This window comes from Plantibacter sp. MPB07 (assembly GCF_046619465.1).
Classification (GTDB): Bacteria; Actinomycetota; Actinomycetes; order Actinomycetales; family Microbacteriaceae; genus Plantibacter; species Plantibacter auratus.
On record NZ_CP177043.1, the window covers coordinates 1365555 to 1423021 of the forward strand.

50 protein-coding genes, 1 tRNA gene and 3 rRNA genes (2 of these 54 cut by a window edge) are annotated in these 57467 nt (G+C 66.5%); 11 read left to right on the plus strand and 43 right to left on the minus strand.

Going from position 1 to position 57467, the window contains the following annotated elements:
- Nucleotides 1-211 carry the 5' portion of an ABC1 kinase family protein gene (locus ACLIME_RS06410; RefSeq protein ID WP_411558449.1) on the minus strand. Its footprint begins 1493 nt before the window's first position, so only the first 211 of its 1704 coding nucleotides appear in the window; the start codon lies at nt 209-211; its stop codon lies beyond the left edge, outside the window.
- Nucleotides 212-272: 61 nt separating this feature from the next.
- Nucleotides 273-764 (minus strand): PadR family transcriptional regulator, encoded by a 492-nt coding sequence (locus ACLIME_RS06415; RefSeq protein ID WP_124769454.1) that lies wholly within the window; start codon nt 762-764, stop codon nt 273-275.
- 199 nt (nt 765-963) lie between these two features.
- Here ACLIME_RS06415 and ACLIME_RS06420 point away from each other — a divergent pair, with 199 nt between their 5' ends.
- Nucleotides 964-1836: an oxidoreductase gene (locus ACLIME_RS06420; RefSeq protein ID WP_411558450.1), complete on the plus strand. Its 873-nt coding sequence runs from the start codon at nt 964-966 to the stop codon at nt 1834-1836.
- Between the two features lie 21 nt (nt 1837-1857).
- On the opposite strand, the gene ACLIME_RS06425 is transcribed toward ACLIME_RS06420, so the two are convergent.
- Nucleotides 1858-2343, minus strand: coding sequence for a glutathione peroxidase (locus ACLIME_RS06425; protein ID WP_056005205.1), 486 nt, complete (start codon nt 2341-2343; stop codon nt 1858-1860).
- Nucleotides 2344-2528: 185 nt separating this feature from the next.
- Here ACLIME_RS06425 and ACLIME_RS06430 point away from each other — a divergent pair, with 185 nt between their 5' ends.
- The 3 genes from ACLIME_RS06430 to ACLIME_RS06440 are packed head-to-tail and all read left to right on the plus strand — an operon-like array spanning nt 2529 to nt 4935.
- Nucleotides 2529-3155: a dihydrofolate reductase family protein gene (locus tag ACLIME_RS06430; protein WP_411558451.1), complete on the plus strand. Its 627-nt coding sequence runs from the start codon at nt 2529-2531 to the stop codon at nt 3153-3155.
- Nucleotides 3152-4564 (plus strand): flavin monoamine oxidase family protein, encoded by a 1413-nt coding sequence (locus ACLIME_RS06435; protein ID WP_411558452.1) that lies wholly within the window; start codon nt 3152-3154, stop codon nt 4562-4564. The genes ACLIME_RS06430 and ACLIME_RS06435 overlap by 4 nt, the downstream gene beginning before the upstream one ends.
- Nucleotides 4565-4608: 44 nt before the next feature.
- Nucleotides 4609-4935 carry a YciI family protein gene (locus ACLIME_RS06440; protein ID WP_411558453.1) on the plus strand — a complete coding sequence of 109 codons (327 nt, stop codon included), beginning with the start codon at nt 4609-4611 and terminating at the stop codon, nt 4933-4935.
- A 24-nt stretch (nt 4936-4959) separates the two neighbouring features.
- On the opposite strand, the gene ACLIME_RS06445 is transcribed toward ACLIME_RS06440, so the two are convergent.
- Complete coding sequence (locus ACLIME_RS06445; RefSeq protein WP_411558454.1) at nt 4960-5310, minus strand: hypothetical protein; 351 nt, start codon at nt 5308-5310, stop codon at nt 4960-4962.
- Nucleotides 5311-5973: 663 nt separating this feature from the next.
- A complete protein-coding gene (locus ACLIME_RS06450) occupies nt 5974-6963 on the minus strand; it encodes a helix-turn-helix transcriptional regulator (RefSeq protein WP_411558455.1) in 990 nt (329 codons plus the stop codon).
- A 96-nt stretch (nt 6964-7059) separates the two neighbouring features.
- Here ACLIME_RS06450 and ACLIME_RS06455 point away from each other — a divergent pair, with 96 nt between their 5' ends.
- The gene (locus tag ACLIME_RS06455; protein ID WP_411558456.1) at nt 7060-7458 is read left to right on the plus strand and encodes a VOC family protein; all 399 of its coding nucleotides are present in this window, start codon (nt 7060-7062) and stop codon (nt 7456-7458) included.
- 15 nt (nt 7459-7473) lie between these two features.
- Here ACLIME_RS06455 and ACLIME_RS06460 read toward each other — a convergent pair whose 3' ends face one another.
- Complete coding sequence (locus ACLIME_RS06460) at nt 7474-8103, minus strand: TetR/AcrR family transcriptional regulator (protein ID WP_411558457.1); 630 nt, start codon at nt 8101-8103, stop codon at nt 7474-7476.
- A gap of 87 nt (nt 8104-8190) precedes the next feature.
- Between ACLIME_RS06460 and ACLIME_RS06465 the strand changes: the two genes are divergently transcribed.
- Nucleotides 8191-9153 carry a zinc-dependent alcohol dehydrogenase family protein gene (locus ACLIME_RS06465; protein ID WP_411558458.1) on the plus strand — a complete coding sequence of 321 codons (963 nt, stop codon included), beginning with the start codon at nt 8191-8193 and terminating at the stop codon, nt 9151-9153.
- A 34-nt stretch (nt 9154-9187) separates the two neighbouring features.
- Here ACLIME_RS06465 and ACLIME_RS06470 read toward each other — a convergent pair whose 3' ends face one another.
- Nucleotides 9188-9553: a DoxX family protein gene (locus ACLIME_RS06470; protein WP_411558459.1), complete on the minus strand. Its 366-nt coding sequence runs from the start codon at nt 9551-9553 to the stop codon at nt 9188-9190.
- 119 nt (nt 9554-9672) lie between these two features.
- Here ACLIME_RS06470 and ACLIME_RS06475 point away from each other — a divergent pair, with 119 nt between their 5' ends.
- Nucleotides 9673-10047 carry a winged helix-turn-helix transcriptional regulator gene (locus tag ACLIME_RS06475; RefSeq protein WP_411558460.1) on the plus strand — a complete coding sequence of 125 codons (375 nt, stop codon included), beginning with the start codon at nt 9673-9675 and terminating at the stop codon, nt 10045-10047.
- 391 nt (nt 10048-10438) lie between these two features.
- On the opposite strand, the gene ACLIME_RS06480 is transcribed toward ACLIME_RS06475, so the two are convergent.
- The 6 genes from ACLIME_RS06480 to ACLIME_RS06505 all read right to left on the minus strand — a co-directional run bounded on the left by ACLIME_RS06480 (nt 10439) and on the right by ACLIME_RS06505 (nt 20565).
- Nucleotides 10439-12853 (minus strand): AAA family ATPase, encoded by a 2415-nt coding sequence (locus ACLIME_RS06480; protein WP_164486952.1) that lies wholly within the window; start codon nt 12851-12853, stop codon nt 10439-10441.
- Nucleotides 12846-13418, minus strand: a complete 573-nt coding sequence (locus tag ACLIME_RS06485) for a hypothetical protein (RefSeq protein WP_411558461.1) — start codon at nt 13416-13418, stop codon at nt 12846-12848. The genes ACLIME_RS06480 and ACLIME_RS06485 overlap by 8 nt, the downstream gene beginning before the upstream one ends.
- Nucleotides 13418-15178 carry an SIR2 family protein gene (locus tag ACLIME_RS06490; RefSeq protein WP_411558462.1) on the minus strand — a complete coding sequence of 587 codons (1761 nt, stop codon included), beginning with the start codon at nt 15176-15178 and terminating at the stop codon, nt 13418-13420. Before ACLIME_RS06490 ends, ACLIME_RS06485 begins: the two co-directional genes overlap by 1 nt.
- A 352-nt stretch (nt 15179-15530) precedes the next feature.
- A complete protein-coding gene (locus ACLIME_RS06495; protein WP_411558463.1) occupies nt 15531-19181 on the minus strand; it encodes a hypothetical protein in 3651 nt (1216 codons plus the stop codon).
- A gap of 326 nt (nt 19182-19507) precedes the next feature.
- Complete coding sequence (locus tag ACLIME_RS06500) at nt 19508-20116, minus strand: HNH endonuclease (RefSeq protein WP_124769470.1); 609 nt, start codon at nt 20114-20116, stop codon at nt 19508-19510.
- Between the two features lie 372 nt (nt 20117-20488).
- Nucleotides 20489-20565: transfer RNA gene (locus ACLIME_RS06505), tRNA-Pro, on the minus strand.
- A gap of 221 nt (nt 20566-20786) precedes the next feature.
- On the opposite strand from ACLIME_RS06505, the gene ACLIME_RS06510 reads away from it, so the two are divergent.
- Nucleotides 20787-20987 carry a hypothetical protein gene (locus tag ACLIME_RS06510; RefSeq protein ID WP_056005177.1) on the plus strand — a complete coding sequence of 67 codons (201 nt, stop codon included), beginning with the start codon at nt 20787-20789 and terminating at the stop codon, nt 20985-20987.
- A gap of 78 nt (nt 20988-21065) precedes the next feature.
- Here the strand turns inward: ACLIME_RS06510 and ACLIME_RS06515 are convergent, their stop codons facing one another.
- The 4 genes from ACLIME_RS06515 to ACLIME_RS06530 all read right to left on the minus strand — a co-directional run bounded on the left by ACLIME_RS06515 (nt 21066) and on the right by ACLIME_RS06530 (nt 26111).
- Nucleotides 21066-22886 carry a long-chain-fatty-acid--CoA ligase gene (locus tag ACLIME_RS06515; protein WP_137241552.1) on the minus strand — a complete coding sequence of 607 codons (1821 nt, stop codon included), beginning with the start codon at nt 22884-22886 and terminating at the stop codon, nt 21066-21068.
- Nucleotides 22887-23040: 154 nt separating this feature from the next.
- Nucleotides 23041-24561, minus strand: coding sequence for a flotillin family protein (locus ACLIME_RS06520; protein ID WP_411558464.1), 1521 nt, complete (start codon nt 24559-24561; stop codon nt 23041-23043).
- A 46-nt stretch (nt 24562-24607) separates the two neighbouring features.
- A complete protein-coding gene (locus tag ACLIME_RS06525) occupies nt 24608-25096 on the minus strand; it encodes an NfeD family protein (RefSeq protein WP_071260715.1) in 489 nt (162 codons plus the stop codon).
- Between the two features lie 100 nt (nt 25097-25196).
- Nucleotides 25197-26111 carry an NUDIX domain-containing protein gene (locus ACLIME_RS06530; protein ID WP_411558465.1) on the minus strand — a complete coding sequence of 305 codons (915 nt, stop codon included), beginning with the start codon at nt 26109-26111 and terminating at the stop codon, nt 25197-25199.
- A 146-nt stretch (nt 26112-26257) separates the two neighbouring features.
- Here ACLIME_RS06530 and ACLIME_RS06535 point away from each other — a divergent pair, with 146 nt between their 5' ends.
- Entirely contained in the window at nt 26258-26905 is a 648-nt protein-coding gene (locus ACLIME_RS06535) for a TetR/AcrR family transcriptional regulator (protein WP_194644719.1), read from the plus strand.
- A 93-nt stretch (nt 26906-26998) separates the two neighbouring features.
- Here the strand turns inward: ACLIME_RS06535 and der are convergent, their stop codons facing one another.
- The 22 genes from der to tyrS form a co-directional block, all read right to left on the minus strand.
- Nucleotides 26999-28507, minus strand: a complete 1509-nt coding sequence (gene der, locus ACLIME_RS06540; RefSeq protein ID WP_085514417.1) for a ribosome biogenesis GTPase Der — start codon at nt 28505-28507, stop codon at nt 26999-27001.
- Nucleotides 28494-29231, minus strand: a complete 738-nt coding sequence (cmk, locus tag ACLIME_RS06545; protein ID WP_064295487.1) for a (d)CMP kinase — start codon at nt 29229-29231, stop codon at nt 28494-28496. Before cmk ends, der begins: the two co-directional genes overlap by 14 nt.
- Nucleotides 29232-29239: 8 nt before the next feature.
- Complete coding sequence (locus ACLIME_RS06550; RefSeq protein ID WP_411558466.1) at nt 29240-30340, minus strand: prephenate dehydrogenase; 1101 nt, start codon at nt 30338-30340, stop codon at nt 29240-29242.
- Nucleotides 30337-31158 (minus strand): pseudouridine synthase, encoded by an 822-nt coding sequence (locus tag ACLIME_RS06555; RefSeq protein ID WP_086475416.1) that lies wholly within the window; start codon nt 31156-31158, stop codon nt 30337-30339. Before ACLIME_RS06555 ends, ACLIME_RS06550 begins: the two co-directional genes overlap by 4 nt.
- Entirely contained in the window at nt 31124-31759 is a 636-nt protein-coding gene (scpB, locus tag ACLIME_RS06560) for an SMC-Scp complex subunit ScpB (RefSeq protein WP_137241546.1), read from the minus strand. Before scpB ends, ACLIME_RS06555 begins: the two co-directional genes overlap by 35 nt.
- A complete protein-coding gene (locus ACLIME_RS06565) occupies nt 31752-32606 on the minus strand; it encodes a segregation/condensation protein A (RefSeq protein WP_191941182.1) in 855 nt (284 codons plus the stop codon). Before ACLIME_RS06565 ends, scpB begins: the two co-directional genes overlap by 8 nt.
- Nucleotides 32607-32622: 16 nt before the next feature.
- On the minus strand, nt 32623-33498 hold the full coding sequence (locus tag ACLIME_RS06570; RefSeq protein WP_411558467.1) for a ParA family protein: 876 nt from the start codon (nt 33496-33498) through the stop codon (nt 32623-32625).
- Nucleotides 33499-33583: 85 nt separating this feature from the next.
- Nucleotides 33584-34519 carry a site-specific tyrosine recombinase XerD gene (gene xerD / locus ACLIME_RS06575; RefSeq protein WP_411558468.1) on the minus strand — a complete coding sequence of 312 codons (936 nt, stop codon included), beginning with the start codon at nt 34517-34519 and terminating at the stop codon, nt 33584-33586.
- A gap of 3 nt (nt 34520-34522) precedes the next feature.
- Entirely contained in the window at nt 34523-35161 is a 639-nt protein-coding gene (locus tag ACLIME_RS06580; protein ID WP_411558469.1) for an NUDIX domain-containing protein, read from the minus strand.
- Nucleotides 35154-36848: a CTP synthase gene (locus ACLIME_RS06585; protein WP_194718987.1), complete on the minus strand. Its 1695-nt coding sequence runs from the start codon at nt 36846-36848 to the stop codon at nt 35154-35156. Before ACLIME_RS06585 ends, ACLIME_RS06580 begins: the two co-directional genes overlap by 8 nt.
- An 86-nt stretch (nt 36849-36934) precedes the next feature.
- Nucleotides 36935-38632, minus strand: coding sequence for a DNA repair protein RecN (recN, locus tag ACLIME_RS06590; protein ID WP_124769479.1), 1698 nt, complete (start codon nt 38630-38632; stop codon nt 36935-36937).
- The gene (locus ACLIME_RS06595; protein ID WP_079706105.1) at nt 38629-39639 is read right to left on the minus strand and encodes an NAD kinase; all 1011 of its coding nucleotides are present in this window, start codon (nt 39637-39639) and stop codon (nt 38629-38631) included. The genes recN and ACLIME_RS06595 overlap by 4 nt, the downstream gene beginning before the upstream one ends.
- 4 nt (nt 39640-39643) lie before the next feature.
- On the minus strand, nt 39644-40495 hold the full coding sequence (locus tag ACLIME_RS06600) for a TlyA family RNA methyltransferase (RefSeq protein WP_411558470.1): 852 nt from the start codon (nt 40493-40495) through the stop codon (nt 39644-39646).
- Between the two features lie 3 nt (nt 40496-40498).
- Nucleotides 40499-40657 carry a hypothetical protein gene (locus ACLIME_RS06605; protein ID WP_162852287.1) on the minus strand — a complete coding sequence of 53 codons (159 nt, stop codon included), beginning with the start codon at nt 40655-40657 and terminating at the stop codon, nt 40499-40501.
- A 91-nt stretch (nt 40658-40748) separates the two neighbouring features.
- On the minus strand, nt 40749-41825 hold the full coding sequence (locus ACLIME_RS06610) for an HAD-IIA family hydrolase (RefSeq protein WP_079706107.1): 1077 nt from the start codon (nt 41823-41825) through the stop codon (nt 40749-40751).
- Nucleotides 41755-42423 (minus strand): hypothetical protein, encoded by a 669-nt coding sequence (locus tag ACLIME_RS06615; RefSeq protein ID WP_244175508.1) that lies wholly within the window; start codon nt 42421-42423, stop codon nt 41755-41757. The genes ACLIME_RS06610 and ACLIME_RS06615 overlap by 71 nt, the downstream gene beginning before the upstream one ends.
- 164 nt (nt 42424-42587) lie before the next feature.
- The gene (locus tag ACLIME_RS06620; RefSeq protein ID WP_411558471.1) at nt 42588-43220 is read right to left on the minus strand and encodes a hypothetical protein; all 633 of its coding nucleotides are present in this window, start codon (nt 43218-43220) and stop codon (nt 42588-42590) included.
- Nucleotides 43221-43407: 187 nt separating this feature from the next.
- Nucleotides 43408-43524: ribosomal RNA gene (gene rrf / locus ACLIME_RS06625) — 5S ribosomal RNA — on the minus strand.
- Nucleotides 43525-43660: 136 nt separating this feature from the next.
- Nucleotides 43661-46778: ribosomal RNA gene (locus tag ACLIME_RS06630) — 23S ribosomal RNA — on the minus strand.
- A 452-nt stretch (nt 46779-47230) separates the two neighbouring features.
- A 16S ribosomal RNA gene (locus ACLIME_RS06635) occupies nt 47231-48751 on the minus strand.
- The 16S, 23S and 5S rRNA genes sit together here, the layout of an rRNA operon.
- Before the next feature lie 601 nt (nt 48752-49352).
- On the minus strand, nt 49353-51287 hold the full coding sequence (locus ACLIME_RS06640; RefSeq protein ID WP_411558472.1) for a PQQ-binding-like beta-propeller repeat protein: 1935 nt from the start codon (nt 51285-51287) through the stop codon (nt 49353-49355).
- Nucleotides 51288-51330: 43 nt separating this feature from the next.
- Nucleotides 51331-52641 (minus strand): tyrosine--tRNA ligase, encoded by a 1311-nt coding sequence (tyrS, locus tag ACLIME_RS06645; RefSeq protein ID WP_121291724.1) that lies wholly within the window; start codon nt 52639-52641, stop codon nt 51331-51333.
- Between the two features lie 168 nt (nt 52642-52809).
- Between tyrS and ACLIME_RS06650 the strand changes: the two genes are divergently transcribed.
- Together ACLIME_RS06650 and ACLIME_RS06655 are read left to right on the plus strand one after the other, a co-directional pair.
- Complete coding sequence (locus tag ACLIME_RS06650; protein ID WP_411558473.1) at nt 52810-53442, plus strand: DNA-binding protein; 633 nt, start codon at nt 52810-52812, stop codon at nt 53440-53442.
- Entirely contained in the window at nt 53439-54038 is a 600-nt protein-coding gene (locus ACLIME_RS06655; protein WP_191941328.1) for a hypothetical protein, read from the plus strand. The genes ACLIME_RS06650 and ACLIME_RS06655 overlap by 4 nt, the downstream gene beginning before the upstream one ends.
- 9 nt (nt 54039-54047) lie before the next feature.
- Here ACLIME_RS06655 and ACLIME_RS06660 read toward each other — a convergent pair whose 3' ends face one another.
- The 4 genes from ACLIME_RS06660 to ACLIME_RS06675 all read right to left on the minus strand — a co-directional run.
- Nucleotides 54048-54665: a DNA-3-methyladenine glycosylase gene (locus ACLIME_RS06660; RefSeq protein ID WP_411558474.1), complete on the minus strand. Its 618-nt coding sequence runs from the start codon at nt 54663-54665 to the stop codon at nt 54048-54050.
- 15 nt (nt 54666-54680) lie between these two features.
- A complete protein-coding gene (gene argH / locus ACLIME_RS06665) occupies nt 54681-56111 on the minus strand; it encodes an argininosuccinate lyase (protein WP_411558475.1) in 1431 nt (476 codons plus the stop codon).
- A gap of 69 nt (nt 56112-56180) precedes the next feature.
- The gene (gene argF, locus ACLIME_RS06670; protein WP_411558476.1) at nt 56181-57122 is read right to left on the minus strand and encodes an ornithine carbamoyltransferase; all 942 of its coding nucleotides are present in this window, start codon (nt 57120-57122) and stop codon (nt 56181-56183) included.
- A gap of 35 nt (nt 57123-57157) precedes the next feature.
- On the minus strand, nt 57158-57467 hold the 3' end of the coding sequence (locus tag ACLIME_RS06675) for an acetylornithine transaminase (RefSeq protein WP_411558477.1). Its footprint extends 875 nt past the window's final position; the window shows 310 of its 1185 coding nt (coding positions 876-1185); its start codon lies off the right edge, out of view; it ends in the stop codon at nt 57158-57160.

Below are 57467 nucleotides of genomic sequence, written 5' to 3' on the forward strand. Positions count from 1 at the left end.
GGTCCACGGCGAGCACGTGGAACCGTCGTGCGAACTTCTGCATCCGACGCGTGCGGGTCCGCTCCGTCAGCTTGATGAGCCCGAACCGCGGCAGGACGATCTCGAACCACCAGGCGGCGGCCAGGTGCCAGCTCGCGAAGCGGAGGATGCGACGGTACCGGGCGCGCCCGTGAGCGGGCGGACCGGCAGGAACGCCGGCCCGCCCGCTCATGGGGAGCTCGCCGAAACGGGACGCAGAGTCGCTGGGCGTCCCGCCGGTCGACGACACTCGGTCAGTCCTGGGCGAGGATCGCGTAGAGGCGCTTGCGAGCTTCGTCGAGGATGGTGACGGCCTGCTGGACCTGCTCGGGCGTTCCGGTGCGGCCGACCTGGGCTGCGGCCTGGGCCAGCTCGACGCCGGCCTTCGGCAGAGCGGTGAAGCCGGGGTGCTCGGACGACTCGGCGTTCTGCCACGGAGCGGATGCGCCGGACTCGGCGACCTCGTCGCGACCGGCCTCGGTCAGTGCGTAGGTCTTGCGGCCGCCCGACTCCTCGGCCGTGATGATGCCCTCGTCGGACAGCAGCTGCAGCGTCGGGTAGACCGAGCCTGCGCTGGGCTTCCAGGAGCCGCCGCTGCGCTCCTCGATCTCGCGGATGATCTGGTAGCCGTGCATCGGCTGCTCGGCCAGGAGGGCCAGCACGGCGGAGCGGACGTCGCCGCGGCCGACGCGCGAGCCGGCGCTCTTCTCGAACTTCGAACGCAGCTGCTCCATCATCTGCCACATGCCGTCGGTACCGAAGCCGGCTCCGTTGCCGAAGCCTCCGCCGTTACCGAACCCGGCGCCACCGAATCCTGCGCCACCGCTTGGGAATCCACCCATGATTGCTCTCCTTCGTCGTACGTGAACGATGCTCAACGATATATCGGTGAAGCTGTGAACGATATGTGTAATCGGAAGATCGTGATGGCGTAACGTCGCCCTCATGAGCCCCTGGACCGCAGCAGACATCCCCGATCAGCACGGCCGCGTCGCGATCGTGACCGGCGCGAACAGCGGGATCGGCGCGGTCACGGCCCGCGAGCTCGCCGCCCACGGTGCCGCCGTGATCCTCGCCTGCCGCGATACGGACAAGGGCGCGCGGGCCGCGGCGACGATGACCGGCGACGTCGAGGTGCGGCAGCTGGATCTCGCCGACCTCGCGTCCGTCCGCCGATTCGCCGACGGCGTCGAGCGGGTCGACGTGCTGGTGAACAACGCCGGCGTCATGGCGGTTCCGGAACGACGCACGGCCGACGGCTTCGAGATGCAGATCGGCACGAACTTCCTCGGGCCCTTCGCACTCACCGGCCTCCTGATCGACCGCATCACCACGCGGGTCGTGACGCTGTCGAGTGCTGCACACCGCGCCGGCAAGATCGACCTGGCCGATCTCGATTGGCGCAACCGGACGTATCGGCGCTGGTCCGCCTATGGCCAGTCGAAGCTCGCCGACCTCATGTTCTCGGCCGAGCTGCAGCGACGCCTCACGGCGGAGGGTTCCTCGGTGCTGTCCGTGGCCGCACACCCCGGCTTCGCGTCGACCGAGCTCCAGTCCCACACCGAGTCCGCGCAGGGTCCGCTCCTCGCGTGGGGAACCAGGCTCCTCGGTCAGAGCGCTGAGATGGGTGCGCTTCCGACGCTCTACGCGGCGACGTCGCCCGATGTCGAGCCCGGCGGCTACTACGGTCCGAGCGGCTTCGGCGAGATGCGCGGCGGTCCGAAGCCCGTCGACCGGACCTCGGCGGCCCGCGACGAGCACGTCGCCGCCGAACTCTGGACGACGGCCGAGGCGCTCACCGGAGTCACCTACCGGTGAGCGCGCCCGGCCGTCCCGGCGTCACGCGGGAAGGCTCTCCTCGATCGCGGCGATGACCTCGGGGGCGTCCGGCTCGGTCGTCGGACGGAAGCGGTGCACGGTGCCGTCGGGCGCGATGAGGAACTTCTCGAAGTTCCACTTCACGTTGCCCGCCTTGCCGTTCGCGTCGGCGGTCTTCACGAGCTCCTGGTAGAGCGGGTGCCGGTTCCGGCCGTTGACCTTCACTTTGTCCATCATCGGGAAGGTGACGCCCCAGGTGGCCGAGCAGTATTCGGCGATCTTCTCGTTGTCGCCGAGCTCCTGCAGGAACTGGTTGCTCGGGAACCCGATCACCGTGAAGCCGCGGTCGGCGTACTCCTTCTGGAGTGCCTCGAGCTTCTCGTACTGCGGCGCGAGGCCGCAGCGGCTCGCGACGTTGACCACGAGTTTGGCCTTCCCGTCCCACTCCGCGAGGGTCGTGTCCCGGCCGTCGAGGGTGGTGACGGGGATGGTGTCCAGATCGGTCATGGTGTGATGCCTCTCATCTGTCGAACGACGTCCTGCCCGTGCACTGGTGTGCGCAAGCGGATCCACTCCGAACGCTACTCGCCCAGGACACGGCCGATGCCCTTTCGTCAGTGCGTTCTCAGCCGACAGCCGTTGACACCGCCTGCCGGCCGGTGGATCGTGAGTGCAGCAGATCGGAGCAGGACATGGGACGCATCCACATCGACCTCTTCATGACCCTCGACGGCGTCGCTCAGGCGCCGGGTGGGCCGGAGGAGGACCCCAGTGACGGGTTCGCGTTCGGCGGCTGGCAGGCACCGCTCATCGACGAGGTCGACGGTGAGCAGATCGACGCCGGCATGGTGGGCATGGACGCCCTCCTGCTCGGGCGCCGGACCTACGACATTTTCGCCGGATACTGGCCGCACCAGGAGGGTGGCCAGGACGACGGCATCGCCAGGCTCTTCAACCGACTGCCGAAGTACGTCGCGTCACGCGAGCCGAGGGAGCTGGGGTGGGGGAACTCGACGCAACTCGGACCGGACCTCCCCCAGGCCGTTCGAGCACTCCGCGAGCGCCATGCGCAGATCCACGTCATCGGCAGCCTCGACCTCGTGCAGACCCTGCTCGCCGACGCACTCTTCGATCAGCTGAACCTCTGGGTGTACCCGATCACGCTCGGCACCGGGAAGCGGGTCTTCGCCACCGGCACCGTGCCGTCCTCGCTGCGCCTGCTCGGCCCGGCGACCACCTCCCCCGCAGGGACGGTCCACCTCAGGTACGAACGGATCGACGGCACACCGGCCACCGGCGACATGGGCGACCCGCGATGAGCGCGTCGGACGAGGCATCGGCGCAGACGCCCGAAGCCGACACCCGCTTCGACACGGTCGTCGTCGGTGCCGGCGTCGCCGGGCTCGTCGCCGCACGACTCCTCGCGGCCGCCGGACGAACCGTGGTCGTCGTCGAGGCCCGTGACCGGGTCGGCGGGCGGGTGTCGACCGAGCGTCGCTGCGGTCAGGTGACCGATCTCGGCGCATCGTGGGTGCACGGGGTGAATGACAGTGCGGTCGCCGCGGCAGCCGACGCGTTCGGCATGCGGACGGTCGAGTTCACCGTCGGCGGCTACCAGCCGGACAGCCGGCCGATCGCGTACTACGGACCCGACGGCGAGCGCCTGTCGGACGCCGAGGCTCGCGGCTTCGCCGAGGACGTCCACGCCCTCGACGCGACGCTGCTCGGTGTCGTCACCGAGTCCGCACCGGACGCGTCCTACCGTGACGTGACCGAGGCGGCGCTCGCGCTGCAGGACTGGGACGCCGAGCGGGTGCAGCGGGTCCGCGAGTACCTGGAGCATCGTTCGGAGGAGCAGTACGGCGCGTGGATCGAGGACCTCGCGGCCCACGGGCTCGACGACGACGCGATCGACGGTGACGAGGTCGTGTTCCCCGACGGGTACGACGTGCTCCCCCGGAAACTGGCCGAGGGGCTCGACGTGCACCTCGAGCACGTGGTGACGAATGTGCGGTGGTCTGCACAGGGCGTCGAGGTCACCGCCCAGGGGCCGACTGGTGAGGTGGTGCTGCATGCGGGCTCGGTTGTGGTGACGGTGCCGGTCGGGGTGCTGCAGTCGGAGGAGATCAGGATCGATCCCCCGCTGCCGGAGCCGGTCGCCGGTGCGCTCGCCCGGTTGCGGATGAACGCGTTCGAGAAGGTCTTCCTCCGGTTCGAGCGGCGATTCTGGGACGACGACGTCTACGCGATTCGACAGCAAGGCCCGGAGAGTCGACGCTGGCACTCCTGGTACGACCTCACGACGGCGCACGGATCACCGACGTTGCTGACGTTCGCCGCCGGCCCGACGGCCGCGGAGATCCGGGACTGGGACGAGTCGCGCGTCGTCGAGTCGATCCTCGAGCAGCTGCGGCGCCTGTACGGCGACCGCGTCGGGGAGCCGACGGAGGTGCACGTCACCCGGTGGCAGGACGACCCGTTCTCCCGCGGGTCCTACGCCTATATGACCGTCGGCTCGACGACGGACGACCACGATGCCCTCGCGACCCCGGTCGGCGGCGTCCTGCATCTCGCGGGTGAGGCGACGTGGACCGACGACCCCGCAACGGTGACGGCGGCATTCCACTCCGGCCACCGGGCGGCGGAGCGCGTCCTCGGTCAGTCGATCCCGATCGACACCCTCTGGCTCGACGAGAGCGCAGTACCAGTCGTCAACCAGCTCAGATAACGACCACGAGTGCGCTCTCGAGAGCGTCGAATGAGAGGAACCGTATGCGATTCATGATGTTCGTCCTCACGGACCCGGTGCCCGACGAGCCCACCGATGACTCCGACGTCGACCTCTGGGTCCAGGAGCTCGACACGACGGGACGTCGTCTCCTCGGCGACGTGCTCGATCCGGGCGAGGCGCGCGGCGTCCGTGTCCGCGCCGGCGAGCGCCTCGTCACCAACGGCCCGACCCCAGGAGCGACCGACACGCTCTGGGGCTTCGACATCCTCGAGTGCGCCGACCTCGACGAGGCCATCGACATCGCGGCCCGCCACCCGATGGCCCGCAACGGCCGCCTGGAGCTGCGCCCGTTCCCTGCAACGAGCTGAACGGCACGCTGTCGAGACCGGGGGTCAGTACTCGCGCATCTCGTAGAACGGCAGATCGTTGCAGCCTGCCTCCAGTGCGTCCATCCGCCGCTCCGTGGGTGTATCGAGTAGTCGCTCCAGCGGCGAGTTCGAAGCCCCTGCGGCGATCGCATCACACGTGGCGACGGCACGGAAGTGGGCCGGGTAGATGAAGATCGCCAAGACGATCGCAGCAAGGCTGAAAAGCAACAGCCCTGGATCGATGCCCCGTTCCTTCCGCTTGAGTTGGAATCCGACCCCGGCGATGATCGCTGCGATCGGCGCGAAGAGGGCACCCGCAATGACGACACCCCCGAGCAAGCCGACAAGGGCGAGCCACACCTCTGGATTCCGCATTCGAACCTCCATGGGTTCCGATGCAGCTGATGCTCCTACCGCGCCATGGCATCGACAACCCCCAAGGCGGGGGGGGCAGCTGGCGAGCTGAGCGGTCCTCACGCCGACCAGGGTCCTCGGCATCGGTCGAAGCATCGCCACCGACCTCGCCCGGGCTGGCGTCGCGGTCCTCCAGCCCGTGCGTTCGACCACGAGGGGCGAACACCTCGTCGAGCCGGTGGGGTGTCTCCAGCAACCTGTCCCCCCTGCTTCTCCCCCACCAATCTGTTGGCCGCCCAACCGGGCATGGGTCGCCAGCGGGACACCGGAGCCCGTCGCGTGGTCACCCTGCTCTCACGCCTCGGCGCCGCAGGCACGGTGTCGAGTGACGCGCAGCCTGCGCTCATGGCCGCAACGGCTTCGACCGCACGAAGCGACGAGTTCTACGGCCAGGTCCGGACCATCGGCGGCCGCCCCGCGCTCCTCCCGCCCCTGTGTCCGCCGATGCGGAACCTGGATGACGCCCAGAGGCTCTGGGACGAGTCCGAGCGGCTCATCGGTGGGTGCGCCCGCGTCTGCCCCGCCGGCCAGTTGTTCGAGTGCCCCGATACGCGCCGCGCCCGCGGCGATCGCGTCGACCAGGCCACCGGTCGCCCGCGTCGAGACGGTCCGCATCGTCGCGCGCTACTCGGCGACGGGCCGCTGCTCAGCACCGCCAGCGATGCGGAACATCCGCGTCGCCGTCGCGCGCACGAGCTCGCGGAGATCCTCGGGCTCGTCGACGATCACCGCATGATCTCCCAGCCCGGCGATCACCGCTGGGAACCAGTCGAGGCGTTTAGCTCGGATCGAGACCCGATGCCAGGCAGGTGCGTCCTCGATCGACTCCACGACGGCCACGCTCTCCGGGAAATGGGCCCGTATCCGCGGGACGCTCGCCTGGATGCGCAACCGGACGTGCCATCGGTAGTCCGCTCCCGCGAAGCGATCGACGAGTGGAGGGCGCTCCGCTCGAGCAACCGGGCCTGGGAAGACCCCGGGCAGCGTCCGCGCCGATCGGATGCGGTCGACCCGGAAGGTGCGCTCCTCCGCTCGCTCGACGTCGAACGCGTCCAGGTACCAACGACCGGCATGGACGAGCAGGTCGAACGGATGCACCGTGCGACGCGATGGCGTGTCCTCCGCGTCGCGGTAGCGAAGTTCGAGGGGACGTCTCGCTCGGAGCGCATCCGACACGGTGAGCAGGACGCCGGCGTCGGGCACGTGGACGCGCGACGGGCTCAGCACTGTGGCCCGCATGACCGCCTCGACGCGTTCAACGGATGCGGCCGGGAGGGAACGCCGGACCTTCGCGAGGGCGATCTGCGCTGCGACGTCCGGGGAGTCCGAGGACGATTGAGCCTCACTCAAGCCGAGGAAGACGGCGACCGCTTCCTCATCAGTGAGCATGATCGGCGACACCCGTCGGCCGACGCCGAGGCGGTACCCGCCGTAGCGACCGCGCACCGATTCGATCGGGACATCCATGTCCACGAGACGCTGCACGGAGCGGCGCACAGTCCGTTCGTCCACGCCCAACCGCTCGGCGAGCTCTGGCACGCTGCGGATCTCCGCCGACTGCAGCAACTCGAGCAGCTGCAGCGCTCGAGCAGTCGGCGAGCCGGCATGTCCCATCTCATGAGAATACCGGGCGGAAACAGTCCGGCATTGGCTCTATCGTCATCACCGCCACCGCACCCGCGGGAAACACCACCAGCCAAGGAGACACGCATGCAAGTCGCAGCCACCCGGATCATCACTGACGACGTCGACACCCTGGTCGAGTTCTACGAGCGGGTCACCGGTGCGACCGCGACACGATTGCACCCACTGTTCGCCGAGGTGCGCACCGACACCGGCACGCTCGCCATCGCCAGTTCAGCGACCATCCCACTGTTGGGCGAGGACGCCGCCGCACCGCGAGCCAACCGATCCGTCATCCTCGATCTGCTCGTCGATGACGTCGACGCGGTCTACACGACACTCCAGGGCGTCGTGGAGACGTTCGTGAACGAGCCGACGACCATGCCGTGGGGTAACCGATCGCTGCTGTTCCGCGACCCCGACGGCAACCTCGTCAACGTCTTCACCCCGACCACGGCTGACGCAAGCAAGCGGGTCGCATCGTGAACCTGGACGTGCGGCCTACGCCGGGATGACGCTCGGGATGAGTCGTGGCGCTGGAGGAAGCGGTCCGTGCCGGTCTGACGCACGCAGTCCGTCGATCACGAGCGCGGCGTAGCGTCGTGCAGCTCGGACGCGCTCCGTCTCCGTCGTACGTGAGAGTCCGCGAGCCGCGAGCAGGACCACGAGGAAGTCGTCGAGGACGAAGTCCGGGCGCAGCGCGCCGACGTCGATGGCACGACGAGCGACGGCGGTGATCGCCCGCACGGCCTGTTCACGCTGGGTCCGGAAGTCGACGGCATCGGGGTAGGCGGCGAGGAACGCGTCCGTGAACCCCTGGTTCCGGGCATTGAGGACCAAAACCTCCTCGATGATGCTGCGGAATCCACGCCAGGGGTCGACGTCCGCGAGGGCGTCGACCACGATCGAGCGGCAGGCGTCGAGCTCGTTCACGAAGGCGGCTCTGACGAGATCGGCTTTGGTCGGGAACCGTCGGTAGAGGGTGGCCGGCCCGACACCGGCTCGGCGGGCGATCTCCCGCATCGTCACGTGGAGGCCGTCGGTCCCGAACAGGTCGCGGGCTGCCGCGAGGACGCGGTCACGGTTCTCCTGCGCGTCGGAACGCAGGTTCTGAGGCAGTGTCTCGGACATGTGTCTCACATTACTCAAGTGGACGGGTGCGTCCGTTACGTTTCGGGAGGCGGGTCAGATCCCCCCGCCGCGAAACGGAGTGCACCCATGCGCGCAGTGATCATCCGGACCTTCGGTGACCCGAGTGGGATGGAGGTGGCGGACCTACCCGTCCCCACGCCCGGGGCCGGTGAGGTCCTCGTTCGAACGGAGGCCGCAGGCGTCGGCGGGGTCGACGTCGTGATCCGCCGGGGCGGGATCGCCGAAGCCGCCCGCGACTCGGGCATGATCCCGGGGGGTGAAGCCGCCGGCGTCATCACCGCGACCGGGCCCGACGTCGACCCCGCATGGGTCGGTCGACGGGTCTGGGCGTTCACGGGAACCTCGGGCGCGTACGCCGAGTACGTGATCGCGCGAGCCGACGAGATCGTCGAGCTGCCGTCCGACCTGACGTCCGTCCAGGCGGTGACGCTGGGCAGCGCGTTCCCGGTCGCACACTTCGCGCTTGAACGCGCTCGCCTGGCCGAGGGCGAATCCGTCCTCGTGCGCGGGGCCGCCGGGAGTATCGGCCTGGCCGGCGTCGAGCTGGCCGCTCGTGCCGGTGCCGGCGTCATCGCCGTCACCACCTCGTCCTCCGAACGCGGGGAACGTCTGCGGGCGTTCGGTGCAACCCACGTGCTCGACCGCTCCGGCACAGGCGATGCGGACGCCCCGGCGGAGTTCGACGTCATCCTCGACATCGTCGGCGGGCCCAACCTCCCCCGGTTCATCGAGCGGCTCTCGCCGAACGGCCGCCTGATCGCCGTGGGCGTGGTGGGCGGGTTCCCGCCCGCGGACTTCGGCACGGCGCTCCTGGCCGGCTTCCGCCGATCGATCACCTTCGGAACCCTGAGCCTCGACACCGTGCCGCGCGAGGAACTCGCCCGGGTGCGAGCCGAGGTGTTCGACGACGCCGTCCGAGGCACGCTCTCACCGGTGGTCCACGACACCCTGCCGCTGAGCGACGCAGCCGAGGCACACCGTCTCATGGACGCCGGGGACGTGTTCGGGCGCATCGTGCTCGTCCCCTGAGTCGGCTGACGAGGCAGGCACCGATCCGCCACCGCTACAGCCAGATCGTCGCCAGCCAGATCTCGACGGCGGCGAGCACCAGCAGAGCGACGTTCAGCCCGAGTACCCGGATCTCGCCGCGACGTAGGTGCAGGGTGATGCCACCGATCTGCACGAGGACCAGTCCGACCGCCGCAGCGACGCTCAACCAGGTGACGACGCCCACGAGCGGGGGCAGGATGAGGCCGACCACACCCAACACTTCGAGCAGTCCGATCACTCGAACCGCCGAGAGCGGCATGCCGTCGACCCACGCCATCATCGGGCGGAGCTGCTCGGCAGAGCGGACGAGCTTCATGCCGCCCGAGTACAGGTACAGGACCGCGAGCAGTCCTGCGACGATCCAGTAGGCGATGACCATGTGCAACCTCCGAGTGCGTGTGTGCGTTGATGGTTACGATGGGTAACCGACGCAAGTGTGGACCGGATCGGACCGGCGTACAAAAGGCACACGCGTGTGACCGAGCCGCGAGGGGTGCCGTGCTCCGCTACCAGAGGCTGTGTTCCGTCCGGGGCGACCAGGGCAAGGCCATCCGCTCACTCCTGGACCGCATCGCCGACAAGTGGGCGCTCCTCCTCATCGCGACGCTCCATGACGGCCCGTTCCGGTTCACCGAGCTCGAGCAGCGCATCCCGGGCATCTCCCGACGCATGCTCACCCTCACCCTCAGGAACCTCGAGCGCGACGGGCTCGTCACCCGCACCACCTTCGCGGAGGTGCCACCACGGGTCGAGTACGAGTTGACGGACCTCGCGCAGTCGCTCATCCCCCATGCGGTGGCACTCGCCGAGTGGGCCGGCGAGCACGTCCCCGTGATCGAAGCGAGCCGAACGGCATACGACGAGCGGTTCTGACCGCCTACCCGCGCTGCGGGCCAACGAAAAAGTCCCGGAAACCAGTTGGTTTCCGGGACTTCATGGTCGGGCTGACAGGATTTGAATCTGCGACCCCTTGACCCCCAAGCGCCAAAGCATCGCTCCCAGCCGGCTCGACCTGGGTAGGCATTTCAGAAGAATGCTCTGTGCATTACGCGCAAGCGATCCAGCGACCCCCTCGTGAACTCAGATCTTGATCTGCCGTGTAAAACACTTCTAGATCAGTGCGTGCAGAATCGTTAGCTAGCGCCTCTGCACTGCCCCGCACAAACAACCGTGACTCCGTCGACCAATCGCACTTTGAAGGCTCTGAGCAACATGGTGAGCCTGGTTCCCATCTGAAGGGAAGGAACCGATCAAATTGTTTGATCTATCCCGCGATCGCTACGTCCGGAACCCAGGAGTGGCGGTTGATCCCTTGATCTTCATCGTCCGCACGCTCTCCGAGCTCAATTGTAATCAATTCGTCGCCCGCGTATGCCGGGCTGAGCTCCAGGGCAAGATAATCAAACAGCTCGCGCTCGTGAACAGCGATGATGACTTGCCTGCCGTTCTGCTTCGAGAGCAGACGGATGAGTCCAGCAAACTGCGCTACGTGAACCTCGTCCATCGCCTGAACTGGATCATCGAAGACAAGGCACGGCACGACGGGTTGCACGGCAAGGTGGAGCGCGAGGAACAATGACAGCGCGGCGGTGTTCAGATTTCCAGCAGAGAGCATCATTTGGGGTGGGCCACCCGCCTCACCGTTTCGGTGAGTCGTCTCTAGATTGATGTCAAAGGTCTTCTTGGTTGCGCTGGGGACTCCAAATCTTGGTATAAATCCCTCGTTCGGGGCAAGTCTGGTGAACACGGTCTTCCAGACCTCATTGAGGGATTCAGTGAAGACTCGATGGACGATTTCAGTTCGAGTCTTTGTAACGGCCTCACGAACCTCTCTCGCGATTCCCTGACGCCGTTTCGCCTCCGTGATTCGATCGTCCCATTGCTTTTTGCGCTCTGCGGCCTCAGCGACACTTTGTACGACGGCCTGCTCGCGTTCGATCACAGCTGCAAGGCTCGCCGCCGCGTCTATCGCATCCTGGTAGTGGTTGGCCTTATCGGCGAGCTGGGAGACCCTCGCCTTCGCAGTTTTGAGCAAGTCATTGCACACTGACTGGAAAGAAACGGAGGTTGATTCCACGGTGACGTTGAGGAGGACGGCATATTTGTCGAGTTCCCTCCTGATGTAAGTGTCTTCAGAACCCGCGGCCTCAAGCTCGCGAAGTGTCTGCTGAAGACCACGAACGCTCTGCGTGAGCTCTGCCCCGTTGGACTTCGCTGTTTCAATACCTGCGGCCGCGGATGCCAGCTGCAAAAGCGTCGAGTGCCGCTGCTGGAGTACCTGGCGCTGCTCGGCAGACATGCTCTGCCCAGTGAGCTGAGTGTGTTCAACCTCCAGCCGAGACACCTTTGCCGCAAGTTCGTCACGGTCGGCGCGCAATTTGACGAGTTGCTGCCCGTGGCTTGTGAGTTCGTCTAGCTTGGCGTCTACATGAGCTCGGAGGCTATGCCTACGAATCTCTGTGATGTCTCGATCACAGATCGGGCAAATGTTGCTTGCCTCGACAACGCTTCGGAGCGCGGTCAACCCCTCTACGAGCGCGCTTGAGTTCTCGTGCGCGTCCGAGAGGCGCTTCTGAAGCGCCTCTAGCTCGGCGCGACCGGCACCCAGTTCGGCACCGACCGCCTCAGCTCTCACCTCAACCTCTGCTCCGGCTTCGAGTTGTTTGACGACTAAGTGGGTGGCGTGCTGCACCGCGGTACTGGGTCCGACTCGGAGATCTACGCCGACGGCTTGGGCTTCCCGCTCCCAAGCGTCGATACCTGACCTGTCGGTACGCTCCCAATCGTCCTTGGCAGCAATTGCGGAAGCCAAGGCCGCGCGTGTCTCTTCGATCCGTTGTGTGGTCGGACGTTCGACCGACGCAGCAATGCGACCGCCCAAAGCGACGAGCTCCTGATGAACCCTCTCTGCGACGGCAAACTCGTCGGCGGTGGTGTCTTCTTTGGTCGCTCGTCGCACGCGCTCCATAAGCTCGATATCAGTATCGCCGACGGCGGGTCCGAGGTCGAGCTCGATGAGGACGTCTCGTGTGGCTTGCCGAGCGCTGGCAGCCTCCGCGCGGACATCGGTTCGCAATCCAGTCTTTTCTTTCAGATCCGCGGCTGCCGCTTTCGCCTCACGATCAGCCTCGTCGACACCTGCCGCTAGCTTCTTGAGTAATCTGAAGTCACTCGCATCACTGAGCCCACTAAGGAGTGCGTCGAGCTTCTCTAGTCCAAGAAGCTCGTTCACGAACTTCTCAAGTGCAGTCTGCTCACTGCCTTCTCGAGCTTGATATAGATCCAGAAGACGACCCAGCGATGACTGATCCAGGTAGCACCGCTCGGCGTAGAACTTTGAAGCTGCGTGATTTAGTGCCGGAGCACCTTCCAGCCGTGAACCGCTGACGGTCAGGGGAACTCCTGGCGTGCCGCCTTGTAGGTGCTGGGCAATATCCACCCGCACCGTTGCGTACGACTGTCCGAGGAACGGCAGATGCGCGCGGTAACGATCTGAATGACGTTCCATGCTCCGAATCTCGCCGGTCAGTGCGAGCTCCAGCGCGGAGAGGAGGCTGGTTTTTCCTGTGCCATTTGGGCCGTGGATGAGAATTACAGGCGCGTCTAGAGGGAATTCTCGAGTTCCTTCGATTCGTCGGAAGTCGGAAACCGTCAGGCTACGGATTGGAACATCACTCATCGTCCTCCTCCAAGTCATCGTGCCACTCAACTCCGGCGTTCACGTAACGGCGCAGTCTCTCTCGTACCGCCTCCGCACCATCGACGGCAGCCCTGACCAGTGCGATGTGATCTGGGGTGTCCTTCGACATGCCAAGGGTTGCCATCACCTCGTTCACCGGGTCGTTTCCGTGAACGAGATCAGTGTTCGGCAGTTTCAACGGGAGCAGAACCGCAATTGCTTCCTCGACCTCCGAGACGCTGGGTAACGAGGAGCCAACGGAGAGCACCCGCGCGTAGCGTTCTAGCTCGACCCGGTCGCCCGCAGCAATCGCCCCCAGGAAAACGAGACTCACGGGCCGCCGCGACGAGGCGAGGTCAAGAGACCGCGCCAAACCAGCCACCAGACGTTGAAGTCGCCGTGTAGGAACTTGATCGGTCATGATCAGCACAAGGTCGTGCGAACTGCCAGTCCCACGAGCTGCTGCTTCGAAGTCGAACTCCGTACCGACGACGGTTAGGGGCTTAGGAAGCTTCTCGAAACCTGCTTTTTCCAAGACTGTGAGAACATCCGAAATACCTGCCATCATAAGCCCCCTGCGAGCTTGAACGCCTCGTACAGCTCATCGGGCGATGCCGTGCCGGCCACACCCGATGCAACGCTAAACCGCCCTGCTCCAGGCCTACCGCCCCGGCCGAAGCGCCCCCTCGGCGACCGAGTTTGAACGGGTGGCTCCTCGTCTGCCATGACAATCAGAACGTCAGGGTCGCCGGCATCAAACGAGCCATCCACCTCAAGCTGCGTCAATGCGGCGCTGTCCTTTACAAAGAACACCCGCGTGTTCCTCTCGGATGTGGCCAAGCGCAAAACTCCGTCCTGCGGCAAGCTGCTATCTCCCGTGGAAGCCGACCACTGCCCTGAGGCAAGTCCTCGACCGACCAATGACAACGCAACGCCGAGTCGACCAAACTGCCGAGCCGGAAAATCGGGATCCAAGACCGCCTGAGCAGCTGGACGAGCAGACAACGGCTCATAACGACCACTTCGCGGAGCTGGAATCTGCCCAGTCCGAAACACTGCTAGCGCCAAGTTGACGACATCGACAATCCGAGCGGCAAAGGCACGTTGATGCCCCAGACGCTCCTCAGACTCAACTGCCTCAGGATGAGCAGGGTCGGCATGTATCGCTACCAAGTCCCTGAGACTGCGGAGATCATCCTGCAGCTGCTGAACAGCGGCATCCCCCCAGGTTTCCTGCACCTCCGGCTGAACCCAGAAGCTGAGCTTCTCAGTAAGCGAGGCGAGCACCAAGGCGAGCAAGGTGGGCTTACCGTAGGCGCCTAGAAGGGCAGACTGGGCGATCGCGGCTGCGTTGCCCTGGTAGCTCGAACCATATGTGATCTTGAGCAGGTTGCGGTGATACGCCTCAAGCTGCTCCTCGCTGAGAACCACGGGCGGCGGGGACGCCGGCCAAGGCCGAGCGAGGTCCTGGATAGCACCAGCAAACACGGTGTGGAGATTCGCGTCCTGTGCTGACAGACCCAGCATCAACGTCAACCGGTCCGTGTAGAGCACCTCAAGGTGCTTGCGCATCGACCGATTCTCCGGCTGCTCAGTCCAACGCGAAATCTGCGACTCGCGCGCAACTAGGAGTTGCCGGTACTCGCCCTGATTATCTCGGGCGCGAACCGCGCAGCCGTGGAACTTGATGATCTCGATCGAGGGCCCCGCGTTACGGAAGTCATCGGGTTTTACAGCAACGCGAACTCGGGACTCGAACGCCGGCGTCAGTTCAGCCAAGGCTTTCTCCAGAAGTCCATCCCAGTTGGCAGTAACGGCAGACGAAACGAGCCCCTCCAACATGAGAATGGCGATGCAGTAATGCTCGACGTCCGGAACGAGGTCCGGTGCCCCGTAGGTGTTGGGAACATCGAGCGCGGTCCACACCAGGTAGTCGTCAGGATTCGAGTCACCCACCGAAACGTCAAGCACCTGCGAGTAGTTCGTTATGAGTGTCGAGACGATTCGCTCGCGCAAGGGCCAACTCGTGAATGTGGTTGAGAAGTCGAGGGTGTCCAGCTCCTCACGTCGCAAGGCGGCGAGTCGCAACACTTCGTTGAGCGCGGTCCGGTATTCACAGTCGTCGTCGCCGATGTCAATGTTCACCCGAAGGTGTTCGACGACGCTGGTGAGCAATTCAGCGACGTTCTTTACCCTGTCGCGCGAGATGCCCGAACCCAACCAGAGGACGTACTGACCCTCATTGAAGGCGGTGTTGAAGCCTGAGAACGCGGTGTGAAGCTTCTCGAGAAGGGCTACAACCGTGCGCGCCGGCCCCACTGTCATCCGTCCCCCTTCACTCGAAGCACTTCCGTGCCAAGCGGATTGTCCAGCATGCTGATGCGCCTCATGACTACCTTGCCATGCGCAGACAGACGTTGGAAGGGCCAAGAAAGCTGTGCTGGTCTAGTCAGCCTCAGAGGACAAGAACGGGCTCTCGATGAGCCGAGATCAATGTGTCGCCGTCTAGCGCTTTGGTCCACATCTTCGGGTGGGGGGGGGGGGTACACCCCCCAACCTACAAGAATTGGGCAATTCGTTCTTATGTTAGTCGGAGCGAAGTACCCCTACCGTGCGACCTTCCGGATCTCGGAAGGTCCGTTCGGCTCAGATTTCGGAAACTCCGAAAGAACAACGCCTAGAAGTCCATCCCTTCCAGGAATCGACGTGCCTCCTCGTCGTTCCTTCTTCCTTCGTCGCGGTACGTCTCGGCAATGTCACGGAGAGTGGCTGCGGTGCGCGGGTGTGAGGCTTGCACTGCCTCCGCCCACGCCGAGTACTTGTTAGCCAGGTCGTATTCCTGCTGCCCGCCTTCAGTCATCCCGCGAGATGTGACCCCTCGCTTGTTGTAGACCCCAATCGAGAAGCCCCGAGCCAGACGCTCGTCAGGTGCGTCTTCCAGAATGTCGCGAACTGGCAGCGCAGGATACGTTCCGTCCGGGTCTTTAGGTGAATGTGCGAAGACCTCCCCGATCTGCAGTTCTCCGATCTCGGTGCGGTCGGCTTCTGCAAGCAACTCACGCGCGCCTTCTAGCCACTTACGGAGGGCGTTTGCCTCAACGACGCCTTCGTCATTCGTTCCAGGAACAACCTTCCACTCACGAAGAAGGCGAAACGCATTCGACGCCAGGTTGGAATCTTCAGACGGCTTCTCGACCTGCTCCTCGTTCCTCGCGCTGGCGGGCCTGAAGACCATCTCGATCATCTGGACGAACGTCCGAGGATCTTTGGCGAGCAAACGCTGAAGTGCAGGCATTTCGGCGTCACGCTGAAGCAGTGGCAAGTAGCGCCACTCCAAGAGCGCGATTTGACCCTCATCCACACCGCGGTGCTTCAGGAACGCGAGCAGTCGGGAGATGTCGTAGGCGGAGACGCGTCGCGCCTCAGGGTCGTCGCGAGTGCCGAACTCCTGAAGCGCCTTGATCACCAGAACCTCGTCAACCGCGCCCTCGTGCCGTGCGGCATACATGCTGAGCGCGTCTACGGCGATGGCTGCACGTCCGTGCTCAAGGAGGTTCTGGATTGCTTCGTTGATGTAGGGGAACTCCTCGCCACGGCCGTAGGGCGAAAACTCTGACCAGTACGCGTTGCTCACCGCCTCGTCGTAGTGCCGCAGCGTGTCCCAGGCAGCCGACACATCATCTGCGGACTGAAGAAGGCGAGATTGGAGTAGCGGTCTTGATTCGAACTGGTCGACCCAAGGGCGAATGTCGTCGATCGAGCCGCGTAGGCGACGACGGACGAACCCCTCGGCAAACTGAACCGCGGCCCGGTCTTCGCTGTCGAGTTCCCCGATCACATCGGCATCGACAGAATCGGTGGCTTTGGCCAAGGCTGACCCAACTGCCCATGGAAGCTCAACCGAGGCGGCGAGTCGGCGAACGCCCTCCAAGCCTTCCTCGGCGAAAACCTGTGCGATTCCTGCTGCGCGTCGCTCGCTCAAGGCAGCGTCGTACGCACGGAGTTCGTCGGCAGGTATGCCGATGTCGGGGTGCCAATCGTCGAACAGCCATCGGGTCATGTCTGACGGCCTGGCCGGAGTCAGGTTCTGCGCAACCTCCGCGAGCGGTCCGAGCCACTCCTCAGACAATGACCACTCAGCATCGGCGTACTCGCGTTGGTGTCTCACGTAGCTGCTCAGCGCCTCCCACAACGCAGTGCTCTGCTCGGCAGTTAGTTCGTTTACAGGGAGCGAAGACATGGCTGCGATCGCTTCGTTTCGAACATCCGGCGGAAGTCGATCGAACTTCGGGACGATCTGCTCCCAGCGCGCGGGGTCAGCCTTGGCGAAGCTAAGGAGGAGCGCCCCTGCCGCTTCCAGCGTCGCGAGAAGATCAGCGCGCGTCGCAGGTGTGGTCTCGGACGCCCACTCGCGAAATTCGGGAGTATGGCTCTGCATGCCGAACTCAGAGGTGCTCGGAAACAGCGAGAGCAGGAGATCCCACGAGACGCCTGGGTGGCGTCGAGTCAGGCTTTCCAACGTCTGGATACGAGCATCGAGCGAGGCAGACGTCTGGGGTGACCAGGACCTGAAGATCGCTTGCAGGCTCCCACTCGGTCGGTTGCTCAGGCGACCGCCAGGGTCGATCTCAGCTAATGCTGCGAGAGTCTCAGCGGCATACGCCATGTGCTGCTCCGACCAAGCAATCTCCTCAATCGCCCACAGCAATCCGGAGTGTGGACTGCTCACATTCCAGCGGTCATCGGTGTCCTGGAAGAATCGCTTGGCGAGCGGGTCGTCCCCCTGTGTGGCCTCCGAGATGGCTCGGAGGAACGCGTCCGGAGCTGCCTCTGCCAACAGAGGCAAGACGTCGGAAATCGACGTCCACAACTGCGCCTCCACGTCCTCGTTCGCACGAGTAAATAGGCTCAAGGCAACGCGCTCGGCCCATTCCCGAGCCGACCGCCCTCCGGCCAGGCGGACATCGTCGCCACGCGCGCCCAGTAAGGCGAGAGTCCGAGCCAATCCCTTTCGCAGGTTTAAAGAGTGCACCGGCGTCTTGCCATGCACGGCGGCGGCCCACCTGTCCTCTGCCGCGAGTTCGAGTCGCGGATCTACAGCCCCGAGAACGGTCTGAACAGCCCGTTCCAAGGAATCCAGGTCGCCATCGCTGACTAGTCCGCGGGCCGTTCGCCACGAATCCTGAGGGGACGCAACGGCCCACGTCGAACCAACCTTTGTGAACAGTGGGTCGGGCCGACGGAGGGCTTGCCGAAGGCGCTCGTCCAGGTCTTCCGGCTCGTCCTCGCACAGGCCTGTGAGTACTTCGTTGTCGCCGCTCCGGGACTGGCTCCAGCCTCCTGCGAGCCACGCCCGTCGAACGCCGCGGTTCGCCAAATCCGTCGCCCATTCCCCTGGGTCGCGCTGACCAAAGCGCGTCGCCACGCGGCGCAACGCCTCCAGGCTCTTCGTGCCCGCTCGGACGTATCGGGCGAGACGCTCGGCCGGGACTCCGACTTCTGCGAGTGCCTGTTTAAGCGCCAGGTGGTCGTGCGGCGGCAACTCGATGTCGACGTCGCCGCCTGGGTCGGTGACCACGAAAACCACGTGATGGTTTTCGACCAGGTGGGCTTCTCGCTGCAGTCCCTCCTCGTATGGCAAAAGAATCAGGAGGCTGGACGTCCGGTCCAATCTGATGAGAGTTGGGCCATCGTGCACGAGCAGAGACCGTGCGAGGATCGGCTCCGCGTACTCCGGCCCGACCGCCATCATCGAGCACGCGGCAAAGGCCAGGCCGTCATCGACGCTGGCTGCGCGGATGTAGGTCCGGCCAACATCCTCGGCTAAGCGACGAACGAGGGCAGCGGCCGGATCCGCACGACCGGCGAGGACGACAGCTGGGGTCAGCGTCGGGTCAAACCCTCGGGAATACCTCCCCCACCAATCTTCGATCGACATTGCTCCCAGCGGTCCCAGGCCGAGCAACTCCGACAACCAGACTTGAACTGCAGGCGAGACCTCAAGCGCCTGCTCGATGTCGTCGGCATCGAGAACCCGGATGTCCCGCCAGACTCCCTCCTCCCGCTTCCGCTGCTCCCAGTCCTTCTTAGCGTCCCACCGCCGCGGGGTGACGAAGACGAAAGTGTGCTCCGCGGGGTCGATCCCCTGGGGGTCGTCACTCCTTGACCGGTAGTCGCTCTGAGCCTTCGCCGCGGGGTCGCCACCAACGCCCATCTCCCACACGCTCTCGCCCTCGGGCACGAAGGACGTCGCACGGCCGGCTTCAACGAAACCGTCGTAGCCGGGGAGGCCGACCCCCTCGCCCCCGCGCATCTCCACCCGCTGCACCTGATCATTCTCGGCGCGGATCAGGCGTCTTACCAGGCGGGGCAGGTCGGCCTGGGCAGACCTGGTATCGGCCCATCGGTCGAGATCCGTCGCGTCGGCGAGATGCGGCAGTCCATGCGACACGATGTCCTCCGTTCTGAATGGACCAAGCCTAGTCGCGGCACCGGCCACAGTCCGGGCCATGCAAGTGACAAGGGCTAGGTGTTGAGTGACGCTCGCAACAGGCGTCGCGATCCGAGTGCTGCATCATTTGGGCGGAAGACGCACTGGCGATGCCAAGCATCATGTCGTGGGAATCGTCCATCTCGCACATCACCAACTTCACTTCAGTCCCCCACTCCCCACGTGGGGCACCTCCGGGCTCCTTGGCCTGTGATGCCAGCATCAGGACCCCACCCCTGTTGACCGCGAGTTTCTCGTATCCTGATGTGTCTCGGCTCTCTAGCTCTAGCAGGGGTTGCAGGTCTTCTCCTACCTGATTGTCCACTTCGCTTCCCCGCCAGCGGACGCACGTATGCGTGATCTCTGTTCACCGACTTGCGAATGTTGCAGATCAGGTGAGCGAGCACTGAGTTGTCACGCGTATGATCTCCGCCTCTCGACAGCGGCACGACGTGGTCCAAGCTCGCGCTCGTAGCGTCGGGATCGAGCACTTCGGGGTCGACCTGCTGTCCGCAGATACCGCAAAGCCAATGGTCTCGCTCGTACACCTCCCACTGGTCGAATCGCTCGATGGCCGCCTCCTCCCGCGCCTTCCGCTCATGCTTCGCCGCGTTGCTGCTGACTCGGCGTCGACGATCCATTTCCGCTCGGTAGCGAGCCGAGTGCGTCGGCGCAGGATAGCGCGGCGAATCGACGGGGCGGCGGCACAGCACTCCCAGAAGAAGTAGTCCACGCCGTCGGGCTGTCGGTCCGTAGTGCGCTCGCGACGCCATGCACACAGCACGCCGTCGACTTGGAAAGTGTGGCTGAACAATGGCCTTGAAGCCGTTCGCCTCCTGGGATGTGCGGCCCGATCACCAAAGATGAGTATTAGCCGTCGCTGGTGGCGCCGGAAACAAACATGTCGCCGCTTTCGGCAACGGCTATCACGACCCGCGCGGTGAAGTAGCTGTCGGGCACGTCCTAGACGAGGTATTGGGTGCAGTCGCTCATTCCCCATGCGGTGGCGCTTGCCGAGTGGGCCGGCGAGCGCGTCCCCGTGATTGAAGCGGGTCGAACGGCGCACGAGGAGCGGTTCTGACCACCTGCCCGCGCTGCGAGCCAACGGAAAAAGTCCCGGAAACCAGATGGTTTCCGGGACTTCATGGTCGGGCTGACAGGATTTGAACCTGCGACCCCTTGACCCCCAGTCAAGTGCGCTACCAAGCTGCGCCACAGCCCGATGCCATCTCCGCGGGCGGAGAAGACAACTCGAACAGTCTAGCGGATTCCGAGAGCGCTCCGTGACACGGCTCCGGCGACCACGGCCCGGCCCAGACAGGCCGCATTCGTCGGGTAGGAGGTCTCCCCTGCCCGCCCCCGCACGGGGCACGCTACCGTGACTCGTCCGCGCCCGCGTGACAAGACAAACCGACCGATCCGGTCACCCGACGAAGGACCACCATGCGCTACAGCCACTACTGGAAAGAGGTCCGCGTCGCGGCCCTCACCGCCCTGCCCGTGGCGATCGTCTCGGGCATCGTGCAGGTCAGCCGGAACACGCCGATCGACGACGCCATCATCGGCGGCGCCATCACCTTCGTCGCGTTGTCACTGCTCATCCCCGTGGTGCGCCACTGGCTGCACCCCGAGTCCCGCGGCTGACCACCGCGACACGACGAGGCATCTCCAGGACGCATCCCACGACGTGCCGAGAGAGACGGGCCTGAGCCCGGACAGCCGCTACTCGGCCTTGCGATCCGCGACGAGCTGGTCGCGCACCTTGCGCCGCAGCACCTTACCGATGAGCGACGTCGGCAGCTCGTCGAGCTGCACGACCCGCTTCGGCACCTTGTACGCCGTGAGGCGGGTCCGGCAGTAGTCGCGCAGCGAGCCGGCGTCGAAGACGGTCCCCGCACGCATGACCACCGCGGCCGTCACGTCCTCGCCACCGGAGTCGCGCGGCAGTCCGACCACGGCGGCCGACTCGACGTCCGGGTGCGACAGGAGCGTCTCCTCCACCTCGGACGGGCTCACGTTGAACCCACCGGTGATGATGAGCTCCTTCACCCGGTCGATGACCGTCACGAAGCCGTCCGCCGACACCGTCACGATGTCGCCGGTCCGCAACCAGCCACCCTCGAGCAACGCCTCGCGCGACTCGTCCGGACGACCCCAGTAGCCCTGGAAGACCTGCGGACCACGGAGCAGCAACTCACCCGACTCCCCCGCCGCACGGTCGACCGTCGGGTTCTCGGGATCGACGACGCGGATCTCGGTGCTCGGGAACGGCACACCCACGGTGCCCGGCCGACGCGACGGACCGATCGGGTTGCCGAGCGCCACCGGCGACGACTCCGTCATCCCGTAGCCCTCGACGAGCAGACCGCCGGTCGCCTCCTCCCACCGCGTCACCGTCGAGACCGGCAGGCTCATCGCCCCGGAGATCGCGAAGCGGACACTCGTCAGGTCGACGCCCTTGCGGCTCGAAGCACGCGACAGCGCGTCGTAGATGGGCGGCACCGCCGGCAGGAACGTCGGCGGGGACTTCTTCGCCGCCGTGAGCACCAGCTCCAGGTCGAACTTCGGGAACAATACGAGCCGCGCCCCGATGCTCATGGCGAACGTCAGGCACAGCGTCATGCCGTACGCGTGGAACAGCGGCAGTACCCCGTAGAAGACCTCGCCGCCCTCGCTCAGGCCAGGCACCCAGGCGCGTCCCTGCTCGGCGTTCGCCCGCAGATTGCGATGCGTCAGGATGGCACCCTTCGGTGCCCCGGTCGTCCCACTCGTGTACTGCAGGAGCGCGGTGTCGTCGAGCGTCGGACGCACGACCCGCTTCGACAGCTTCCGTCCGCCGATCAGCCGTTCCCACGGGAGCACGTGCTTCGCCGACGGGGTCGCGGTCATCGCCGCACGCGACTCGCGCGCACGCTTCACCGGCAGCCGGAGCGCCAGACGCTTCGACAACGGCAGAGCCTGGGTGATGTCGACCGAGACGATGCGGCCGCGCATCACGTCGGCCGGGAGGTCGGCGACGAGGTCGTAGACCTTGTCCCACACGATCGCGACGTGCGCGCCGTGATCCTCGAACTGATGCCGCAGCTCGCGAGCCGTGTAGAGCGGGTTGTGCTCGATGACCGTCGCACCGAGCCGGAGCGCCGCGTAGAACGCGACGACGTGCTGCGGGCAGTTCGGCAGCACGAGCGCCACGCGGTCGCCCGGCTTCACGCCGAGCTTGCGGAGCCCCTCGGCCGCTCGAGCGACCTGTTCACCGAGCTCGCTGTAGCTCGTCTCGGCACCGAAGAACTCCAGGGCGATGCGATCACCGAAGCGCTTCACGGAGGTGTCGAGCAGATCGACGAGCGTCTCGGTGACCTCGTCGATGTCGGCGGGCACGCCACTGGCGTAGGACGACAGCCACGGCCGCTCGGCCAGACGCTGACGCTGTGCCTCGCCGGCCTCGGTCGGCTCCGACGACTGCCCGCCCTCACGCTGCTCGGCTGTGTTTCCTCGATGGTCCACGACGATCCTCCAGATGACACCCGTGCGCACCGCACGCATGCCTCCACCCTAGGCGGGCGCGTATGCCCGACCGGGGATGCGACCGGACCGCTTGACAAGCTCCAAAGCGACACCGGTGAATCGCCCGAGGAGTCGTGGAACAACGCCAGAAGCCGGCCACCCGAAGGCGACCGGCTCCCGATGATCCAGCGACTCAGACGGCGTCGGGTGACGCGGGCGTCTTCGGCTGACGCCTCGCGGCCGCGGCCGCGTTGTCGGACATCGCCTGCTGGAGGTTCTCCCCCAGCGCGCCACCGGCGACCCCGCCCAGGAGGGCGGACAGGTCGAGCCCGGTGATGTCCTTGACGACCTTCGGCACCTCGCTGACGACCTGACCGACCGTCTTCGTGACGGCCGACGCACCCTCGGTCGAGATGACCGTGAGATTCGAGATGTTGCCGAGCGGCTCGGACACGGCTCGCGTGATCTCGGGCAGACGGGCGATGATCTCGGACGCGAGCCCGGCCTCACCGTACTTCTTCAGCGCCTCGGCCTTCGCGTCGATCGCCTCGGCCTCCGCCAGACCCTCCGCGGCCACAGCCGACGCCTTCGCGTCACCCTGCGCACGGATACCCTCGGCCAGGGCGATCTGCTTGTCGCGCTCAGCGGTACCGGCGAGACGCACGGACTCCGCAGCCGCCTGGGCGTCCTGCACCGCCGCGACCTTGTTCGCCTCGGCGATGGTCTTGCGCTTGAACGCGTCGGCTTCCGTTGCGGCATTGGCCGCATCTCGGGCCGCCTGCGCGCGCTGGACCGTCGCGTACGCGTCGGCCTCGGCCGGCTTGCGCACCTCGATGTCGAGGCGCTCCTGCTCCACCTTCGCCTTCTCGGCGAGCGCCTCACGTTCCTGCTCCGCGACCAGGCGGTCCTGCTGAGCCGTGGCGAGCTGGCCGGAGGCCTCGGCCTCGGCGTTCGCGCGGTCGGTCTCCGCCTTGATGGTCGCCTGCTTGAGGCTCAGGGCCTTCTGGCGCTCCGCGACCTGCTCCGCCGCTTCGATCCGCGCGAACTCGGACGCACGAGCGGTCTCGGCCTCCTTGATCTCCGCGTTCTGCCGGGCGAGTGCGTTCTCCGCTCGACCGAGGTCGGCGAGGTAGTTGGTGCCCGGCGTCGAGATGTCGGAGATGTTCAGCAGGTCGACCTGGAGGCCTTGCTCGGCGAGATCCGTCTTGGTCGCCTCGACCACCGCTTCGGACAGGGCGTTGCGGTTGGAGATGATCTCCTTGATCGGCATGTTGCCGATGATGGACCGCAGCGACCCTTCGAGAGACTGCTGGATGATCTGCGTCAGCGACCCCTGCTGCGAGAGGAAGCGCTGCGCGGCACGGCGCACACCCTCCGGCGTGCCGGACACCTTGAAGTTCACGCTCGCCTGGATGGCGACCTTGATGAAGTTCGTGTCGACGCCCTCCACGACGATGCCGATCTGGCGCTGCTCGAGCGAGATCGGGAAGCCCTGCTGCAGGATCGGCCAGATGAACACCCGCCCACCGATGACGACGCGCTGCCCGCCGTCGGGCTCACCCGTCTTGGCGCCGGCCCCCCGACCGACGATGACGAGCGCCTGGTTCGGCGGTACGCGCTTGATCCGTCCGGCGACGAACGCGACGATCGCGAGCGCCACCACGACGAGTGCGATCACGGCGATCACCGTGATGTTGGTGGTGATGAAGTCCATAGGGCAGGTGCCTTCCCCTCGAGGGCGTGCTGGTGGATGGATGGAATCAGGGCCGCGTGTCGGCAGCGGCTCCGCTCGATGCGGGTTCGACCTTCACGCGGGAGCCCTGGAGCTCGACCACGCGGATTCGACTGCCGGTCTCGATCCGGGTGTCGGAGAAGGCGAGGCGCGTCTCGATCTCGTGCGGACCGTCGAGGCTCACCTCGCCGAAGGAGGCCGAGATGGTCGACCGGGCGACGCCGTAGAGACCGAGCGGTGAACTCGGCGTGCCGTCCTCCGAGCGCTTGAAGCTCCGGATCATCAGCTGGACGCCGACAAGCACGAGGACACCGATGACGGCCGAGATGACGTACGCGGACCAGACGGGCAGCCCGTTCGCGAGCACGATCGCGCCGACCGCACCGAAGACGGTGAACGCGCTCCCGAGCGCGGTGGCCGAGACCGCCCCGTCCAGGAAGTCGAAGATCTCACCGAAGACCAGGGAGATGAGGACGATCACGAGACCGACGGCGCCGACGATGATGAACAGGGTCATGGCACCAACCCTACTGAACGCCCAGGCGGCGTGCGGGAAAGCGGTCTCCCGCGACGGCGGCGACCGGCCGCAGGCTCCTGTGGAGCGTCTGCCGCTGTCCTCAGACCACTGCGTCGAGCAGGTCCGTCAGCCAGCCTGCACCGCGTGTCGTCGCGCCCAGACCCTCGACGCGTTCCCGCAGCTCACGGTCGGAGGTGACCACGACGACCGCGCCGTCGAGCCCACGGACGACGTCCACGATCGCGTCGTCGCCACTCCCCGCCGCGTCGACGACCGAGACGCCCGCCCGCAGCTCGTGACCAGGGTCTCGCAGGTCGTCATCGGTGTGGACGCCTCGGGCCTGTCCTTCGACGACGGCGACGTAGGCCGGCCACCAGCGGTTGAAGTCGAGGTCGAGCGCCTGGGCGTCGAGTCCCTCGTGCGCGAGACGGCCGAGTCGCGCGACGAACCGCTGCGCGGCTCCTGCGCGGTCCTTCCACCACCCGTCCGGTCGCGAGCCGACGACGTTCGCGACGTCGACGACGACCGTGACGCGGCGCTCGAGCTGCGACCGCAGGCCGGGCCACGAATCGGCGAAACCGGGGTGCAGGGGCAACGCCTCGACCTCGTCGAGCGGCACCCAGGCGAGGGCGATACTCTCCGGGTCGGAGACCACGGGTTCGAACGGCTCGACCGCCTCGACGATCACCGTCGTGTACGACCAGAATCCGAGATCGAGCACGGAGTCGAACCGTAGCTCGATCGACTCGGCGGGGACACCCGCCTCCTCGTGCGACTCGCGGACCGCACCGTCGACAGCGCTTTCGAACTGGTGACGCGCGCCTCCCGGGATGCCCCAGGTGCCGCCGAAGTGGCTCCAGCCGGCCCGATGCTGTAATAGCACACCGCGGGCCCGATCGTGCACCAGGAGTCCGGCTGCACCGAACCGTCCCCAGTACTTCCGGCCGTCTCCGGATTCGACCCAGGCATCCCCGGCGTCCCGGACCGGGCCGCCGGGAGGATGCGCATCAGTCATTGGACCAGCCTGGCACGAAACACTGTGCGCCACCCCCTTGCCCAGGGTCATCTCCACCGCACGTGCGGAATATGTTATATATTGAACTCCAGTATTGCATCGGCCGCGCTCGCGCCCGCCGCACCGAACCCACGCGAAGGACCCTCATGGATGCACGTCAACGCCGGACGCGGGCACGGCTCGCGCGCACGATCCTGCAACTCGCCGCAGAACGCCCCACCTCCGAGATCTCCGTCTCGGAGATCGCCGCACGCGCCGGCATCAACCGATCGACCTTCTACCAGCACGCGGCGGCGCCGTGCGAGCTGCTCGAATCGGTCCTCGCCGAGGAGCTCACGGAACTGAGCATGACCCACCTGGCGACCGTCTCCGCGGACGACGCCCCGGCGGCGATCACCCGGGCCACGGTCGCCGCGCTCCGCCACATCGACGAGCGCGCCGACATCTACCGCGTCGGTCTCGGCGACGACCTCATCGGCGCGAGTCTGCAGCCCATGCTCAACCGGGTCTTCACCTCGACGGTGCTCGACATCTTCGAGCGCGGGGCGATCACCCTCCCCCACGCCGAATGCCTGAGCGAGGAGCAGCGCGAGTTGTTCATGCGATCAGCGGCGCACTTCGTCGCCGCGGGCTCCGTCGCGAGCTTCCGTGTCTGGCTCGACACCCCAGCACCACGTGACGTCGAGTCGTTCCTCGAGGTCATCGGCGAACTGCTCCCGAGCTGGTGGCCGTTCGAGACCGAACACGGGCCCGCCCTGGCGCCCGCCGACGAATCCGCCCTCGCTCGCTCCTGATCACGTCTCGACCAGCACGACGAAGGCCCGGGACCACTCCATGGAGTGGTCCCGGGCCTTCGTCCTCGCCGTCCGGCAGACGGGCGCGGTGGATCAGCGCTGGCGCTTCTCGCGGACGCGCATGTTGACGTTGATCGGCGTGCCCTCGAAGCCCCAGATCTCGCGCAGGCGACGGATCACGTAACGACGGTAACCGGGGTCGAGGAAGCCGGTCGTGAAGAGCACGAAGGTCGGCGGACGGCTCGCGGCCTGCGTGCCGAACAGGATGCGGGGCTGCTTGCCACCACGCAGCGGGTGCGGGTGCGCCGCTGTGAGCTCGGCAAGGAAGGCGTTGAACTTGCCCGTGGGGATACGCATGTCCCACGACTCGAGTGCGACCTCGAGGGCCGGGACGAGACGCTCGAGGTGGCGGCCCGTCCGCGCGGAGATGTTGACGCGCGGCGCCCACGACACGTGCGAGAGGTCCTGCTCGATCTCGCGCTCCAGGTACTTCCGGCGTTCGTCGTCGAGCTGGTCCCACTTGTTGAAGGCGAGCACGAGGGCGCGACCGCTCTCGAGGACGAGGTCGATGATCCGCACGTCCTGCTCGCTGATCACCTCGGTGACGTCGATGAGGACGACGGCCACCTCGGCCTTCTCGAGCGCCGTGCTCGTGCGGAGCGATGCGTAGAAGTCGGCACCCTGCGACAGGTGCACGCGACGACGGATACCGGCGGTGTCGACGAAGCGCCAGATCTTGCCGCCGAGCTCGATCTGCTCGTCGACCGGGTCGCGGGTGGTCCCGGCGAGGTCGTTGACGACGACGCGCTCCTCGCCTGCGGTCTTGTTGAGCAGGCTGGACTTGCCGACGTTCGGGCGTCCGAGGATCGCGACACGGCGGGGGCCGCCGAACTCGTCCTTCGCGACGGCCGAGACCTGCGGGAGGACCTTGAGGATCTTGTCGAGGAGGTCGGCGACACCACGACCGTGGATCGCGGAGACCGGGTGGGGCTCGCCGAGGCCGAGGTTCCAGAGCGCCGCGGCCTCCGGCTCCTGACGGGCGTCGTCGACCTTGTTGGCGACGAGGAAGACGGGGCGTCCGGTCTTGCGGAGTAGCTTGACGACCTGCTCGTCGGTCGCCGTGGCGCCGACCATGGCGTCGACCACGAAGATCACGACGTCGGAGAGGTCGATGGCGATCTCGGCCTGGGCCGCGACAGACGCGTCGATGCCCTTGGCATCGGGCTCCCACCCACCGGTGTCGACGACCGTGAAGCGACGGTCGTTCCACTCGGCCTTGTAGTTCACGCGGTCGCGGGTGACACCGGGGGTGTCCTCCACGACGGCCTCACGACGGCCGAGGATGCGGTTCACCAGTGCGGACTTGCCCACGTTCGGGCGACCGACGATCGCCACGACAGGCAGCGCCGGCAGGAAGCGGATCTCGTCCGGGTCCTCCGTCGCGCCGTCGAGGATGTCGAGGTCGTCGCCCTCGAGGTCGTAGTCGGCCAGGCCGGAGCGGAGGGACGCGGCCCGCTGGGTCGCGAGCTCCTCGTCCATGTCCTGGAGGCGGTCCGCGAGGTCGTCGGGGCCTCCGTCGAACTGCTCGTCATCGTGAGCCATGGGAGTTCCTTGCTGTGAGGGATTCGGTGACGCGGACGACCGCGTCGACCGTCTCGTCGAAGTCGATGTGCGTGGAGTCGACCGTGGTCACTCCGTCCGCCGCGTTCATGAAGTCGACGACCCTGGAGTCCGCCCGATCACGCCGCTGCAGTTGTTCCGCGACGTCGCCGGCAGGGTGGCTCTCGAATTCCGCTGAACGCCTGGCCATTCTAGCCGCTTCGGATGCCGTGAGCAGGATCCGAGCCTGAGCATCCGGTGCGACCACCGTGGTGATGTCGCGTCCCTCGACGACGATGCCCGGGCGGTCGACGTCGGCGATGAGCGATCGGAAGGTCTCGTTGATCCACGCCCGCACCTCCGGGACACGGGCGACGGCCGACACGACGGCCGTCACGCGGGGGCCGCGGATCTCGTCCGTGACGTCGCGATCCCCGAGCGTGAACGCGGTCACGTCCGGGTCGAGGGAGACGGTGAAGGCGCCACCGAACGCGTCGAGCGAGCCGATCACCGCCGCCGAGTCCTCGGGGTCGACGTCCGCATCGAGCGTGTGGAGCGCGAGCGCGCGGTACCAGGCGCCCGTGTCCAGGTAGCGGTAGCCGAGCCGGCGGGCGACGGCCTTGCTCACGCTGGACTTGCCGCTGCCGGCCGGTCCGTCGATCGCGACCACGACGGGTGCGTCCGGCGTCGTCGACGCGTCGGTACTGGTGGGGTGCTGTTCGGTCATGTCTCTTCCTATACTTCCGCGATACGCCAGCCGCGCGACTCGAGGTCGTCGACGGTGCGCTGCTTCACCTCGGGGAGGACCTGGACCTCCGCGAGACCGATGTTCGCGCCGGGCGAGTGCTCCAGACGCAGGTCCTCGATGTTGACGCCGATCTCGCCGAGCTCCGTGAACAGGGCGCCCAGCTGGCCGGGGCGGTCGTCGAGGAGGACGACGATGCTCGCGAACCGGCGGTTCTGGCCGTGCTTGCCGGGGAGCCGTGCGACGCCGGTGTTGCCGGCGGCGATCGTGTCCGCGATCGTGCGGCGAGCGCCCGGCACCTCCGGGTCCCGGAGTGCCGAGATGACCGAAATGAGGTCGGTGGACAGCTGCTCCAACACGGGGAGGACCTCGGCGTGGTTCGCGCTGAGGATCTGGACCCAGAGCTCCGGGGCGCTCGAGGCGATACGGACGGTGTCGCGCAGGCCCTGTCCGGCGAGCTGGATCGCGCCCTCCTCGGCGTCCTGCAGCTGGGCGGCCAGGAGGCTCGCGACGAGTTGCGGCGTGTGCGAGACGAGCGCGACGAAGCGGTCGTGTTCGTCCGGCGTCATCTCCATCGGGATGGTGCCGAGGTCGAGCGCGAGGCCCTCCACCTGCGACAGCGCCCAGGCGGGTGTCTCGGCGTCGCGGCAGATCACCCAGGGGCGGCCGAGGAAGAGGTCGGCCCTGGCGGAGATCGCTCCCCCGCGCTCACGGCCGGCGAGCGGGTGGGAACCGATGTACCGGGCGAGGTCGACGCCGCGCTCGAGCAGTGCGCGGTACGGTTCGAGCTTCACGCTCGCGACGTCGGTCACGACGGCGCGCGGGAACGCGGCGAGTTCGGCCTCGATGACGCGCGCGGTGACGTCCGGTGGGACGCAGATGACGACGACGGACGGGTCGTCGGCGGGTTCCGCCGCACGACCCGCGCCGTAGTCGATGGCGAGGCGCAACTGGCTGGGCGACGCGTCGTCGAGGATGATGTCGACGCCCTTGGCGCGCAGCGCGAGTCCGATGCTCGCGCCGAGGAGGCCGGCTCCGACGATGCGGACCGACCCCTGCACGCGCGCGGGCGCGGAACTCAGGTCGCTCATGCCGTCGGCTCCGACGCCTCCGCTGCCGTGCCGTCGGCCGCGCGGGCTTCAGGACCGTGAGCGCGGGCGATGGTCAGGATGGCGCCGAGTTCGTCCTTGCTCAGCTCGCGCAGCTGTCCGGATCCGAGGGTCCCGAGGTGCAGGGGGCCGAACTGACGGCGCACGAGGTCGACGACCGGGTGGCCGACGGCGTCGAGCATGCGACGGACGATGCGGTTCCGCCCGGAGTGCAGCGTGAGCTCCACGAGGCTGAACCCGTCCTCGGTGCCGAGCAGGCGGGCCTTGTCGGCGGAGATCGGTCCGTCCTCGAGTTCGATGCCCGCGGTCAGCTTCGCGAGGACCTGCGCGGTCACCTTGCCGGTGACCTTCGCGATGTACGTCTTCTGCACACCGAACGACGGGTGCGCGAGCACGTGCGCGAGGTCGCCGTCGTTGGTGAGGATGAGCAGACCGCTCGTCTCGGCGTCGAGGCGGCCCACGTTGAAGAGCCGTTCCTCGTACTGCTCGGTGAAGCGGCGCAGGTCGGGGCGACCGCGGTCGTCCTTCAACGAGCTGTAGATGCCCACCGGCTTGTTGAGCATGAGGTAGCGCTTCGAGGCGTCGAGCTGGATGGCGCTGCCGTCGACCGACACGAGGTCGTGCTCCGGATCGATCCGCGAGCCGAGCTCGGTGACGACGACGCCGTTCACCTCCACACGGCCGTCCTCGATGAGTTGCTCAGACACGCGCCTCGAGGCGACGCCGGCGTTCGCCAGCACCTTCTGCAAGCGGATGCCCTCTGATTCAGTGCTGGTCACTGTCGAATCCTTCCCGGCCATCGTCGAGCAACGGCGAGATCCGCGGCAGCTCCTCGATGGCGTTGATACCAAGTTGGGTGAGCAGGAGATCGGTGGTGCCGTAGTTGATGGCACCCGTCTCACTGTCGGTGAACATCTCCGTGATGAGTCCGCGTCCGAGGAGGGTGCGGACGACGGAGTCGACGTTGACGGCGCGGATCGAGGCGATCGCGCCGCGGCTGATCGGCTGCTTGTAGGCGATCACGGCCAGGGTCTCGAGCGCCGCCTGCGACAGCTTCGTCGGGTTCTGGGTCACGACGTAGTCGGTGACGAGCGCGTCGTAGTCGGCTCGGACGTAGATCCGCCAGCCGCCGCCGACCTCGCGGAGTTCGAACCCGCGTCGGACGCCACCGCGTTCGCCGTCGTAGTCGGCGACGAGTTCGGCGATGGCTCGTCGGACGGCGCCGACCGGAACGTGCACGGCGGCGGCCAGGTTCACGAGGCTCTGCGGTTCGTCGGCGACCATGAGGATCGCCTCGAGCGCACGCGGGACGTCCGGTGCGGGCACCGGCGCGGGCTCGGCCGGCAGGCCCTGAGCGGCGTCCGTCGGCCGCTCGATCGACTCGGGTGTCGCGTCAGGCATCGTAATCGGCTCCCAGGTTGGCGAGGCTGTCGTCGTTCCAGGTCTCGGCCGTCCAGCGCAGCGTGAGCTCGCCGAGCGGTTCGATCTGCTCGAAGGACAGCGCCGCGTGTCGATACAGTTCGAGCACAGCGATGAAGCGCGCGATGACCACACCCTTCAACTCCGCGCCGGCGATGAGCTCGCGGAAGGTGTGGGACCCGCCGCGGCGCAGGATGGCGACGACGTGCGCCGCCTGCTCCCGGATGCTCACGAGCGGTGCGTGCAGGTGGTCGAGACCGACGGTCGGCACCTCGCGCGGCGTGAACGCGAGCGTCGCGAGTGCGCCGAAGTCCTGCGCGGTCAGCGTCCAGACGAGTTCCGGGGTCTGCTGACGGTACTGCTCCTCCAGCCGGACCGCCCGGAAGTGGCGCGCCGCCTCCAGGTCGAGGCGCTCCGCGAACCACGCCGACGCCTGCTTGAACGCGCGGTACTGCAGCAGGCGCGCGAACAGCAGGTCACGCGCCTCCAGCAGGGCGACGTCCTCCGCGTCGACGAGCTCACCCTGCGGCAGCAGCCCCGCGATCTTGAGGTCGAGCAGGGTGGCCGCGACGACGAGGAACTCGCTCGCCTGGTCGAGTTCGTCGTCGGCCTCGAGCGTGCGCAGGTAGGCGATGAACTCGTCGGTCACGCGGCTGAGCGAGACCTCGGTGATGTCGAGTTCGTGCTTGCCGATGAGGGTCAGCAGGAGGTCGAAGGGCCCTTCGAAGCCCTCGAACGACACCCGGAACGACGGTGCCGGTGTTGGGTCGACGGTCGTCGCCTCAGCGGAGCGCGAGCCGGTGTCGCCGGCCGGAGGGAGGACGGCCACGGGCGTCCGCGCGGGATCAGGCGATCGCGCCACGGGAGATGAGCTCTCTCGCGAGCTGACGGTAGGCCTTCGCGGCGGCGTGCTCCGGTGCGAACTCGGTGATCGGGGTTCCGGCGACGCTCGCGTCGGGGAACTTCACGGTCCGGCCGATGACCGTCTCGAGGACCTTCTCGCTGAAGGCGTCGACGACGCGCTCGAGGACCTCTCGCGAGTGCAGGGTCCGGGAGTCGTACATGGTGGCGAGGATGCCATCGAGCTCGATCGCCGGGTTGAGGCGGTCGCGCACCTTGTCGATGGTCTCGATGAGCAGCGCGACCCCGCGGAGCGCGAAGAACTCGCACTCGAGCGGGATGAGCACCCCGTGGCTGGCGGTGAGGGCGTTGACCGTGAGCAGGCCGAGCGAGGGCTGGCAATCGATCAGGATGACGTCGTAGTCGTCGGACACCTTGCGGAGCACCCGGGCCAGGATCGTCTCGCGCGCGACCTCGTTGACGAGGTGGACCTCAGCGGCCGATAGGTCGATGTTGGCCGGGAGCACGTCGAGACCCTCGATGGCGGTGTGCTGGATGACCTCGGCCGGGTCCTTCACGGTGCCGAGCAGCAGGTCGTACACGGTGTTGGAGTCGTGGGTGGAGATGCCGAGACCGGCGGACAGCGCACCCTGCGGGTCGAAGTCGACGACGAGCACCCGGCGGCCGTATTCGGCCAGCGCGGCGGACAGACTGATGGTGGTCGTCGTCTTGCCGACGCCACCCTTCTGGTTGCAGAGCGAGATGATGCGTGCCGGACCGTGCTGCGCCAGTGTGGGCGGCACCGCGAACTCACGACGCGGGCGGCCGGTCGGGCCGTTCGGGTTCAGTTCGGCGGCGGTCTTGCGCGCAGAATCCTGCACTGCGCTCGTGTGCTTCGTACCGGCCACCGGTGTTGCCTCGCTCCCGCTTGCTGTCGTTCGAGTGACGAGTCTACCGGGCCACGGGTCAGGCCTGCGGTGCCGCTCCGCCCGTGGTCCATCTGGCCCGGGGATGGGACTGCGTGTACACGTCGCGGAGGTTGTCGACCGTCACCAGCGTGTACAGCTGCGTCGTCGCCACCGAGGAGTGACCGAGGAGTTCCTGCAGGACGCGGACGTCGGCTCCGCCCTGCAGGAGGTGCGTCGCGAAGGAGTGTCGGAGGGTGTGCGGCGAGACGTGCGATTCGAGTCCTGCGCGCTCGGCGGCGCGTTGGAGGACGAGCCAAGCGCTCTGCCGGGACAATCGCGCACCGCGCTGCCCGAGGAAGAGCGCCGGCGTGGACCGGCCGAGGCCGGAGAAGACCGGCCGGACGCGCACCAGGTAGCGGTCGACGGCGTCACGGGCGAAGCTGCCGAGCGGCACGATCCGCTGCTTGCCGCCCTTGCCGAGGAGCCGCACGATGTCGGTGTCGATGACGTCGTCGACGTTCAGGCCGACGGCCTCGGAGACGCGGGCTCCTGTCGCGTAGAGCAGTTCGAGGAGCGCCTTGTCGCGGACGGCGAGCAGGTCGTCGCCGTCGGTCGTCTCGAGCAGTGCACGGACCTGGTCGATCGTGATCGCCTTCGGGAGCCGCCCCGGGAGCTTCGGCGGGCGTACCTCGCGCGCGACGTCGACCTCGACGAGCTGTTCGTCGAGCAGGAACCGGTGGAGACCGCGGATGGACGACAGCACCCTGGCGAGCGAGGACGCGCGCACCGGCTGACCCTCCGGTGTCCGGAGCGACGCCGTGTACTCCGACACGTGCGCAGCGGTGACGGCCGGTGCCTCGACGACACCGTGCGCGCCGAGCCAGGCGAGGTAGCCCTCGAGATCCCGCCGGTAGGCGGCCTGCGTGTTGGCCGACAGGCCGCGCTCGATCGCGATGTGCCGCAGGTAGTCGGCGACCGCGCGATCGAGCGCCACGCCTCAGGCTCCGCCCGGCCCGATCGTGGAGTCGCCGCTGTCGCGCAGCGTCGACCACCCGCGATCGCGAGCCGCAGCGGCCGCGAGGACGCCGAGCATCAAGATCGAGTTGTGGAGCCGGCCGTCGAGCACCGCGGCCACGGCGTCGTCGAGGGGCACCCACTCCACGAGGATGTCCGCCTCCTCCTCAGCACGGGCGAAGGCCTCGGCGGTCGCGGTGAGGTCACGCGCGAGGTAGATGCGGATCGACTCGTTGCTGCCACCGGGCGTCGTGTAGAACTCGGTCAGCAGCTGGAGCGAACCGGCGACGAGGTCGGCCTCCTCCTCCAGCTCGCGACCCGCGGCCACGGCCGGGTCCTCCCCCGCGATGTCGAGGAGGCCGGCGGGCAGCTCCCAGTCGCGCTCGCCGATCGGGTGACGGTACTGCTGGATGAGCAGGACGCGCTCGTCGGCGTCGAGCGCCAAGACCGCGACCGCACCGGTGTGGTCGACGAACTCGCGCACGACCTCGCCGTCGCCGTAGCGGAACGTCTCCCTGCGGATGTCCCACACCTTGCCCGCGAACGCGCGCTCGGAGGACACCACCTCGACGGGGTGCGGCTCGTCGCGCAACGACGCGGCGTCGCCGATCGACTCAACCATTGGCGACGTCGAACAGGCGGCTCGCCTGCTGGCGCTCGAGCGAAGCACCGACGAGGCCGGCGAACAGCGGGTGCGCGTGGTTCGGGCGCGACCGCAGCTCGGGGTGCGCCTGCGTCGCGACGTAGAACGGGTGCACCTCGCGCGGCAGCTCGACGTACTCGACGAGCGTGCCGTCGGGCGACAGACCGGAGAACTGGAGGCCGGCGTCCGCGATCTGCTGGCGGTAGCCGTTGTTCACCTCGTAGCGGTGACGGTGACGCTCGGACACCTCGTCCGCACCGTACAGCTCGGCGACGATCGAGCCCTCGTCGAGCTTCGCCGCGTACAGACCGAGGCGCATCGTGCCGCCGAGGTCGCCGCCGGCGATGATCTCGACCTGCTCGGCCATCGTCGCGATGACGGGGAACTGCGTGTCGGGGTCGAACTCGGAGGAGCTGGCGCCCTCGAGCCCGACGACGTTCCTGGCGTACTCGATGACCATGCACTGCAGGCCGAGGCAGAGTCCGAGCACCGGGATGCCGTTCTCGCGGGCGAACTTCAGGGCGCCGAGCTTGCCCTCGATGCCTCGGATGCCGAAGCCACCGGGGACGCAGATGCCGTCGACGTCGGCGAGGGCCTTGATCGCTCCCTCGACGGTCTCGCAGTCGTCGGACGGGATCCAACGGATGCTGACCTTGGTGTCGTGGGCGAAGCCGCCGGCCTTGAGCGCCTCGGTCACCGACAGGTAGGCGTCGGGCAGGTCGATGTACTTGCCGACGAGGCCGATGGTGACGGCGTGCTTCGGGTGGTGGACGGCCTCGAGGAGGTCGGCCCAGCCGCTCCAGTCGACCTCGTTGGTGACGAGACCCAGGCGGTCGGCGATGTACGCGTCGAGGCCCTGGTCGTTCAGCATCGTGGGGATGTCGTAGATGCTCGGGACGTCGACCGCGTTCACGACCGCGTCCTCGTCGACGTCGCACATGAGCGCGATCTTGCGCTTGTTGCTCTCGGTCACCGGGCGGTCGCTGCGGAGCACGAGTGCGTCGGGCTGGATGCCGATGGACCGGAGGGCTGCGACCGAGTGCTGCGTCGGCTTCGTCTTCTGTTCACCGGAGGCGCCCATGTACGGCACGAGGGACACGTGGACGAAGAACACGTTGTTCCGGCCGAGCTCGTGTCGGATCTGGCGAGCCGACTCGATGAACGGCTGCGACTCGATGTCGCCGACCGTGCCACCGATCTCGGTGATGATCACGTCGGGCTGCGGCGTCTCGGACGCCTGGAGGCGCATGCGGCGCTTGATCTCGTCCGTGATGTGCGGGATCACCTGCACGGTGTCGCCGAGGTACTCGCCGCGACGCTCCTTGGCGATGACGGTCGAGTAGATCTGACCGGTCGTCACGTTCGCGGCCTGGCTCAGCTCGATGTCGAGGAACCGCTCGTAGTGGCCGATGTCGAGGTCGGTCTCGGCGCCGTCGTCGGTCACGAAGACCTCGCCGTGCTGGAACGGGTTCATCGTGCCCGGGTCGACGTTGAGGTAGGGGTCGAGCTTCTGCATGACCACTCGGAGCCCGCGCGCCGTCAGCAGGTTGCCGAGGCTGGCTGCGGTGAGCCCCTTGCCCAACGAAGAAACGACACCACCAGTCACGAAGATGTGCTTGGTCGTGCCGTTGGAGCCCGAGACGATGCCGTCGATCGGAGAGTTCAGGTTGCCCGCTTCAGAAGTATTCACCACGGGCTTTTATCCTACCATCCAGTTCGGGTTCATGTGTCGCTTCCGTCGCGGTCGCATCGTCAGGAGGCTGCGAGGGCGAGCAGTTCGCGGGCGTGGGCGAGGCCGCTGTCGGACTCCGCGAGCCCGGAGAGCAGCCGCGCCATCTCCGCCTCCCGCTCGGCGCCGACGAGCTGGCGCACACTCGAGGCCGTCACCGAACCGTCGCCGCCCTTGACCACGCTCAGGTGGTTGTTGGCGAAGGCCGCGACCTGCGCGAGGTGGGTGACGACGATCACCTGCGAGCGCTCGGCGAGGGCCGCGAGGCGACGCCCGATCTCGATCGCCGCGGCTCCGCCGACACCGGCGTCGACCTCGTCGAACACGAAGGTGGGCACGGGGTCCGCACCGGCGATGACGACCTCGAGGGCGAGCATCACGCGGGACAGCTCTCCACCCGAGGCGCCCTTGCCGAGTGGTCGGGGCTCTGCACCGGCGTGCGGCCGGAGGAGGAAGGCGATCACGTCCTTGCCGTGCAGCGTGAGGTCGTCGCGATCGGACACCTCGACGACGAGCTCCGCCTCGGCCATGGCGAGCGAGCGCAGTTCCGCGCTCGCGGCTGCGCCGAGTCGAGCGGCGGCTTCGACCCGGACGGCGCTCAACGTCGCGGCGGCGGCGTCGACCTCCCCGGACAGTCGTTCGACGTCGCCCTCGAGCTGGGTGATGCGGTCGGAGTCGCCGTCGAGTTCCATCAGGCGGGTGCTGCCCGTCTCGAGCAGGTGCAGGACGTCCTCGGGCGACGGACCGTACTTCCTGGCGAGCGTCGCGAGGGTCGCGCGGCGCTCCTGGACGACCTCGAGTTCGCGAGCGCCGTCCTCGTCGAGTCCGGCGAGGTAGCTCGAGAGCTCGGCGGCGATCTCAGCAGCCAGGTAGCTCGCGTTGGCGACACTCGCGGCGATCGCGCCGAGGGCGGGATCGTGCACCGAGGCCCGGTCGAGCTGCCGCCGCGCGCCTTCGAGCAGTCCGACGACGTCGCTCTCCTCGCCGGCCTCGGCCGAGACGAGCTCTCGGGCGCCGGCCGCCGAGAGGCGGAGCTCTTCGAGGTTCGTCAGTCGATCTGCGCGCTCGGCGAGCTCGGCGTCCTCGCCGGGCTGTGGGTCGGCCTGCTCGATCTCGGCGAGCGCGACGCGCAGCTGCTCGGCCTCGAGGAGTCGCGTGTCGCGCTCGTTCGTCAGGGTCTCGAGTTCCGTCCGCAGCTCCAGGAGCTCCGTGTAGCACCGCTGGTAGTCGCCGAGAGCACGCTGGAGCGGTTCGCCGGCGAAGCGGTCCAGGGCGTCCCGCTGGGCCGGCGCGGCCCGCAGTCGGATCTGATCGGACTGCCCATGCACGACGACGAGCTGCTCGCCGAGTTCGGAGAGGATCCCGATGGGGGCCGTGCGGCCACCGACGATCGCGCGGCCGCGGCCCTCGGCGGTCACGATCCGACCGAGCAGCAGCTCTGCGGCATCACCCGCGGGATCGAGGTCTCCCCCGGCCTCGCGGACGCGCTCGGCGACCGCGCCGTCGCCCGGCACCAACCAGCGTCCTTGGACACTCGTCTGCTTCTGGCCCGCTCGCACGACGCCGCTGTCCGACCGCTGTCCGAGGAGCAGCCCGAGGGCGGTGACGACCATCGTCTTGCCTGCGCCGGTCTCGCCCGTCACGGCGGTGAAGCCGGGACCGAGCGGGAGTGTCCCGGACGCGATCACGCCGAGGTCGCGGATCTCGATCTCCTCGATCATGCGGTGCCCTCCTGATCGCTGTGGTGTCGGGTGGCCGTGGAGGCCGGGAGGTGGATCGTGCCGGTCATCGGCTCCTCGCGTCCGACGGGGCCGCGCCAACCGGTGACCGGCAGCCGGAACTTGTTGACGAGTCGATCGGTGAAGGTGCTCTCGTGGAGGCGCGCGAGGCGGACCGGCACCGAGGAGCGTCTGACGACCACCCGGGCGCCCGGCTGGAGATCCTTGGCCCGGCGGCCGTCGCACCAGAGCACGCCGAGGCCGTCGGTGCGTTCCAGCACCTCGACGGCGAGGGACGACTCCGGACCGACCACGAGCGGCTTCGCGAACAGGGCGTGCGCGCTGAGCGGGACGAGGGTGATGGCCTCCACCGACGGCCACACGACCGGGCCGCCGGCCGAGAAGTTGTAGGCGGTGGAGCCGGTCGGCGTCGAGATGACCACCCCGTCGCACCCGAAGGAGGAGAGCGGACGCTGATCGACCTCGATCACGACCTCGAGCATGCGCTCCCGGCTCGCCTTCTCGACCGTGGCCTCGTTGAGCGCCCACGTCTCGTAGACGACCTCCGCGCCGACCTTGACCCGGACGGAGAGCGTCATGCGCTCCTCGACGAAGTAGTCGCGACGTACGACGCGTTCGACCGTCTCGGCGAGGTCGTCGCGCTCGCTCTCGGCGAGGAAGCCGATGTGGCCGAGGTTCACCCCGAGCAGCGGCGCCGCCGATCCTCGCGTGACCTCGGCCGCTCGCAGGATCGTGCCGTCTCCGCCGAGGACGATCGCCAGCTCGATGTCGCCGAGCGAGACCTCCTCGTCGAGGATGGAGACGACGTCGAGATCCGGGTCGACCGCGATGAGGTCGGCCCGCTCCAGCGCGCTGAGGACCGGTCGGACGCCCGCTTCCAGGAGCAGCCTGGACACGAGCACGGCGGCATCGCGTGAGTCGTCGCGACCGGTGTGCGCGACGACCAGGATGTTCCGCGCCGCGACCGCAGGATCGGTGGAATGTGCCATCGGGTTACGCTCCAGCCATCGAGGTGATCTGCTGCATCCATTCTGTCGGATTGGTTCCGTGCTCCGCCGATATCCACACCACGTACTCGCGGTTGCCGTGAGTGCCGACGATCGGCGACGGGATGAGCCCCGCCGTCCCGAGCCCGAGGTCCCAGGCCGCCCACAGGACGCCTGCGACGGCGTCGGCACGGAGCGCGGGATCGGTGACGACGCCCTCACGGACGCCACCACGACCGACCTCGAACTGTGGTTTGACGAGCAGGACGAGTTCCGCCGGGGACGCGACGACCGACACGAGTGCCGGGAGCACCTGCGTGAGGGAGATGAACGAGAGGTCGCCGACCACGAGCGACGGACGCTCGTCCAGACCGGTGAGATCGCTCAGCTGCTCCGGCGTCAGGAAGCGGACGTTGCACCCCTCCACGACCTGCACCCGCTCGTCTGCTCGGAGCTGCGGCACGAGCTGGTCGTGCCCGACGTCGAGGGCGATCACCCGACGCGCTCCACGCTCGAGCAGGACCTGGGTGAATCCGCCGGTGGAGGCGCCTGCGTCGAGGACGAGTGCGTCGTCGACCACGACCGGGAAGGCGTCCAGGGCGGCGAGCAACTTGTGGGCGGCGCGACTCACGTAGTGGTCGGCGCCGGCGACGACGACGCGAGCATCCGGGTGGACCCGGTAGGAGGCTTTGACGATCGTGCGGTCGTCGACACTCACGAGGCCGTCGGCGATGAGCTGGGCCGCATGGGTCCTGGAGCGGGCGAGTCCTCGCGCGGCGAGGGCGGCGTCGAGGCGGGCGGGCTGCGCGGCGCCGTTCGGCGAATCGGCTGTGGCCGACGGTTCGGGTGTGTTCTCCATGCGCTACGCCGAGGTCTTCGGCGAGTCGCTCCCTTCGAGCGTCGCCCGCAGTTCGTCGACGAGCTGGCTGTATGCGGCGGCCCGCTCCTCGAGCGGCTGCTCGTCGATGAGGTGGACGCGGGACACGAGGCCGTCGGTCGGGTGCTCCGGTTCGTTCGTCACAGGGCAACCCTACCGGCCGCCGCCGTCGCCGCCCCCGGGAACCGCTGTGGGCGAACACCCGTGGTGAACCGCGCCTCCCGAGGGGTGGGCATCACTCCGCGTACAGGCGCTCCGGGACGTTGAGCCCGTAGATGGCACGGCCGGACGCCCAGATCGCGGCGCACGCGGCACGCAACAGGTCGATCCGGGACGGGCCGTCGGACTCCACCACGACGTCGTTCCCACGGATCCGCACCGTGGCCGCACCGACCGTCGCCGCCTTGCCGTCGCGCGACATGGTGGTGGCCGGATACGGCTCGTGCAGCTGCCGCAGGTCCTCGAGGATGAAGGTCGGCCGGGAGTGCTGGTCGGCTGCGAGGACATGCTTGGCCCGATCGATGCCGGTCAGGACGAGAGCTGACGCGATCCCGGCGCGGTTCGCGCCGAGGATGTCGGTGTCGAGTCGGTCGCCGATGAAGAGCGGCTTCGATGCGCCGAAACGCACCTTCGCCTCGTCGAAGATCGGTACCTCCGGCTTCCCGGCGACGGTCGCCAGACGGCCGACCGCCGTGTGGACGGCCGACACCAGCGTGCCGTTTCCCGGAGCGATCCCACGAGCCTGCGGGATGGTCCAGTCCGTGTTCGTCGCGACCCACGGCAGCTCGGAACCGTCGGCGGTCGGCGTCTGCAGCGCGAACGCCGCTTCGGCCAGCTGCGACCAGCCGACCTCGGGAGCGAAGCCCTGGATCACCGCAGCCGGCGAGTCCTCAGCCGAGCGGGTGACGACGAAGCCGCCCTTCTCGACCTCGTCGACGAGCCCGGCGCCACCGACGACCAAGATCGTGGACCCGGCGGGCACCAGGCCCGCCAGCAGCCGGACCGCGGCCTGAGGGCTCGTGACGACCTCTGCCGGCGCGACACTGAGACCGAGGTCGGTCAGGTGCTGCGCGACGGAGGCGTCCGTCCGGGAGGCGTTGTTCGTGATGTATCCGACGCGAACGTGCTCTGCCGCCAGGTTCAGCGACTCGACTGCGTGTGGGATCGGGTTCGGGCCGGCGTAGACCACGCCGTCCAGATCCGCGAGGACCACGTCGACGCCGTCGAGCGGGGTCACGGGCTTAGGCCTTCTCGTCAGCAGCGGACTCACCGGACGGCTCCTCCCCGGGCTGATCGTCGGATTCAGGGGCATCAGCCGTGGGCGACTCGGGTTCGTCGTCGAACTCGAGGAACTCCTCCACGACCACCATCGTCTCGCCCTCGTCGTCCGCAGCGGACTGCTCGAGCGCTTCGGAAGCGATCATCGCCCGGTCGTGCCAGACGGCCGCCTCCTCCTCACGGCCGAGGACCTCGAGGGTCTCGGCGTACGCGTTGAACAGCGCCGGGCTGTAGGAGAAGGCCCGCTTCGGGTCGAGCTGTGGGATCTGGAGCTCGAGCAGCGCGTCCTCGGTCTGCCCGAGGTCGAGCCGGGCACCCGACATCGCGATCGCGAGGGCGACGCGGACCGGCACGTCGAGGGTCGAGCGATCGACGGACCGTCCGAGTTCCAAGGCACGCTCCGGACGGCCGACGCCGCGTTCACTGTCCACCATGAGCGGCAGCTGGTCGTCCTTGCCGGAGATACGGCGATAGGTCCGCAGCTCGCGAAGCGCGAGGGCGTAGTCGCCGGTCTCGTACGCGGTGATGGCGAGGGTCTCGCGGACCATCGCGATCCGGCCGGCCCGACGGGCAGCGGACATCGCGTGGAGGTGGGCCAACGCAGGATCGCTGTCGATCAGTCGCGCCGCCATCGCCAAGTGCTGCGCGACGCCGTCGGCGTTCTCCTTGCTCAGGGTCTTCAGCTCGTTCCGCGCACCCTTGTCCAGGTCCTGCGGCGTGACGTCGTCAGGGATCTCCGGGTCGTCGTGACGCGGACGGATCGACTTGAGCTCGAACGCGATGCGCTCTTCCTCGGTCAGCTCGCGCTCGCGTCGGAACGCGTCGCGGTCGCCGCGGGCCGGAGCGCCATCGCGCGTCCACAGCTCGCGTCCAGCGCTGTCGCGGCCGCGGTCGGGACGGCCACCACGCTCAGAGGAGTGTCCACGGTCGGTCCGGTTTCCGCGGTCCTGACGATCTCCGGAGGACGGACGGTCACCACTGCGTGCGGGACGGTCGGACCGCTGCGGACGATCCCCCGACGACGGACGATCCTGCTGCCAGGCGGGACGGTCCGAGCGTTGCGGACGATCGCCGGACGCTGGCCGATCCTGCTGCCAAGCCGGGCGGTCCGAACGCTGCGGTCGATCTCCGGATGACGGACGGTCACCACTGCGCGCGGGACGGTCCGAGCGCTGCGGTCGGTCGCCGGACGCCGGGCGATCTTTCTGCCAAGCCGGGCGATCCGAACGCTGCGGACGGTCCCCTGATGACGGACGGTCACCGCTGCGTGATGGACGGTCGGATCGCTGCGGACGATCCGTGCGTGGACGATCGCTCCTGGGCGCATCGGACCGCTGCGGGCGGTCGGTGCCACGAACGCGATCATCGCGCCGTGGAGCACCACCGTTCCCACGGTTGTCACCGGAAGATCTCGGAGGACGTCGCTCACCCTTGTCGGGCTGGTCTGCTGACTGGTCACTCACGATGATCTCCACGGTGCTCGGACGCCGTCACCCGGCGTCAACCTACTGTTGAATTCTTGTCCCACGGTACCCGTGAAACGACGACTTCACGCACAAAGCGTGTTAACGCAAAATGGCCACCCAAGAACCTTGGGTGGCCATTTCAACGAAGAAGTCCGGCGGTGTCCTACTCTCCCACAGGGTCCCCCCTGCAGTACCATCGGCGCAAAGAGTCTTAGCTTCCGGGTTCGGAATGTGACCGGGCGTTTCCCTCTCGCTATGGCCGCCGAAACACTATTGATGTATCAAAGTGAACAAGCAAACCAACACGCTGTGCGAACACAGTGGTGTTGTTTGCGGGTTCTCGACCGTACATCGAGAACCACTCAGTGGACGCGTAGCATCTTCGTATTCAAACAAAGAAAGTGTTATCAAATTATCGGCTTATTAGTACCGGTCAGCTCCGAGAGTCTTTCGTCCTCTCTTCCACATCCGGCCTATCAACCCAGTAGTCTGGCTGGGAGCCTCTCGCCCGAAGGCATGGAAATCTCATCTTAAGGCCGGCTTCCCGCTTAGATGCTTTCAGCGGTTATCCATCCCGAACGTAGCTAATCAGCGGTGCTCCTGGCGGAACAACTGACACACCAGAGGTTCGTCCAACCCGGTCCTCTCGTACTAGGGTCAGATCCTTTCAAATTTCCTGCGCGCGCAGCGGATAGGGACCGAACTGTCTCACGACGTTCTAAACCCAGCTCGCGTACCGCTTTAATGGGCGAACAGCCCAACCCTTGGGACCTACTCCAGCCCCAGGATGCGACGAGCCGACATCGAGGTGCCAAACCATGCCGTCGATATGGACTCTTGGGCAAGATCAGCCTGTTATCCCCGAGGTACCTTTTATCCGTTGAGCGACAGCGCTTCCACAAGCCACTGCCGGATCACTAGTCCCGACTTTCGTCCCTGCTCGACTTGTCAGTCTCACAGTCAAGCTCCCTTGTGCACTTACACTCGACACCTGATTGCCAACCAGGTTGAGGGAACCTTTGGGCGCCTCCGTTACTTTTTGGGAGGCAACCGCCCCAGTTAAACTACCCACCAGGCACTGTCCCTGAACCGGATTACGGTTCGAAGTTAGATATCCAGAGTGACCAGAGTGGTATTTCAACAATGACTCCACCTGAACTAGCGTCCAAGCTTCAAAGTCTCCCACCTATCCTACACAAGCCACACCGAACACCAATACCAAGCTGTAGTAAAGGTCACGGGGTCTTTCCGTCCTGCTGCGCGTAACGAGCATCTTTACTCGTAATGCAATTTCGCCGAGTTCGCGGTTGAGACAGCTGGGAAGTCGTTACGCCATTCGTGCAGGTCGGAACTTACCCGACAAGGAATTTCGCTACCTTAGGATGGTTATAGTTACCACCGCCGTTTACTGGGGCTTAAATTCTCAGCTTCGCCTTGCGGCTAACCGTTCCTCTTAACCTTCCAGCACCGGGCAGGCGTCAGTCCGTATACATCGTCTTGCGACTTGGCACGGACCTGTGTTTTTAGTAAACAGTCGCTTCCCACTGGTCTCTGCGGCCTTCAAACGCTTTCGGAGCAAGTCCTAATACGCCTCAGGCCCCCCTTCTCCCGAAGTTACGGGGGCATTTTGCCGAGTTCCTTAACCACGATTCTCTCGATCTCCTTAGTATTCTCTACCTGACCACCTGAGTCGGTTTGGGGTACGGGCCACTAGAACCTCGCGTCGATGCTTTTCTTGGCAGCATAGGATCACCTACTATCCCTTACGGGTCCGTATCGTGTCTCAGCCTTCACGAGAGACGGATTTGCCTATCTCTCAGCCTACGCACTTACACCGGGACAACCATCGCCCGGCATAGGCTACCTTCCTGCGTCACACCTGTTAATACGCTAAACGCACCAGCATGGGGTCGAGCGTTAGACCGGACCCATCATCCCCGAAGGGAATCAGTCGTCCGGGTTAGGACTCTTAGCACCACTGGATTATCTTGGGCGGTTCTTCGCGGGTACGGGAATATCAACCCGTTGTCCATCGACTACGCCTGTCGGCCTCGCCTTAGGTCCCGACTTACCCAGGGAAGATTAGCTTGACCCTGGAACCCTTGGTCTTTCGGAGGACATGTTTCTCACATGTCTTTCGCTACTCATGCCTGCATTCTCACTCGTGTAGCGTCCACGGCTGGTTTACACCGCCGCTTCACTCGCCACACGACGCTCTCCTACCCATCAATACGGCTGGACCACGAAGGCCTACCAAAAATATCAATGCCACAACTTCGGTGGCGTGCTTGAGCCCCGTTACATTGTCGGCGCGGAATCACTTGACCAGTGAGCTATTACGCACTCTTTCAAGGGTGGCTGCTTCTAAGCCAACCTCCTGGTTGTCTGTGCAACTCCACATCCTTTCCCACTTAGCACGCGCTTTGGGACCTTAGTTGGTGGTCTGGGTTGTTTCCCTCTCGACGATGAAGCTTATCCCCCACCGTCTCACTGCTGCGCTCTCACTTACCGGCATTCGGAGTTTGGCTGACGTCAGTAAGCTTTTGGGCCCCATCGGCCATCCAGTAGCTCTACCTCCGGCAAGAAACACGCAACGCTGCACCTAAATGCATTTCGGAGAGAACCAGCTATCACGAAGTTTGATTGGCCTTTCACCCCTATCCACAGCTCATCCCCTCAGTTTTCAACCTAAGTGGGTTCGGTCCTCCACGACGTCTTACCGTCGCTTCAACCTGGCCATGGATAGATCACTTCGCTTCGGGTCTAGGACATGCGACTGAATCGCCCTATTCAGACTCGCTTTCGCTACGGCTACCCCACACGGGTTAACCTCGCCACATATCGCTAACTCGCAGGCTCATTCTTCAAAAGGCACGCTGTCACACCAACAAGGGTGCTCCAACGGTTTGTAAGCAAACGGTTTCAGGTACTATTTCACTCCCCTCCCGGGGTACTTTTCACCTTTCCCTCACGGTACTTGTCCGCTATCGGTCATCTGGGAGTATTTAGGCTTATCAGGTGGTCCTGACAGATTCACACGGGATTTCTCGGGCCCCGTGCTACTTGGGATACTCCTCGCACGATTGCAGCATTTCGACTACCGGGCTGGCACCGTCTCTGGCTGGGCTTTCAATCCCATTCGTCTATACCACGTTCTAATGCTCCCCGAATATCAGTTCGGAGTGAGAAGTCCCACAACCCCGGACATGCAACGCCTGATAGCTATCACACATGCCCGGTTTAGCCTCTTCCGATTTCGCTCGCCACTACTGACGGAATCACTGTTGTTTTCTCTTCCTGGGGGTACTGAGATGTTTCACTTCCCCCCGTTCCCTCTACCCGCCCTATATATTCAGGCGGGAGTCACCAGATCACCACAAGGGGCCTGGCGGGGTTTCCCCATTCGGAAATCCTCGGATCACAGCTCGTTTATCAGCTCCCCGAGGCTTATCGCAGATTACTACGTCCTTCTTCGGCTCCAGATGCCAAGGCATCCACCGTTTGCTCTTAGAAATTTGAAATCACATGAGTTTGAATCGATCGGCACCAGTTACCTGATGCAGATTGACCAATGATCAACATCACTTCCGAAGAAGCATGTTTTGATCTTTGTGATCCACAACCCCAAAGGGTCATGAATCTAAGATGCTCGCGTCCACTGTGTAGTTCTCAAAGTACGGGCGGTACCTCTCTCCTTGACCATTGATGTCAAGCAAAAGAGGCCCTGAGGTTCGTCCTTCCTCCACCGAAGCGGAGAAGATCCGGTCCCTCAGGACCCAACAGCGTGCATATGCAAACCCTCCAGCCGGCCACCGTTCCAATCTCCCGAAGAAGACGTACTTGCTGGCAGACTCTCACGTCTGCATCAATGTCAATGTTCCACCCATGAGCGCCACCCGAGAACATTCGTCTCAGTGTGACTTGGCAACGTAAACCTCGCTGTATACAGACGAGCGTTGCACATGCTCCTTAGAAAGGAGGTGATCCAGCCGCACCTTCCGGTACGGCTACCTTGTTACGACTTAGTCCTAATTACCGATCCCACCTTAGACAGCTCCATCCTTGCGGTTAGGCCACTGGCTTCGGGTGTTACCGACTTTCATGACTTGACGGGCGGTGTGTACAAGGCCCGGGAACGTATTCACCGCAGCGTTGCTGATCTGCGATTACTAGCGACTCCGACTTCATGAGGTCGAGTTGCAGACCTCAATCCGAACTGGGACCAGCTTTTTGGGATTCGCTCCACCTTACGGTATTGCAGCCCTTTGTACTGGCCATTGTAGCATGCGTGAAGCCCAAGACATAAGGGGCATGATGATTTGACGTCGTCCCCACCTTCCTCCGAGTTGACCCCGGCAGTATCCCATGAGTTCCCACCATTACGTGCTGGCAACATAGAACGAGGGTTGCGCTCGTTGCGGGACTTAACCCAACATCTCACGACACGAGCTGACGACAACCATGCACCACCTGTTTACGAGTGTCCAAAGAGTTGACCATTTCTGGCCCGTTCTCGTATATGTCAAGCCTTGGTAAGGTTCTTCGCGTTGCATCGAATTAATCCGCATGCTCCGCCGCTTGTGCGGGCCCCCGTCAATTCCTTTGAGTTTTAGCCTTGCGGCCGTACTCCCCAGGCGGGGCGCTTAATGCGTTAGCTACGACACGGAAACCGTGGAATGGTCCCCACATCTAGCGCCCAACGTTTACGGGGTGGACTACCAGGGTATCTAAGCCTGTTTGCTCCCCACCCTTTCGCTCCTCAGCGTCAGTAGCGGCCCAGAGATCTGCCTTCGCCATCGGTGTTCCTCCTGATATCTGCGCATTCCACCGCTACACCAGGAATTCCAATCTCCCCTACCGCACTCTAGTCTGCCCGTACCCACTGCAGACCCGAGGTTGAGCCTCGGGATTTCACAGCAGACGCGACAAACCGCCTACGAGCTCTTTACGCCCAATAATTCCGGACAACGCTTGCACCCTACGTATTACCGCGGCTGCTGGCACGTAGTTAGCCGGTGCTTTTTCTGCAGGTACCGTCACTTTCGCTTCTTCCCTGCTAAAAGAGGTTTACAACCCGAAGGCCGTCGTCCCTCACGCGGCGTTGCTGCATCAGGCTTTCGCCCATTGTGCAATATTCCCCACTGCTGCCTCCCGTAGGAGTCTGGGCCGTGTCTCAGTCCCAGTGTGGCCGGTCACCCTCTCAGGCCGGCTACCCGTCGTCGCCTTGGTGAGCCATTACCTCACCAACAAGCTGATAGGCCGCGAGTCCATCCTTGACCAAAATTCTTTCCAGCAACTCACCATGCGGTGGAAGCTCGTATCCGGTATTAGACGTCGTTTCCAACGCTTATCCCAGAGTCAAGGGCAGGTTACTCACGTGTTACTCACCCGTTCGCCACTAATCCACCCAGCAAGCTGGGCTTCATCGTTCGACTTGCATGTGTTAAGCACGCCGCCAGCGTTCGTCCTGAGCCAGGATCAAACTCTCCGTAAATGTTGAATTGCACGACCACCGAAGCAGCCGGCACATTTCGCGCACCATGCCACCGGAATAGGTGAACACGATGCAAGTTTGAAACTGACAGAACAAATCATTACTGACTTGCTTTGTTTTGTTTAAATGTTTTCCAAAGGAATCTCTTACAACATCAACCAACCGAAAAGGAAGGCATCAATTGCACGAGGTTTTTGGCATTTGACATTGTGCACGCTGTTGAGTTCTCAAGGATCGGATGCTCCTGCCTTTGGCCATCACGACCGCCCTGCAGGGCAACTTCTCTAACTTACCACTTCTTCGGTTCTTGTCAAGTCGAACCAGGAGCTGATCTGAGTGGACCGGAGTCCGTCTGATCCTCACCGCTTCGATGACCCGAGAGCTGGGAAGTTCCAACCTAGTCTTGAAGTGAGACGATCTCAAGTGTGATTTTGACTCACGTGGAGATGCTCGGCTTTTGGCTGGGTATCAGTCCCACTTGAGGCCGGGAAGCTCTTCCGCTTCCCGCACCTTTGGGGTGACGAGTGATTACTTTACGCAGACCGCCAGGGGCTGGCAAATCATCGCTGCATCCCGGGCGTGTCGCCCGGATCCACGCGCTTCAGTCCCGATCAGCGTCACCGATGCCGAGGACGGCCGCTGAGCCGGAACCGGCCGCGACGACCGTCGCGACGGCGAGTGGGCTTCCGCCCCAGGCGGTGAACGAGTACTCGTCTCCGGCGGAGTCGACCGACCAACTGCGCTCGCCCGTGGTCGAGTCGATCCCGACGAGCGTGCCGTCGAGCGTGAGCAGGAGGGTCCGATCGCTGTATCCGACGAGGCTGCCCTCGGCGTCCTGCTCCTCGTATCGGATCTCACCATCGCGAGCGCCGACCCCGGTGTATCCGCCTTCGCCGTCACCGAGCATGATCGTGTCGCCCACGGTGTAGGCGCCGTCCCAGGTGCTCGTCAGTCCGCTGCGCCACTCGACCTCGCCGGATCGCGGGTCGAGGCGGCGGACCCGCTCCCCCGACTGGTCGGCGACGACCAACAGCCCGCTCGCGTCGAGCACCACCGGCAGCGCCCCGGTCGCCTTCCAGCGCTCGGCGCCGGTGCGGTCGTCCACCCCGCGGATCGTGGTGTCGTTGCCGGAGTAGTCGATCGCGACGAGATCGCCGCCCACCTGCTGGTAGTACCAGGAGAGGTCGCCCTGCCAGTCGATGGTCGATCCGTCGTCGAGCGAGTAGACCGCACCGTCGTAGAAGAGCTTGTCGCCCGCGGTGGTCGCCCGCTCGCCGGCGTCACCGCTGACCTCCCAGACCGGGTCGGTCAGGTCCGTCGACCGGTAGCGGCCGACCGTCCCGGTGCCGTCGGCCGTGGTCGACGAGATGAGCAGGTCTCCCTCGAGACCCGGGACGAACGCCGCCGGTGCAGCGAAGTCGGCGAAGCCGATCCCCTCGACACTCGAGTGCTCTTGCGAGGTGGACACCACGTGCCCGTCGCGACGGCTCACGGCGACCATGAGGTCACCCTGGCTGAGCACGATCGCGGCCGCATCCGGTGGGGAGACGACCACCGGTGCGTCGAAGCGGTCGAACTCCGGAGAGAGCTCGGTGACGCGACGGTCCCAGAGGGTGTGGCCGTTCGCCGTGTTCACCAGGGAGACCACGGTCTCGCCCGGAGCGTCGTCGAGGGCCGACTGATCCAGTGGCCGGTCTGTCGACCACACGAGCAGCGCGGTGTTGGGGCTCGCGGTGTACCCGTTCAGGTAGAGCTCGTCGCCCGCGGGCACCTCGTCGTCCAGCGGATGCGCGAGTTCCCACGTTCCGACGGTCGGCTTCGTCGGGAGGTCGCGGAGGAGCGCGAGCCCCTCGACGCGGTGGGGAACGGCCGCGACCACGATGAGCACGACCGCGACGATCGCAGCGACCACGGCCAGTGCGAGTCCGCCGAGGAGGAACCATCGTCGGCGCGAGGGGGTCCGCTTGAGCGTGGTAGGCAACGAATCAGGGTGCCAGAGGACCCGGGGCCCGCTCTCGGTCGCGGTCTGTTCCCCAGGCGCCTCCCCCGCGGCGCTTGCCGAAGCCGGCTCGACCGCAACGGCTGTCGCCGGGAGCGGAGTCGACGCCTTCGTCGGCGTCGGCGTCGGGGCCGGGGCCGGGTTGGTGAACTCGGGGTCCGGGACCGCTGTCGTCACCGCGTTCGCCGGGATCGACGTCGCGGTACCGGGGGTCGTGGGCTCAGTCGTGTCCACGTCCGGCGACGGCAGTCGATCGGCTTCACCCGCGGGGGCACCGGTCTCGACGTGGGGTGCATCGGTCTCGACGAGGTCGCCGTCGTCGGCCGGCGTGGGCCGGTCGTCCGTCGACTCCGACTCGGGCTCGTCCGCCGATTCGTCCACCGGCTCCGGCTCTGCCGCCTCGGCCTCGGCCAGGGTCTCCACCGTCGACAGCTCGCCCGTGCGCAGCGGCAGCATGGCCCCACAACTCGGGCACACACCGTCGCGACGGTCGACGATCTCGGTCCCGCACGCCTCGCAGAGCTGCACTCGGAGCATCCCCTTCAGGTTCGATGACGACGACGATGCCGTCGTCGGCGGATCAGGCGGGCGCTCCGTCGAGGAACAGCCCGGCGAGGGTGCGCTTGCCGCGGCGCAGCACGGCCACCCCGCCCGTGAGGAACCGGTCGTCCAGGGTCGCGTCGACGTCGTCGATCTTGCGGTTGTTCACCGAGACGCCTCCCTGGGCGACCGCGCGTCGAGCCTCACCGAGGCTCGAGCACAGCTCCGTGTCGACGAGCGCCTGGATGACGAGCGTCTCCGCGGCCACCCGCGCGTTCGGCAGCTCCGTGACGGCCGACCGCAGCGTGTCCGCGTCGAGTGCGTCCAGATCGCCCTGACCGAAGAGCGCAGCCGACGCGGCGATGGCCGCATCCGTCGCGGCGACCCCGTGGACGAGCGCGGTGACGGCGTAGGCGAGGGTCTTCTGCGCCTCACGCTTGAACGGTTCCGACTCGGTCGCGGCCGCCAGTCGCTCGATCTCCACCCGATCGAGGAAGGTGAACACCTTCAGCCGGGCGATGACGTCCGCATCGTCGGTGTTGACCCAGAACTGGTAGAACGCGTACGGGCTCGTCATGCTCGGATCGAGCCAGACCGCGTTGCCTTCGCTCTTCCCGAACTTCGTGCCGTCCGAGTTCGTGATCAGCGGGGTCCCGATCGCGTGGACGGTGGCCCGCTCGACCCGGTGGATGAGGTCGGTGCCGCTCGTGAGGTTGCCCCACTGGTCGCTCCCGCCGGTCTGCAGGACGCAGCCGTATTCGCGGTACAGCTCGAGGTAGTCCATCCCCTGGAGGATCTGGTAACTGAACTCGGTGTAGCTGATCCCCGCCTCCGAGTTGAGGCGGGCACTGACCGCGTCCTTCTTCAGCATCGTGCCGACGCGGTAGTGCTTGCCGATCTCCCGGAGGAAGTCGATCGCGGAGAGCGGTGCGGTCCAATCGAGGTTGTTGACCATGCGCGCGGCGTTGTCGCCCTCGAAACTGAGGAAGCGTTCGATCTGCGCGCGGAGCGACTGCACCCACTCGGCGACGGTGTCCGGCGTGTTCAGCGTGCGCTCGGCGGTCGGTCGTGGGTCGCCGATGAGGCCGGTCGAACCACCGACGAGCCCGAGCGGGCGGTGTCCGGCCAGCTGCAGCCGACGCATGACGAGCAGCTGGACCAGGTTGCCCAGGTGGAGGCTCGCAGCCGTCGGGTCGAACCCGCAGTAGTAGGTGATCGGCGCTCCACCGAGCAGACGCTTCAGCTCCTGCTGATCCGTCGACACGTGGACGAGCCCGCGCCAGACGAGTTCGTCCCAGACGTCCTCGAAGGTCGGATCGTTGCGCTGGTCAGGAAGAGCGAGGTTCGACACGCTTGCAAGGCTATCAGCGCGGCATCGGCTGCTGGATCGGGCGCATCGGCACCGGCGCGATCGCGGCGACCACGACGTGCAGGAATTCCTCTCATTCGTCGGAGTTGTGGAAATACCTGCACGTTGCGACTAGGGTGATCGAGCCGACCCACCGCCGAGAGGAGAGCCGTGTACGTGCTGACCGTCGATCAGATCGCGAGCCGGACCGGCCCTGATCGCGCCGCCGGTGTCATCGAGTCGATCAACGAACGGTTCTCGGAGAGCCTGCTCCTCCAGGCCGAACGCACGGCGGGCGACGAGTTCCAGCTCGCCACCGAGGATGCCGAAGTCGCGCTCGCCATCGCCCTCGACCTCCTCCGGGATCGCGGCTGGAGCGTGGGCATCGGACAAGGCGACGTCCGGCGTCCGCTCCCCGATTCAACCCGAGCCGCGACCGGTCAGGCCTTCTATGCCGCGCGGGAGGCCGTCACGCGGGCCAAGCGGGCGCCCTTCCGGTTCGCGCTCGAGGCGGCCGACCAGCAGGGCGGCGCCGACGTCGAAGCGCTCATCGTACTCCTCCTCCACCTCCGCGACCGGCGGACCGCCGGCGGATGGGAGGTCGCAGACCTGCTCGCGGCCGGCGTGACCCAGTCCGAGGCTGCGGCACGACTCGGCATCACCGAGAGTTCGGTCAGTCGCCGGGTCGCGGCCGCCGGAGTCCGAGCCGAAGCCGCGGCGACCACCGCGCTCATCCGCCTCCTGGCGAAGCTCGACCAGGACGCCTCCGTGCACCACCCCGACGACCGAAAGGACGAGCGATGAACCTCGTCACGCTCACGCCCATCACCTGGCCGACCGTCATCGGCCTCCTCGGAAGCGCGCTCGTCTTCCTCCTGCTGGCCCGGGTGCTGAGCGCGCGTCTCGCGGATCGTCTCATGGTCGTGGCGGCTGCCCTCATGGTGATCGGGGCCCTCCTGGTCGCGCTCGTCCCCTCGGTTCCGCCGACCGGTCCGGCACTCGTGCTCCTCGGCGTCTTCGTCCTCGCCGTCGCGGTCGCCGGCGGTGGTCCGATCGCCTCCTTCGTCCTCGCCCTCGCGACGAAGGGCAGCGTCGCCCCCGGGATCCACGGCGGCATCCTCGTGGAGCACCGGAACCCGAGCGCCTCGCAGGTCGTGGGACGTCCGATCGAAGTGCTGCGCGGCGGGACCGCGATCGGGATCCTGGAACGGCTCGCCCTCGTCGCCGCGTTGTTCTCCGGCTATCCGGAGGCGATCGCGGTCATCGTCGCGGTGAAGGGTGTCGGACGCTTCACCGAACTCGACTCGGCCGAGGCGCGCGAGCGGTTCATCATCGGCTCGCTGGCCAGCCTCCTCTGGGCTGCCGGGGTGGCGTCGATCCTGCTGCTCGCGCGAGGCTGAGCCGGCGGGTCAGTCCACGGCCCTGGGCGAGCGGCGGTAGGGCGAGACGGTCGTCTCGCCCGGGAGCACGAACCGCCACGGGTAGGCGGCTCCCCCACCGACCCCACTGACGCCCGTCCGCGGACCGGCCGCCACGGCAAGCGGGCGCTCGGGCAGGAGCAGCTCGAAGGGCTGCTCGGCGAGGTCGTCACCCGACTGGTCGAGCGCGATCCCGAGCGCCACGGTGAGCCGCGCCGGTCCTCTGGCCAGGTCGCGATCCGGCACCCGTTCACCGCGTCGCATCCGCGCGAGCTCCAGCCCCGCGACGACCTCGCCGGCGCGCAGGAGGACGGCCGACGCCGTGCCGACCGGTGAGCACACGACGTTGATGCAGACGTGCATGCCGTAGCTGAAGTATGCGTACAGATGCCCGGGCGGACCGAACATCGGACTCGTGCGCGGGGTCGGACCACGGTGCGCATGGGAGCCGGGATCCTCGCCGACCCCGAGATAGGCCTCGACCTCGGTGAGGCGGACCGACACGGTGCCCTCGGGCGTCGTGTGGGACAGCACCGCCCCGAGCAGCGCGGGCGCGACCTCGAGAGCCGATCCCGAGGTCAGCGCCCGCAGCGGACCGGCCGTCGTCATCGGACCCCGCCCCGTCTAGAGCGAGAGGGCCTGCGACAGCGCGCCCACCCGCCCGACGAGCGTCACGAGCTGGTCCTGGACCCGCTCCGGCGCAGTCCCACCGGCGCCGAGTCGGCTACCGATCGAGCCGTCGACGGTCAGGACGCTCCGCACGGCCGGCGTGAGATGTGCCGAGACATCCGCCAGTGATGCGTCGTCGGGTTCGTCGAGTGCCAGCCCGCGCTCCTCGCAGTACCGCACGAGCTCGCCGCTGATCTCGTGAGCGTCGCGGAAGGCCACACCTTGCTTGACGAGCCACTCGGCTACGTCTGTCGCGAGGGAGAACCCCTCCGGTGCGAGCTCACGCAGCCGCGCCGTGTCGAAGCGGAGCGTCGCCACCATCCCGGTGAACGCCGGCAGCAACACCTCCAGCTGGTTCACGGAGTCGAACACCGGCTCCTTGTCCTCCTGCAGGTCGCGGTTGTACGCGAGCGGCAGCGCCTTCAGCGTCGCCAGCAACCCGGTCAGGTTCCCGATGAGTCGCCCGGACTTCCCGCGGGCGAGTTCGGCGATGTCGGGGTTCTTCTTCTGCGGCATGATGCTCGAGCCGGTCGAGTAGGCGTCGTCGAGGGTCACGAACCCGAACTCACGGGTGTTCCAGACGATGATCTCCTCAGCGAACCGGGACAGGTTGATCCCGATCAGCGAGGTGATGAACGCGAACTCAGCCACGACGTCGCGGCTGGCGGTGGCGTCGATCGAGTTCTCGGTCGGCCGGTCGAGCCCGAGCTCGTGCGCAACGAGCACCGGGTCGAGCCCGAGGGAACTGCCGGCGAGCGCTCCGGAACCGTACGGCGAGGCGCTCGCCCGGGCGAGCCAGTCGCGGAGCCGTTCCAGGTCGCGGGTGAGCGGCCAGGCGTGGGCGAGCAGCTGGTGGGCGAGCAACACCGGCTGGGCGTGCTGCAGGTGCGTGCGGCCGGGCATCACCGCGTCGGGGTGTGCTTCGGCCTGGGAGACGATCGCGTCGATCAGGTGGATGACGTCGCGGGCGATCACCCGTCCGTGATCGATGAGGTAGAGGCGCACGAGCGTCGCGATCTGGTCGTTCCGGCTCCGGCCGGCACGCAGCTTCCCACCGAGTTCCTTGCCGGCCCGTTCGACGAGCCCGCGTTCCAGCGCCGAGTGGACGTCCTCATCGCCCTCCGCCGCGACGAACGTCCCGTCGGCCACGTCGGCGTCCAGGACGTCGAGGGCGGCGAGCATTCCGCGAAGCTCGTCCTCGTCGAGGTACCCCGCCGACGCGAGCGCCTTGGCATGGGCGCGGGAACCCGCGATGTCGTATGCGGCGAGGACCCAGTCGAACTGTGTGGACTTGCTCAGACGGGCGAGTTCCGGCGACGGTCCGCTCGCGAAGCGTCCACCCCAGAGGGCCCCGGATTCGCCTGCTCGGTTCTGCTGATCTGCCACGATGGGCCTCCTGTACTGCTGGCGCCCGGAGTGCTCCGGACTGGTCGGTCGGCCGCAGCCGGGGAAGGGTCAGGCCGCGGGGCCAGCGTGCTGCTGCTCGAGCAGCCACACCAGCAGGGCCTTCTGCGCGTGGAGGCGGTTCTCCGCCTCGTCCCAGATGATGCTCTGCGCCCCGTCGATGACCTCGGCCTCGACCTCGAAGCCGCGATCGGCTGGCAGGCAGTGCATGAAGACGGCGTCGGACGCTGCGAGCCCCATGAGCCTGCGGTCGACGCGGTAGCCGCCGAAGATGGCGACGCGTTGCGCCTTCTCGTCCTCCTTGCCCATCGACACCCAGGTGTCGGTGATCATCACGTCGGCATCCGCCGCCGCAGTGTCGGGTTCGGTGGTCACGAGCACGGAGCCGCCCGTCGTCGCGGCGATGCGCTCCGCGTCGGCGACGACGTCCGCAGCCGGGGCGAACTCGGCCGGGGCGGCGATGCGGACGTGCATCCCCGCCGTCGCACCGGCCAACAGGTAGGAGTGGGCCATGTTGCTCGCACCGTCGCCGAAGAACGACATCGTCAGACCGGCCAGTTCGCCCTTGTGCTCGCGGATCGTGAGGAGGTCGGCGAGCAGCTGGCACGGGTGGAAGTCGTCGGACAGCGCGTTGACGACGGGCACCGTCGTCCCGGCGGAGATCTCCTCGAGACCGGACTGGGCGTAGGTCCGCCAGACGATCGCCGCGACCTGACGTTCGAGGACACGAGCGGTGTCGGCGGCCGTCTCCTTGCCGCCGAGCTGGCTGTTGGCCGTCGAGATGATGAGCGGTGATCCGCCGAGGTCGGCGATCCCCACGGCGAAGGAGACGCGTGTCCGCGTCGACGACTTGTCGAAGATGACCGCGACGGTCTGCGGGCCTTCGAGCGGCTTGCGCGACCAGCGGTCGCGCTTCAGCTCGGTGGCGAGGTCGAGGATCTCGGCCTGCTCGGCCGGGCTGAGGTCGTCGTCGCGGAGGAAGTGACGGGTCATGGCTGGTGGTCCTGTTCGTGTGGGTCGATGGCCGGTCAGGCCTGGACGGTGTCGAGCGCTGCGCGGAAGAGGGAGGTGAACTCGTCGATCTCGGCGTCGCCGATGATGAGCGGCGGCGCGATCCGGATGCTCGTCGCGTTCGGGGCGTTGATGATGAGCCCTCGGTCGAACGCCGCGGCCGACAGCTCGGCCGCCACCGGGGCGCTCAAGCCGATGCCGATGAGCAGCCCGTGTCCGCGGACCTCCTCGACGAGCGGGGAACCGATGGCGGTGATGACGGCCCGCAACTGCTCACCGCGCGCGGCGGCGTTCTGCACGAGACCGGCGCGCTCGATCTCCTCGAGC

Excerpts from the sequence above, each read along its gene's own strand:
- ACLIME_RS06415 (WP_124769454.1), bottom strand. The coding sequence starts at position 764 with ATGTGGCAGATGATGGAGCAGCTGCGTTCGAAGTTCGAGAAGAGCGCC.
- ACLIME_RS06420 (WP_411558450.1), top strand. The coding sequence starts at position 964 with ATGAGCCCCTGGACCGCAGCAGACATCCCCGATCAGCACGGCCGCGTC.
- ACLIME_RS06425 (WP_056005205.1), bottom strand. The coding sequence starts at position 2,343 with ATGACCGATCTGGACACCATCCCCGTCACCACCCTCGACGGCCGGGAC.
- ACLIME_RS06430 (WP_411558451.1), top strand. The coding sequence starts at position 2,529 with ATGGGACGCATCCACATCGACCTCTTCATGACCCTCGACGGCGTCGCT.
- ACLIME_RS06435 (WP_411558452.1), top strand. The coding sequence starts at position 3,152 with ATGAGCGCGTCGGACGAGGCATCGGCGCAGACGCCCGAAGCCGACACC.
- ACLIME_RS06440 (WP_411558453.1), top strand. The coding sequence starts at position 4,609 with ATGCGATTCATGATGTTCGTCCTCACGGACCCGGTGCCCGACGAGCCC.
- ACLIME_RS06445 (WP_411558454.1), bottom strand. The coding sequence starts at position 5,310 with ATGCGGAATCCAGAGGTGTGGCTCGCCCTTGTCGGCTTGCTCGGGGGT.
- ACLIME_RS06450 (WP_411558455.1), bottom strand. The coding sequence starts at position 6,963 with ATGGGACATGCCGGCTCGCCGACTGCTCGAGCGCTGCAGCTGCTCGAG.
- ACLIME_RS06455 (WP_411558456.1), top strand. The coding sequence starts at position 7,060 with ATGCAAGTCGCAGCCACCCGGATCATCACTGACGACGTCGACACCCTG.
- ACLIME_RS06460 (WP_411558457.1), bottom strand. The coding sequence starts at position 8,103 with ATGTCCGAGACACTGCCTCAGAACCTGCGTTCCGACGCGCAGGAGAAC.
- ACLIME_RS06465 (WP_411558458.1), top strand. The coding sequence starts at position 8,191 with ATGCGCGCAGTGATCATCCGGACCTTCGGTGACCCGAGTGGGATGGAG.
- ACLIME_RS06470 (WP_411558459.1), bottom strand. The coding sequence starts at position 9,553 with ATGGTCATCGCCTACTGGATCGTCGCAGGACTGCTCGCGGTCCTGTAC.
- ACLIME_RS06480 (WP_164486952.1), bottom strand. The coding sequence starts at position 12,853 with ATGAGTGATGTTCCAATCCGTAGCCTGACGGTTTCCGACTTCCGACGA.
- ACLIME_RS06485 (WP_411558461.1), bottom strand. The coding sequence starts at position 13,418 with ATGGCAGGTATTTCGGATGTTCTCACAGTCTTGGAAAAAGCAGGTTTC.
- ACLIME_RS06490 (WP_411558462.1), bottom strand. The coding sequence starts at position 15,178 with ATGACAGTGGGGCCGGCGCGCACGGTTGTAGCCCTTCTCGAGAAGCTT.
- ACLIME_RS06500 (WP_124769470.1), bottom strand. The coding sequence starts at position 20,116 with ATGGCGTCGCGAGCGCACTACGGACCGACAGCCCGACGGCGTGGACTA.
- ACLIME_RS06510 (WP_056005177.1), top strand. The coding sequence starts at position 20,787 with ATGCGCTACAGCCACTACTGGAAAGAGGTCCGCGTCGCGGCCCTCACC.
- ACLIME_RS06515 (WP_137241552.1), bottom strand. The coding sequence starts at position 22,886 with ATGCGTGCGGTGCGCACGGGTGTCATCTGGAGGATCGTCGTGGACCAT.
- ACLIME_RS06520 (WP_411558464.1), bottom strand. The coding sequence starts at position 24,561 with ATGGACTTCATCACCACCAACATCACGGTGATCGCCGTGATCGCACTC.
- ACLIME_RS06525 (WP_071260715.1), bottom strand. The coding sequence starts at position 25,096 with ATGACCCTGTTCATCATCGTCGGCGCCGTCGGTCTCGTGATCGTCCTC.
- ACLIME_RS06530 (WP_411558465.1), bottom strand. The coding sequence starts at position 26,111 with ATGACTGATGCGCATCCTCCCGGCGGCCCGGTCCGGGACGCCGGGGAT.
- ACLIME_RS06535 (WP_194644719.1), top strand. The coding sequence starts at position 26,258 with ATGGATGCACGTCAACGCCGGACGCGGGCACGGCTCGCGCGCACGATC.
- der (WP_085514417.1), bottom strand. The coding sequence starts at position 28,507 with ATGGCTCACGATGACGAGCAGTTCGACGGAGGCCCCGACGACCTCGCG.
- cmk (WP_064295487.1), bottom strand. The coding sequence starts at position 29,231 with ATGACCGAACAGCACCCCACCAGTACCGACGCGTCGACGACGCCGGAC.
- ACLIME_RS06550 (WP_411558466.1), bottom strand. The coding sequence starts at position 30,340 with ATGAGCGACCTGAGTTCCGCGCCCGCGCGCGTGCAGGGGTCGGTCCGC.
- ACLIME_RS06555 (WP_086475416.1), bottom strand. The coding sequence starts at position 31,158 with ATGGCCGGGAAGGATTCGACAGTGACCAGCACTGAATCAGAGGGCATC.
- scpB (WP_137241546.1), bottom strand. The coding sequence starts at position 31,759 with ATGCCTGACGCGACACCCGAGTCGATCGAGCGGCCGACGGACGCCGCT.
- ACLIME_RS06580 (WP_411558469.1), bottom strand. The coding sequence starts at position 35,161 with ATGGTTGAGTCGATCGGCGACGCCGCGTCGTTGCGCGACGAGCCGCAC.
- recN (WP_124769479.1), bottom strand. The coding sequence starts at position 38,632 with ATGATCGAGGAGATCGAGATCCGCGACCTCGGCGTGATCGCGTCCGGG.
- ACLIME_RS06595 (WP_079706105.1), bottom strand. The coding sequence starts at position 39,639 with ATGGCACATTCCACCGATCCTGCGGTCGCGGCGCGGAACATCCTGGTC.
- ACLIME_RS06600 (WP_411558470.1), bottom strand. The coding sequence starts at position 40,495 with ATGGAGAACACACCCGAACCGTCGGCCACAGCCGATTCGCCGAACGGC.
- ACLIME_RS06610 (WP_079706107.1), bottom strand. The coding sequence starts at position 41,825 with ATGCCCCTGAATCCGACGATCAGCCCGGGGAGGAGCCGTCCGGTGAGT.
- ACLIME_RS06615 (WP_244175508.1), bottom strand. The coding sequence starts at position 42,423 with ATGGCGGCGCGACTGATCGACAGCGATCCTGCGTTGGCCCACCTCCAC.
- ACLIME_RS06640 (WP_411558472.1), bottom strand. The coding sequence starts at position 51,287 with ATGCTCCGAGTGCAGCTCTGCGAGGCGTGCGGGACCGAGATCGTCGAC.
- ACLIME_RS06655 (WP_191941328.1), top strand. The coding sequence starts at position 53,439 with ATGAACCTCGTCACGCTCACGCCCATCACCTGGCCGACCGTCATCGGC.
- ACLIME_RS06660 (WP_411558474.1), bottom strand. The coding sequence starts at position 54,665 with ATGACGACGGCCGGTCCGCTGCGGGCGCTGACCTCGGGATCGGCTCTC.
- argF (WP_411558476.1), bottom strand. The coding sequence starts at position 57,122 with ATGACCCGTCACTTCCTCCGCGACGACGACCTCAGCCCGGCCGAGCAG.